Annotated in this window: 56 protein-coding genes and 6 pseudogenes (1 of these 62 only partly in view); 30 read left to right on the top strand and 32 right to left on the bottom strand. The window is 71.0% G+C overall.

Features of this window, described 5'->3' with window-relative positions; genetic code table 11:
• Window positions 1-404 (bottom strand): annotated as a pseudogene (locus tag ACH4KB_RS08010) (LacI family DNA-binding transcriptional regulator); its annotated part reaches 1138 nt to the left of the window's first position; the annotation flags it as partial.
• A 36-nt stretch (window positions 405-440) separates the two neighbouring features.
• Window positions 441-791 (bottom strand): annotated as a pseudogene (locus ACH4KB_RS08005) (helix-turn-helix domain-containing protein); the annotation flags it as partial.
• A gap of 571 nt (window positions 792-1362) precedes the next feature.
• Between ACH4KB_RS08005 and ACH4KB_RS08000 the strand changes: the two are divergent.
• Window positions 1363-1912, top strand: a pseudogene (locus tag ACH4KB_RS08000) (transposase family protein); the annotation flags it as partial.
• A gap of 269 nt (window positions 1913-2181) precedes the next feature.
• On the opposite strand, the gene ACH4KB_RS07995 reads toward ACH4KB_RS08000, so the two are convergent.
• Complete coding sequence (locus tag ACH4KB_RS07995; RefSeq protein WP_398064780.1) at window positions 2182-3255, bottom strand: hypothetical protein; 1074 nt, start codon at window positions 3253-3255, stop codon at window positions 2182-2184.
• A gap of 995 nt (window positions 3256-4250) precedes the next feature.
• On the opposite strand from ACH4KB_RS07995, the gene ACH4KB_RS07990 reads away from it, so the two are divergent.
• A complete protein-coding gene (locus ACH4KB_RS07990; RefSeq protein WP_398064778.1) occupies window positions 4251-5057 on the top strand; it encodes an SGNH/GDSL hydrolase family protein in 807 nt (268 codons plus the stop codon).
• A gap of 152 nt (window positions 5058-5209) precedes the next feature.
• Here ACH4KB_RS07990 and ACH4KB_RS07985 read toward each other — a convergent pair whose 3' ends face one another.
• Together ACH4KB_RS07985 and ACH4KB_RS07980 are read right to left on the bottom strand one after the other, a co-directional pair.
• Window positions 5210-5602, bottom strand: a complete 393-nt coding sequence (locus tag ACH4KB_RS07985; RefSeq protein WP_398065604.1) for a nuclear transport factor 2 family protein — start codon at window positions 5600-5602, stop codon at window positions 5210-5212.
• A 226-nt stretch (window positions 5603-5828) separates the two neighbouring features.
• The gene (locus ACH4KB_RS07980) at window positions 5829-6668 is read right to left on the bottom strand and encodes a class I SAM-dependent methyltransferase (RefSeq protein ID WP_398064776.1); all 840 of its coding nucleotides are present in this window, start codon (window positions 6666-6668) and stop codon (window positions 5829-5831) included.
• A gap of 211 nt (window positions 6669-6879) precedes the next feature.
• Between ACH4KB_RS07980 and ACH4KB_RS07975 the strand changes: the two genes are divergently transcribed.
• Together ACH4KB_RS07975 and ACH4KB_RS07970 are read left to right on the top strand one after the other, a co-directional pair.
• Entirely contained in the window at window positions 6880-8709 is a 1830-nt protein-coding gene (locus tag ACH4KB_RS07975) for a prolyl oligopeptidase family serine peptidase (RefSeq protein ID WP_398064774.1), read from the top strand.
• A gap of 62 nt (window positions 8710-8771) precedes the next feature.
• Window positions 8772-9653, top strand: a complete 882-nt coding sequence (locus ACH4KB_RS07970) for an SURF1 family protein (RefSeq protein ID WP_398064772.1) — start codon at window positions 8772-8774, stop codon at window positions 9651-9653.
• 95 nt (window positions 9654-9748) lie between these two features.
• On the opposite strand, the gene ACH4KB_RS07965 is transcribed toward ACH4KB_RS07970, so the two are convergent.
• The 7 genes from ACH4KB_RS07965 to ACH4KB_RS07935 all read right to left on the bottom strand — a co-directional run bounded on the left by ACH4KB_RS07965 (window position 9749) and on the right by ACH4KB_RS07935 (window position 16979).
• Window positions 9749-11284: a hypothetical protein gene (locus ACH4KB_RS07965; RefSeq protein ID WP_398064770.1), complete on the bottom strand. Its 1536-nt coding sequence runs from the start codon at window positions 11282-11284 to the stop codon at window positions 9749-9751.
• Window positions 11281-11856, bottom strand: a complete 576-nt coding sequence (locus tag ACH4KB_RS07960) for a SigE family RNA polymerase sigma factor (RefSeq protein WP_398065603.1) — start codon at window positions 11854-11856, stop codon at window positions 11281-11283. The genes ACH4KB_RS07965 and ACH4KB_RS07960 overlap by 4 nt, the downstream gene beginning before the upstream one ends.
• Window positions 11857-12218: 362 nt before the next feature.
• On the bottom strand, window positions 12219-13292 hold the full coding sequence (locus ACH4KB_RS07955; RefSeq protein WP_398064768.1) for an aspartate-semialdehyde dehydrogenase: 1074 nt from the start codon (window positions 13290-13292) through the stop codon (window positions 12219-12221).
• Window positions 13289-14560, bottom strand: a complete 1272-nt coding sequence (locus ACH4KB_RS07950; RefSeq protein ID WP_215110292.1) for an aspartate kinase — start codon at window positions 14558-14560, stop codon at window positions 13289-13291. The genes ACH4KB_RS07955 and ACH4KB_RS07950 overlap by 4 nt, the downstream gene beginning before the upstream one ends.
• A gap of 257 nt (window positions 14561-14817) precedes the next feature.
• On the bottom strand, window positions 14818-15411 hold the full coding sequence (locus ACH4KB_RS07945) for a Uma2 family endonuclease (RefSeq protein ID WP_398064766.1): 594 nt from the start codon (window positions 15409-15411) through the stop codon (window positions 14818-14820).
• Between the two features lie 50 nt (window positions 15412-15461).
• Complete coding sequence (locus ACH4KB_RS07940; RefSeq protein ID WP_398064764.1) at window positions 15462-16424, bottom strand: hypothetical protein; 963 nt, start codon at window positions 16422-16424, stop codon at window positions 15462-15464.
• A gap of 390 nt (window positions 16425-16814) precedes the next feature.
• Entirely contained in the window at window positions 16815-16979 is a 165-nt protein-coding gene (locus ACH4KB_RS07935) for a hypothetical protein (RefSeq protein WP_398065644.1), read from the bottom strand.
• Between ACH4KB_RS07935 and ACH4KB_RS07930 the strand changes: the two are divergent.
• Both ACH4KB_RS07930 and ACH4KB_RS07925 read left to right on the top strand, forming a co-directional pair.
• A pseudogene (locus tag ACH4KB_RS07930) lies at window positions 16920-17087 on the top strand (transcriptional regulator); the annotation flags it as partial. The gene ACH4KB_RS07935 and the pseudogene ACH4KB_RS07930 sit on opposite strands and share 60 nt — an antisense overlap.
• Window positions 17084-17293 (top strand): DUF397 domain-containing protein, encoded by a 210-nt coding sequence (locus ACH4KB_RS07925; protein ID WP_398064762.1) that lies wholly within the window; start codon window positions 17084-17086, stop codon window positions 17291-17293. The pseudogene ACH4KB_RS07930 and the gene ACH4KB_RS07925, both read left to right, overlap by 4 nt.
• Before the next feature lie 118 nt (window positions 17294-17411).
• Here the strand turns inward: ACH4KB_RS07925 and ACH4KB_RS07920 are convergent, their stop codons facing one another.
• The 6 genes from ACH4KB_RS07920 to ACH4KB_RS07895 all read right to left on the bottom strand — a co-directional run bounded on the left by ACH4KB_RS07920 (window position 17412) and on the right by ACH4KB_RS07895 (window position 20771).
• Window positions 17412-17960: an SgcJ/EcaC family oxidoreductase gene (locus ACH4KB_RS07920; RefSeq protein WP_398064760.1), complete on the bottom strand. Its 549-nt coding sequence runs from the start codon at window positions 17958-17960 to the stop codon at window positions 17412-17414.
• Between the two features lie 145 nt (window positions 17961-18105).
• Entirely contained in the window at window positions 18106-18438 is a 333-nt protein-coding gene (locus ACH4KB_RS07915; RefSeq protein WP_398064758.1) for a helix-turn-helix transcriptional regulator, read from the bottom strand.
• Window positions 18435-18821, bottom strand: coding sequence for a type II toxin-antitoxin system RelE/ParE family toxin (locus ACH4KB_RS07910; RefSeq protein WP_398064756.1), 387 nt, complete (start codon window positions 18819-18821; stop codon window positions 18435-18437). Before ACH4KB_RS07910 ends, ACH4KB_RS07915 begins: the two co-directional genes overlap by 4 nt.
• Window positions 18822-18920: 99 nt before the next feature.
• On the bottom strand, window positions 18921-19580 hold the full coding sequence (locus ACH4KB_RS07905) for a DUF5063 domain-containing protein (RefSeq protein ID WP_397918372.1): 660 nt from the start codon (window positions 19578-19580) through the stop codon (window positions 18921-18923).
• 143 nt (window positions 19581-19723) lie between these two features.
• Window positions 19724-20323, bottom strand: coding sequence for a recombination mediator RecR (gene recR, locus ACH4KB_RS07900; protein WP_018961762.1), 600 nt, complete (start codon window positions 20321-20323; stop codon window positions 19724-19726).
• Window positions 20324-20426: 103 nt separating this feature from the next.
• Complete coding sequence (locus ACH4KB_RS07895) at window positions 20427-20771, bottom strand: YbaB/EbfC family nucleoid-associated protein (protein WP_164207076.1); 345 nt, start codon at window positions 20769-20771, stop codon at window positions 20427-20429.
• Between the two features lie 367 nt (window positions 20772-21138).
• Between ACH4KB_RS07895 and ACH4KB_RS07890 the strand changes: the two genes are divergently transcribed.
• Window positions 21139-21939 (top strand): SLATT domain-containing protein, encoded by an 801-nt coding sequence (locus ACH4KB_RS07890; protein ID WP_398064754.1) that lies wholly within the window; start codon window positions 21139-21141, stop codon window positions 21937-21939.
• Between the two features lie 127 nt (window positions 21940-22066).
• Here the strand turns inward: ACH4KB_RS07890 and ACH4KB_RS07885 are convergent, their stop codons facing one another.
• The 3 genes and pseudogenes from ACH4KB_RS07885 to ACH4KB_RS07875 all read right to left on the bottom strand — a co-directional run bounded on the left by ACH4KB_RS07885 (window position 22067) and on the right by ACH4KB_RS07875 (window position 25311).
• Window positions 22067-22717: a hypothetical protein gene (locus tag ACH4KB_RS07885; RefSeq protein WP_018961765.1), complete on the bottom strand. Its 651-nt coding sequence runs from the start codon at window positions 22715-22717 to the stop codon at window positions 22067-22069.
• Window positions 22718-22999: 282 nt separating this feature from the next.
• Window positions 23000-23686, bottom strand: a pseudogene (locus ACH4KB_RS07880) (GntR family transcriptional regulator); the annotation flags it as partial.
• Window positions 23687-23928: 242 nt separating this feature from the next.
• Complete coding sequence (locus ACH4KB_RS07875) at window positions 23929-25311, bottom strand: aspartate aminotransferase family protein (RefSeq protein WP_398064752.1); 1383 nt, start codon at window positions 25309-25311, stop codon at window positions 23929-23931.
• Between the two features lie 197 nt (window positions 25312-25508).
• On the opposite strand from ACH4KB_RS07875, the gene ACH4KB_RS07870 reads away from it, so the two are divergent.
• The 3 genes from ACH4KB_RS07870 (at window position 25509) to ACH4KB_RS07860 (ending at window position 28823) form a co-directional block, all read left to right on the top strand.
• Window positions 25509-26114: a type 1 glutamine amidotransferase family protein gene (locus ACH4KB_RS07870; protein ID WP_398064750.1), complete on the top strand. Its 606-nt coding sequence runs from the start codon at window positions 25509-25511 to the stop codon at window positions 26112-26114.
• Window positions 26107-26634, top strand: coding sequence for a MarR family winged helix-turn-helix transcriptional regulator (locus tag ACH4KB_RS07865; protein ID WP_398064748.1), 528 nt, complete (start codon window positions 26107-26109; stop codon window positions 26632-26634). The genes ACH4KB_RS07870 and ACH4KB_RS07865 overlap by 8 nt, the downstream gene beginning before the upstream one ends.
• Before the next feature lie 341 nt (window positions 26635-26975).
• Window positions 26976-28823, top strand: a complete 1848-nt coding sequence (locus tag ACH4KB_RS07860; protein WP_398064746.1) for a serine/threonine-protein kinase — start codon at window positions 26976-26978, stop codon at window positions 28821-28823.
• On the opposite strand, the gene ACH4KB_RS07855 is transcribed toward ACH4KB_RS07860, so the two are convergent.
• Window positions 28805-30064, bottom strand: a complete 1260-nt coding sequence (locus ACH4KB_RS07855; protein WP_398064744.1) for an MFS transporter — start codon at window positions 30062-30064, stop codon at window positions 28805-28807. The genes ACH4KB_RS07860 and ACH4KB_RS07855 overlap by 19 nt on opposite strands.
• Window positions 30065-30317: 253 nt before the next feature.
• Here ACH4KB_RS07855 and ACH4KB_RS07850 point away from each other — a divergent pair, with 253 nt between their 5' ends.
• The 3 genes from ACH4KB_RS07850 (at window position 30318) to ACH4KB_RS07840 (ending at window position 33499) form a co-directional block, all read left to right on the top strand.
• Entirely contained in the window at window positions 30318-30896 is a 579-nt protein-coding gene (locus ACH4KB_RS07850) for a TetR/AcrR family transcriptional regulator (RefSeq protein ID WP_398064742.1), read from the top strand.
• Between the two features lie 278 nt (window positions 30897-31174).
• The gene (locus tag ACH4KB_RS07845; RefSeq protein ID WP_398064740.1) at window positions 31175-32128 is read left to right on the top strand and encodes an aldo/keto reductase; all 954 of its coding nucleotides are present in this window, start codon (window positions 31175-31177) and stop codon (window positions 32126-32128) included.
• 66 nt (window positions 32129-32194) lie between these two features.
• Window positions 32195-33499, top strand: a complete 1305-nt coding sequence (locus ACH4KB_RS07840; protein WP_398064738.1) for a serine hydrolase domain-containing protein — start codon at window positions 32195-32197, stop codon at window positions 33497-33499.
• Between the two features lie 57 nt (window positions 33500-33556).
• On the opposite strand, the gene ACH4KB_RS07835 is transcribed toward ACH4KB_RS07840, so the two are convergent.
• Window positions 33557-34276 carry a TetR family transcriptional regulator gene (locus ACH4KB_RS07835; protein WP_398064736.1) on the bottom strand — a complete coding sequence of 240 codons (720 nt, stop codon included), beginning with the start codon at window positions 34274-34276 and terminating at the stop codon, window positions 33557-33559.
• Between the two features lie 111 nt (window positions 34277-34387).
• Between ACH4KB_RS07835 and ACH4KB_RS07830 the strand changes: the two genes are divergently transcribed.
• From ACH4KB_RS07830 to ACH4KB_RS07785, 10 genes are all read left to right on the top strand, one after another.
• Window positions 34388-35506, top strand: a complete 1119-nt coding sequence (locus tag ACH4KB_RS07830) for an IS701 family transposase (protein WP_398064734.1) — start codon at window positions 34388-34390, stop codon at window positions 35504-35506.
• A gap of 123 nt (window positions 35507-35629) precedes the next feature.
• Window positions 35630-36073: a MarR family winged helix-turn-helix transcriptional regulator gene (locus ACH4KB_RS07825; RefSeq protein WP_007452970.1), complete on the top strand. Its 444-nt coding sequence runs from the start codon at window positions 35630-35632 to the stop codon at window positions 36071-36073.
• A gap of 237 nt (window positions 36074-36310) precedes the next feature.
• Complete coding sequence (locus ACH4KB_RS07820) at window positions 36311-37759, top strand: AMP-binding protein (protein WP_398064732.1); 1449 nt, start codon at window positions 36311-36313, stop codon at window positions 37757-37759.
• Complete coding sequence (locus tag ACH4KB_RS07815) at window positions 37756-38016, top strand: acyl carrier protein (RefSeq protein ID WP_398064730.1); 261 nt, start codon at window positions 37756-37758, stop codon at window positions 38014-38016. Before ACH4KB_RS07820 ends, ACH4KB_RS07815 begins: the two co-directional genes overlap by 4 nt.
• 208 nt (window positions 38017-38224) lie before the next feature.
• Window positions 38225-38599: an ectoine synthase gene (locus ACH4KB_RS07810; RefSeq protein WP_265600325.1), complete on the top strand. Its 375-nt coding sequence runs from the start codon at window positions 38225-38227 to the stop codon at window positions 38597-38599.
• A 102-nt stretch (window positions 38600-38701) separates the two neighbouring features.
• Window positions 38702-39832, top strand: a complete 1131-nt coding sequence (locus ACH4KB_RS07805) for an acyl-CoA dehydrogenase family protein (protein WP_398064728.1) — start codon at window positions 38702-38704, stop codon at window positions 39830-39832.
• A gap of 14 nt (window positions 39833-39846) precedes the next feature.
• Window positions 39847-40593 carry a transglutaminase family protein gene (locus ACH4KB_RS07800; RefSeq protein ID WP_398064726.1) on the top strand — a complete coding sequence of 249 codons (747 nt, stop codon included), beginning with the start codon at window positions 39847-39849 and terminating at the stop codon, window positions 40591-40593.
• A 95-nt stretch (window positions 40594-40688) separates the two neighbouring features.
• Entirely contained in the window at window positions 40689-41558 is an 870-nt protein-coding gene (locus tag ACH4KB_RS07795; protein ID WP_398064724.1) for a maleate cis-trans isomerase, read from the top strand.
• Window positions 41555-41797 carry a DUF6253 family protein gene (locus tag ACH4KB_RS07790; RefSeq protein WP_398064722.1) on the top strand — a complete coding sequence of 81 codons (243 nt, stop codon included), beginning with the start codon at window positions 41555-41557 and terminating at the stop codon, window positions 41795-41797. The genes ACH4KB_RS07795 and ACH4KB_RS07790 overlap by 4 nt, the downstream gene beginning before the upstream one ends.
• A gap of 55 nt (window positions 41798-41852) precedes the next feature.
• The gene (locus ACH4KB_RS07785) at window positions 41853-42599 is read left to right on the top strand and encodes a 4'-phosphopantetheinyl transferase family protein (protein ID WP_398064720.1); all 747 of its coding nucleotides are present in this window, start codon (window positions 41853-41855) and stop codon (window positions 42597-42599) included.
• Window positions 42600-42697: 98 nt separating this feature from the next.
• Here ACH4KB_RS07785 and ACH4KB_RS07780 read toward each other — a convergent pair whose 3' ends face one another.
• Window positions 42698-43588 (bottom strand): ScbA/BarX family gamma-butyrolactone biosynthesis protein, encoded by an 891-nt coding sequence (locus ACH4KB_RS07780; protein WP_398064719.1) that lies wholly within the window; start codon window positions 43586-43588, stop codon window positions 42698-42700.
• A gap of 294 nt (window positions 43589-43882) precedes the next feature.
• Here ACH4KB_RS07780 and ACH4KB_RS07775 point away from each other — a divergent pair, with 294 nt between their 5' ends.
• The 3 genes from ACH4KB_RS07775 (at window position 43883) to ACH4KB_RS07765 (ending at window position 46183) form a co-directional block, all read left to right on the top strand.
• On the top strand, window positions 43883-44512 hold the full coding sequence (locus ACH4KB_RS07775; RefSeq protein WP_398064717.1) for a ScbR family autoregulator-binding transcription factor: 630 nt from the start codon (window positions 43883-43885) through the stop codon (window positions 44510-44512).
• A gap of 184 nt (window positions 44513-44696) precedes the next feature.
• Entirely contained in the window at window positions 44697-45416 is a 720-nt protein-coding gene (locus tag ACH4KB_RS07770) for an HAD family phosphatase (protein WP_398064715.1), read from the top strand.
• On the top strand, window positions 45407-46183 hold the full coding sequence (locus tag ACH4KB_RS07765) for an SDR family NAD(P)-dependent oxidoreductase (protein WP_398064713.1): 777 nt from the start codon (window positions 45407-45409) through the stop codon (window positions 46181-46183). Before ACH4KB_RS07770 ends, ACH4KB_RS07765 begins: the two co-directional genes overlap by 10 nt.
• 80 nt (window positions 46184-46263) lie before the next feature.
• Here the strand turns inward: ACH4KB_RS07765 and ACH4KB_RS07760 are convergent, their stop codons facing one another.
• The 5 genes from ACH4KB_RS07760 to ACH4KB_RS07740 all read right to left on the bottom strand — a co-directional run bounded on the left by ACH4KB_RS07760 (window position 46264) and on the right by ACH4KB_RS07740 (window position 49704).
• Complete coding sequence (locus ACH4KB_RS07760; RefSeq protein WP_398064712.1) at window positions 46264-46677, bottom strand: DMT family transporter; 414 nt, start codon at window positions 46675-46677, stop codon at window positions 46264-46266.
• A gap of 139 nt (window positions 46678-46816) precedes the next feature.
• Window positions 46817-47137, bottom strand: a complete 321-nt coding sequence (locus ACH4KB_RS07755) for a multidrug efflux SMR transporter (RefSeq protein WP_030588623.1) — start codon at window positions 47135-47137, stop codon at window positions 46817-46819.
• 147 nt (window positions 47138-47284) lie between these two features.
• Entirely contained in the window at window positions 47285-47764 is a 480-nt protein-coding gene (locus tag ACH4KB_RS07750) for a nucleoside deaminase (protein WP_398064710.1), read from the bottom strand.
• Between the two features lie 139 nt (window positions 47765-47903).
• Window positions 47904-49046, bottom strand: coding sequence for an NADH:flavin oxidoreductase (locus ACH4KB_RS07745; RefSeq protein ID WP_398064708.1), 1143 nt, complete (start codon window positions 49044-49046; stop codon window positions 47904-47906).
• A 1-nt stretch (window position 49047) separates the two neighbouring features.
• The gene (locus tag ACH4KB_RS07740) at window positions 49048-49704 is read right to left on the bottom strand and encodes a DsbA family protein (RefSeq protein ID WP_398064706.1); all 657 of its coding nucleotides are present in this window, start codon (window positions 49702-49704) and stop codon (window positions 49048-49050) included.
• 337 nt (window positions 49705-50041) lie between these two features.
• Between ACH4KB_RS07740 and ACH4KB_RS07735 the strand changes: the two genes are divergently transcribed.
• Entirely contained in the window at window positions 50042-50659 is a 618-nt protein-coding gene (locus ACH4KB_RS07735) for a GNAT family N-acetyltransferase (RefSeq protein ID WP_398064705.1), read from the top strand.
• Here ACH4KB_RS07735 and ACH4KB_RS07730 read toward each other — a convergent pair.
• Complete coding sequence (locus ACH4KB_RS07730; RefSeq protein ID WP_398064703.1) at window positions 50648-51055, bottom strand: hypothetical protein; 408 nt, start codon at window positions 51053-51055, stop codon at window positions 50648-50650. The genes ACH4KB_RS07735 and ACH4KB_RS07730 overlap by 12 nt on opposite strands.
• A 156-nt stretch (window positions 51056-51211) precedes the next feature.
• On the opposite strand from ACH4KB_RS07730, the gene ACH4KB_RS07725 reads away from it, so the two are divergent.
• Both ACH4KB_RS07725 and ACH4KB_RS07720 read left to right on the top strand, forming a co-directional pair.
• Window positions 51212-52048, top strand: coding sequence for a Scr1 family TA system antitoxin-like transcriptional regulator (locus ACH4KB_RS07725; protein ID WP_398064701.1), 837 nt, complete (start codon window positions 51212-51214; stop codon window positions 52046-52048).
• On the top strand, window positions 52045-52281 hold the full coding sequence (locus ACH4KB_RS07720) for a DUF397 domain-containing protein (RefSeq protein WP_398064699.1): 237 nt from the start codon (window positions 52045-52047) through the stop codon (window positions 52279-52281). Before ACH4KB_RS07725 ends, ACH4KB_RS07720 begins: the two co-directional genes overlap by 4 nt.
• Before the next feature lie 90 nt (window positions 52282-52371).
• On the opposite strand, the gene ACH4KB_RS07715 is transcribed toward ACH4KB_RS07720, so the two are convergent.
• Complete coding sequence (locus ACH4KB_RS07715) at window positions 52372-52716, bottom strand: hypothetical protein (protein WP_274031738.1); 345 nt, start codon at window positions 52714-52716, stop codon at window positions 52372-52374.
• A gap of 176 nt (window positions 52717-52892) precedes the next feature.
• On the opposite strand from ACH4KB_RS07715, the gene ACH4KB_RS07710 reads away from it, so the two are divergent.
• Window positions 52893-53885, top strand: a complete 993-nt coding sequence (locus tag ACH4KB_RS07710) for a transcriptional regulator (protein ID WP_398064697.1) — start codon at window positions 52893-52895, stop codon at window positions 53883-53885.
• A gap of 113 nt (window positions 53886-53998) precedes the next feature.
• Here the strand turns inward: ACH4KB_RS07710 and ACH4KB_RS07705 are convergent.
• Window positions 53999-54210: pseudogene (locus tag ACH4KB_RS07705) on the bottom strand (IS630 family transposase); the annotation flags it as partial.

The raw sequence follows: 54210 nt of genomic DNA, 5'->3' as shown, positions 1-54210 counted from the left end.
AACGTGGAGCGCCATGTCTTGACGCTGGAGGCCGCGTACAGGGCCCTTTCCTTCTTCTCCCACCGGTCGACGTCCGAGTGCAGGATGGCGGCGAGCGCGTGGCCCTCGAAGTCGGGGAGGAGATGCTCCTCGATATGGCGCTTGTAGTTCTGCATGGTCGAGGCGGACCGATCTTGGTCCGCGTACCAGCGGCTCGCGTACTCGCCGAACGTCTCCTGCCCCAGGGCGGGGTCGCGCCAGTCGCCGCGTCGGTACTTGTTCTCGGCCTCGCCCGCCGAGCGTTGGGCCTCGCCCTTGGTGGCGAACTTGATCGTCTTGCCATGCTCGTCGACGACCGTGAGGTGCTTGCCGGGGGCGGTCTCGTATCGGGCACGCCAGTAGCTTCCGCGCTTCTCCGCGAAACCCGATTGCGCTTCCTTCCTCTTCGGTGCGGCGTTCGACGCGGCGGTGTCGAACTCGGCTCGGCTGGATCGGCGCGGTGGCCTGGCGCGCAGGCGGCCGGAGGGCGTTGCCGACTCGGGTGTACTGGTACGTCGGGCAGGTGCCGCAGCTACGGCAGCAGGTGCCGGCGGTCGCGCGGCGACGGCCGGTCGCTCCTCGTTGAGGCGGATGATCTCGGCGAGATGGGCGGCGGTGAAGCGGTAGGCACGGCCCACGCGAACAAAGGGGATCTGGTGACGACGGGCCCTGCCCTTGACCCACCACGCGGAGCAGCCGAGCGCGGTCGCGAGTTCGTCGGGGCGGTAGAGGCGGGCCGGCGCCGCCACCTCGCTTCCTGACTGCTCAGCCACGCTGGATCGCCTCCTTCGCGATCCAGCTCAGGAAGGGCAACAGGGCAGGGGGGCAAGGTCTCTTGGTGCAAGAAGGTTCCTTCTCTGGCGCGGTGGTGTGACTCATGACGCGCCGGTTAATCACTTGGGTACGGGCGAGGTGAAGTACGTAGCGGCGGCCGGGTGTTGGCCCACCCGGGAGCACTGTGCAGGCTCCGCCAACTCGTCTCGGCAAGCAGAACGAGCGGCGAGACGTCGAGGGCGGTCTCGATGGAGACGAGGTCGACGAGGTCACAACGGCGCTGCCGGCGTTCGATGCGGGACAACATGGTGATGGTCATGGGGCGGCCGAGCGCGGTCCCCCGTTCGGCCAGCTGGCGCTGGGCGAATCCGCGCGCTGCGCGGGAACGGGTAGTGGCGCGGGCGGTCAGCACGCCGGCCGGACCAATTCCCAGAGGGCTTTCGGGCATGAATCAGTGAGCCCCTTCCAACCTGACGGTGTGGGACGGTGGTTGGCGGGTTGCGCGAAGCGGTGAAGCTCCTGGTAGACGGGTTCAGGACCAAGATCACCCGTGCCAACCAGGAGCTTCGCGTGCTTGTCCACCCATCGGCGATCGATCTGTCCAGTGGCCATCTGCGCCACCTCGCCGGACACCTCGCTGCGCGCCGTCGTGAGATCGGCACCCGGTGGCGGCGCATCACGCCGGGCCGCCAGGCCCTCCTGGTTCTGGCGGACCGGCGTGCTGCGCTGCGGTGGCACCTACGCCCGGCTTGCCGCCGGGTTCAGCATCGGGGTCGCAACGGTCTGCCGCTATGTCCGCGAGGCGATAGAAGTCCTGGCCACGCTTGCTCCCAGCCCGGCCCAGGTCATGCGGACCGCGAGCCGCCCGGCCTTTGTGATCCTCGACGGCACCCTGCTGCCGATCGACCGAATCGCCGCCGACACCCCGTACCACTCCGGCACACACAAACGTCACGGCATGAACGTCCGGGTTCTCACCGACCCGTTCGGCCGCCTGCTGTGGGCTTCGCCCGCGCTGACCGGCTCCACCCACGACCTGACTGCGGCCCGCACTCACGTGATCGTCGAAGCTCTCGCCGCTGCCGGACCCAAGTGCCGGGCGGACAAGGCATACCAAGGCTGGCGTGCGTGCTGTTGTGCCGGCGCTGCCACCGCTTGAGCCGGCGGCCACGGAAGGGCATCCGGACCGGGCAGCTGGCAGACGGCGCACCGCTCCAGCAACATCCTGGTGATCGTCTCCGGCTCACCGGCCTCGTGGACGCCCACCTGAACAAGGCGCTCACCAAGGCCCGCACCGCACGCTGACCCGCTCCACCGTCCGTAACCCCCGGTGTCCTGGCCTGTCGGACGGACAGGCCAGGACACCGGGGGTTACGGCCTATGAGCCGATCAGCCCGCCAGGCGCAGTGCACCAGGCTCGTAGCGCAGTTGGAATGTCTGCGCGTGCTCCCCGTCCATCCAGTACAGGGTCATGGTCGAGAGCATGCTTCTTTTCACATACCGGGTTCGTGAGGGCATTCCTTCTTCCTGTTCGACGATCCAGGATTCCACCCGTTCCGGCAGGCTGAACCTCAACGCGTATATGTCCGGGTGCTCGGCCGAGCGCAGTTCCCAGACGGGATGCGAAGCCGACTGATCCAGTCGCCGCACGCGAACGGCGTGCGTCGGATGCTCTCTCGCGTAATTCACGAACCCGTACAGGTCGTTCGACGCCAACCCCAGAACAAACGGTGCTGCGGGAAAGGCCAGCACCAGGCCCAACTTCGACCGGCTGCGCAGCGCCTGGGCGAGTCCATCGAGCGGCCGACGGAATTGATCGGGCAGGTATGCGTCCTCGGCGTCCATGTCCAGCAGTGGGCCGCGAAGGTACGCGCGTAGCTGGTGCACCTTCGGCTGCTCGCCCGCGGGCGCGGCTTCGAGCGCTGCGTGAATGGTGTCGGCCGCGCTCCGGACGAGGTTCCGCAGTACGGCGAAGTCCGGAGCGGAGAGGTCGATCAGGGATATCTGATGGGCCAGCGCGTAGTCCTGGGCTTCCTTGGTGAAGCCCGACGTGGCGAAGATCGCGTAGTTGTAGCGGTACCGCGTCCTCGGCCGACCCGTACCCGGAGCGCTGAGCGTCGTAGTCTCGCCTTCGTTCACGTCGTGAATCACGCCGTGACCGTTGCGCACGGTCGGCAGACCTACGCGCGTCGAGGTCAGATACTTCGCCTCGACGAACAGGCGGACAGGCAGCGAGAACGGCGGGACGTACCGGAACTGCCCGAGCGCGTCGACCTGGTGCCATGCCCCGCGCCCACGGACCAGCAAGCCATTCTTGTCCTCTTTAAGGACCTTCCAGGGCTCTTTGTCCTTATCGTCATTGGCCGTGAGCACCTCGAAGCCGCTGGATCGCAGCAACCAGGCCAGCACCTCCTCCAGGAGGTAGCCGCGCAGTGGTCCTTTGCCTATCCGTTTGACTTTCACGGGAGCGATCCTATTCAGAGCCCGGATCCGGGACTCACCGGCGCCGTCACCTCCATGACGCGGATACGGCGAAGGCCCGGTGGTTCCGCTCCCCAAGGGGGAGCGGAACCATCGGGCTTGGAGGGGCGGGCATCACCTCATCTATCCCGTTCGTCGACCGTCGCAATCATCGTCAGCAAACGGATCACGGTGCGTATGCGACCAGATTTCATGCCTGCGGGCTGAACCTTTGCAGCATTGCCACGTCAAGGTAAGCCTGTACAGGCTCGAGGAGCCCGTGCGGCACGTAGTACACGAATGGGATCCAAGCCCTTCGGTCGAACGGTCACCTCGCGTCGTGGCGCATGCTCACCACCTCCATGGCACCACCCCTGGAGAGCGTGCGCAGCGGCAGGGCGAACGGCACCAAACCGTGGTGAACCAGCTGGTACCGCCGGGTGGTGGAAACCGCCAGCCACTGTACGAGGGTGGACTTCTCGGACCCGGCCACGCCGCGCAGCACAGCCGGTCGCCTGCATCGTGCGCGCGACCGGCTCCTCCGCCCCGGCCTCCCGCTCAGGAAGAGTTTCCTGAGCGGGAGGCTGACAGCGCTGGACGCCTGGCGCACCCCGACGACCGCGGGTTCCCTCTCTTCTCCGAAGGCCGAGGCGCGGCGCCATCGGCCGCCCCGGCCTCACCCGTCCGGATGAAATCGCCGGTGCGGCGACGCCCGGACAGGGCCCTTCGCACCGCGTGTCGTCGCCCGTCCAGCCCCTCCTGAACGCTCAGGAATTCCCTGAACCGGCTTTACGCGGAGCGGAGTTGACGGTTCATTTACGTGCGGAGCCCAGCCCACCGAACGATCATTCGGGCATATCAGACGACTTCTCGCGCGGGCATTACCGACGGGTACCGCGAGCTGCTAGAAACTGCATCGTCCTCCCAACTCCCGGCCTGTCCCCCACAGCTCGTCCTCCCACCCCCTCATCCCCCCACACTTCGAAGGGCTGGAAGCCATGTCAGTACGAAGAATTCGCGCATCCGTCGTCACTCTCGCGCTCGCCGCCGTGGCCGCGCTCGGCGTCGCGGGACCCGCCTCCGCTACCGACTCGGCCGCCGCGGGCGGCTATGTCGCGCTCGGCGACTCGTACTCCTCCGGTGTCGGCGCCGGAAGCTATCTCTCCGACAGCGGCGACTGCCGACGCAGCACCAACGCCTACCCGTATCTGTGGCAGGCGGCGAACTCCCCCGCCTCGTTCGACTTCGTCGCCTGTTCGGGGGCGACCACCTCGTCCGTGGCCGGCTCCCAGCTCGGCGTGCTCAGCGCGTCCACCTCCCTGGTCAGCGTCACCGCCGGAGGCAATGACGTCGGGTTCGCCGGCGTCATGCAGGACTGCGTGCTGTCCAGTGAGGCCACCTGCATCAACAGCGTGAACAACGCCGTCTCGCAGATGAACAGCTCCCTGCCCGGCAGCCTCGACGCGCTCTACGACGGCATCCGGGCCCGCGCCCCACAGGCCCAGGTGGTGGTTCTCGGCTACCCGCGCTTCTACCAGCTGTCCGGCAGCTGCGTCGCCGGGCTCTCCGAGGCCGAGCGAACCGCGATCAACAACGCCTCGGACGTGCTGAACGACGTCCTCGCCAAGCGGTCCGCCGACGCCGGGTTCACCTTCTCCAGCGTGGTGGACGAATTCACCGGGCACGAGCTGTGCTCCGGAGACGCCTGGCTTCACAGCGTCACGGTCCCGATCCAGAACTCCTACCACCCCAAGGCCGCAGGGCAGTCGGGCGGCTATCTGCCCGCCCTCCGCTCGGCGGTGTAGTTCGGCGGTGTAGTTCGGCTGTGCGCCTCGGCGGGGCAGCTCGCCGGGGCAGCTGCGGCGGTGTGACTCGGGGCGCGGCTCCGGGGAGCGGCGCCGCACGTAGCTGCGCGTACGGAACGGCGGTTCACCGGGGGGTCGGTGGGCCGCCGTTCTCAGTAGCGCTCGACCAGGTGCTCGCGGCCGGCCGGAGGCTCGTACGACTCGGGCCAGAAGTCCGTCACCCCGGTGATCAGCCCCTTCTCGTCGAAGGTGAAGAAGTGGATGGCGTCCATCTCCCGCGCATCCTCCTCCGGCTGATCCCCCGTCACCGTGAAACCGGTCCGGGCGGCGGCCTGCCGGCCCTCCGCGTCGACGACGATCCGCTCGACCCGTACGTGCCAGTCGCCCGGATACTCCTCGTTGAACCGGAGATACCGCTCCTTGCCGTGGATCCGCTCGCGGCTCTGCGGCAGTTCGTACACCACGTCCTCGGCGAGGGTCGCCCCGAACGCGGCCCAGTCGCGCGCCTCGGCCGCCGCCCAGTACGCCTCGACCACCCCGCGCAGCGCGGCCGTCGTCGTCCCGGGAGCCGTACCCGGAGCCGTACCCGAGGCCGTGCCGGGAGCCGTGCCCGGGGTCGCACCCGGAGCCGTGCCGGGCGGCGTGATGAAAGCCTTGCCGGGCGTGACTCCGCCCGCCGTTCCACCTGTCGTGTCGGTCATGGAAACGAGTCTCCACCCCACCACTGACAATCGGCCGGAGAAGCCTCGAGGGGCGGTGCCGGCCCCCGGGTCACCCCTGATGCTCCGCAGGCCGCGACGCCTTGATCGAGTACATCAGCGGGATCCTCGGCCGGTCCGCCGGGAAGCGGTAGTGGCCGTCCGCGTGGCGCTCCAGCACACCGAACCTCTGGACGAGCGAGAAGTCGTGCTCGTGGAGGAACTCGATCCGCAGGCCCGCCGCGACGAGCGCCGTCACCACCCGGCCCACCGGGTGCTGCCACTCGACGCTGCGGTTGTGCACGGTCGGCGCGTCGAGGTCGGCGTACGTGCCCGGCGTCTCGTCCACCCAGGCGTCGCGGCTGAAGTAGTCGTCGGTGACGACCGAACCGGTCTCGTCCATCGAGTCGGTCAGCGGATGGAACTCCGCGAGGTAGAGGAATCCGCCGGGCGCGACCAGCGAGGCGGCGGTCTCGGCCCAGCGGTCGAGGTCGGGCAGCCAGCCCAGCGCGCCGATGCCCGTGTAGACGATGTCGTACGCGGAGTCGGGGACAGCGGCCGGTGCGTCGTACACGTCGGCCGCGACGAACAGCGCCCGGTCCGGGCCCAGTTCCAGCGATCTTGCCAGGCCCCGGGCGGTCTCGACGGCGGGCTCGGAGAAGTCGAGGCCCACGACCTGTGCGGCGCCGCGCCGCGCCCAGGAGAGGGTGTCCAGGCCGAAGTGGCACTGGAGGTGCAGCAGGGTCTTCCCGGTGACGTCGCCGACCTCGGCGAGCTCGAAGGCGCGCAGCACGTCCTTGCCCGCCAGGAACGCGTCCAGCTCGTAGTAGTCGCTCGCCACGTGGATCGGCACGCGTTCGTCCCAGCGCGCGCGATTGGTGTCGTGCCAGTCGTCCGGAATCGGGGAGTACATGTCCGGAAAGCTACCCATGGGGTGGGGGTGGCGCGAGGGGATATTCGGTGGTGCCCCACCCCGGAAGGCCCCACCCAGGAAGAGGTCCTTTTCCTTCCCTTTTCTTCCCTTCCTCTGTTCCTCTGCGCCTTCCCCTTTCGTTCGGCTCGCGGCTCGGCAGGAAACCGAATCCCTTTACGGGCCCGAGCCCCGGATCGGGTTGGATGGGGGGATGACCACTGATGCAGCAGCTGTGCCCGACTGGGAGATGCGGTTCCGTGCGCCTCGCGTCTCCCTGCCCGACTGGGCCGAGGACGCCCCCGACCGCGCGCTGTTCGTCTCCAACGCCACCGGGACCTACGAGCTGTACGCGTGGGACCGGGCGAGCGGGCGGCAGCGCCAGGTGACGGACCGGCCGAACGGCACGACGGACGGCGTGCTGACGCCGGACGGCGAAGCCGTCTGGTGGTTCAGCGACACCGACGGCGACGAGTTCGGGGTGTGGATGCGCCAGCCGTTCGACGGCGGGGAGGACGAGCCGGCCGCCCCTGGCCTCGCTCCCTCCTACCCGGCGGGCCTGGCCATCGGGCGGGACGGTACGGCGGTGATCGGCCGCTCGACCGACGAGGACGGCACGACGATCCATCTGGTGCGGACGCCGGGCGCCGAGCCCGTGGAGATCTACCGGCACCGGGAGTCCGCGGGGGTCGGGGACCTCTCCCACGACGGGACCCTGATCGCGCTGGAGCACACCGAGCACGGTGACGCGATGCACTCGGCGCTGCGCGTGGTGCGCCCCGACGGCTCCACGGTGGCCGAGCTGGACGACACCGAGGGCGGCACGAAGGAACTGGGCCTCGCCGTACTGGGCTTCGCCCCGGTGGCCGGTGACACCCGTCTCCTCGTCGGGCATCAGCGCCGGGGCCGCTGGGAGCCGATGATCTGGGACCCGGTCGCGGGCACGGAGACCGCGCTCCCGGTCGACCTGCCGGGCGACGTGGGGGCCGAGTGGTATCCCGACGGCTCCGCGCTGCTCGTCGAGCACGGCTTCGAGGCCCGCAGCGAGCTGTGGCGGTACGAGCCCGGGGCCCCGGCTCCCGTGCGCGTGGAGACCCCCGCGGGCACCGTGTCGGGCGCCACGGCCCGCCCGGACGGCACGGTGGAGTACCTGTGGTCCTCGGCCGAGCTGCCGCCCGTGGTGCGGTCGACGAGCGGTGCGGTGGTCCTGGACCCGCCGGGCGCGAAGGCCCCGCCGTCGGTGCCCGTCGAGGACGCCTGGGTGGAGGGGCCGGGCGGCCGTATCCACGCCCTCGTGCAGAAGCCCGCCGCCGGCGACGGCCCCTTCCCCACGATCTTCGAGATCCACGGCGGACCCACCTGGCACGACAGCGACGCCTTCGCCTCCGGCCCCGCCGCCTGGGTGGACCACGGCTTCGCGGTCGTCCGGGTCAACTACCGGGGCTCCACCGGCTACGGCCGCGCCTGGACCGACGCGCTGAAGCACCGGGTCGGCCTGATCGAGCTGGAGGACATCGCCGCCGTACGGGAGTGGGCGGTGGCCTCCGGGCTGGCGGACCCGGAGCGCCTGGTCCTGGCGGGTGGGTCCTGGGGCGGCTATCTGACCCTGCTCGGGCTCGGCACCCAGCCCGACTCCTGGACGCTGGGCCTGGCGGCGGTGCCGGTCGCGGACTACGTCACGGCGTACCACGACGAGATGGAGGCCCTGAAGGCGATGGACCGCACGCTGCTGGGCGGCACGCCGGAGGAGGTTCCCGAGCGCTTCGAGGCCTCGTCCCCGCTGACGTACGTCGACGCGGTGCGCGCCCCCCTCTACATCTCGGCGGGCGTCAATGATCCGCGCTGCCCCATCCGTCAGGTGGAGAACTACGTGGACCGGCTGGCGGCGCGCGGCGCGGTCCACGAGGTGTACCGGTACGACGCCGGGCACGGCTCGCTGGTGGTGGAGGAGCGGATCAAGCAGGTGCGGCTGGAGTTGGAGTTCGCCCTGAAGCACCTGGGGGGAGACGCCGTGGTCGGCGCCCCGGGGCCGGAAGCGGCGTAAGAACCGGATAAATGGCGGACCCCGCTCCGGGAACCCGGGGCGGGGAACCGTACCTTTGAGGGGTGTACCGGTTCCTGCTGACCCCGCGATGGTGGGGGATCAACCTCTTCGTCGTGCTGGCCATCCCGTTCTGCGTGTTCATGGGCATGTGGCAGCTCGGCCGCTTCGAGGACCGCGTGCAGTCGCACGAACAGGCGGAGAAGCAGCCCGATCCCAGCACCCGGGCCGCGAAACCCCTGGACGAGCTGCTGCCCGTCGACAAGGTGACGTCCGGCCGCCCGGCCGTCGCCACCGGCACGTACGCCGACCAGTTCCTGGTGCCCGGCCGCGAGCTGGACGACCGTCGGGGCTTCTACGTCCTGAACCTGCTGCGTACGGACAGCGGCAAGGCCCTGCCGGTGGTACGGGGCTGGCTGCCCGGTTCCGCGACCGGCGCCCGGGTGCCCGCCGCGCCGGAGGGCGAGGTCACGGTGACCGGCGACCTCCAGGCCTCCGAGAACTCCCGCAGCGACGGCGTCAACGCCCGGGGCGGGCTCCCCGGGGGCCAGATCGGCATGATCAGCGCCGCGACCCTGGTGAACCTCGTGCCGTACGACGTGTACGACGCCTGGGTGACGCTTCCCGAGGCCGAGGCGGGCGGTACGGGCGGTGCGATGAAGCCGGTGCCCGCGGCGGCCCCCGAGGGCAGCGGCCTCGATCTGAAGGCCTTCCAGAACCTGGGGTACACGGGCGAGTGGTTCGTCTTCGCCGGCTTCGTACTCTTCATGTGGTTCCGGCTGGTGCGCCGCGAGGCCGAGGCCGAGCGCGACATCGCGCTGGGCCTCGTACCGGAACCGGAGGACCCGGCGGCGGCTCCGGCGGACCCGGCGGCGCAGGAGGCACCGGATGATCCGGCGGTGCCTGGGGCCCCTGAGGCGGCTCGGAAGGCCCCGGCGGCCCCGTAGGACCCCGTCGTCGTCCGCAGGACCCGGCCTCGTCGGACTACGACGGTAGGAGCCGGCGTCGTCGGACTACGACGGCAGGGCCCGTCGTCGTCGGACTACGACGTGGCGAGCACGCCCGTACGGTAGATGGTGCCCGAGCAGGCGTTGGGGATCTCCGTCTCCGCGGTGGGCGCTCCCGTCTCCGGGGTGTGCGTCACGGCGACGCTGCCCTCCGCCGCGCCCTCGCCGTCCTCGTTCAGCGCCTGCGTGTCGACGCCCGAGGGCTGATCGGTGCCCCCCTCGCCGACCGATCCGCCGGCCCCGTCCGCCGACGGGGTCGGGCTCGGTGACGGGCCCACGGTCGGACAGGTGTCGGTCGGCACCCAGGCGAACCGCACCTCGTACGCCATGGCGGGCTTCAGCAGCACGGTGCCCGGCTCCTGCGAGGGGTCGGGCAGCCCGGGGGCCGCGTCGCCCGCGGCGTGCTGGACCACGCCGATCTTGAGCGGGTCGGCCGCGCCCATGGCGGTGAAGCCCACCGTGCCGTTGCTGCTGACCGTGCAGTCGGTGCCGGACACGTTGGCGATCTTGAAGCTGCCGTAGACGGTGCCGTCGGCTCCCGGTGCGTCGGTGCCCGCGGACGCGACGCCGAGCTGACTCGGGTCGCAGACCGGCAGGGAGGCGAAGTCCGCGCTCGGGGAGTCGGTCGTCTCGCCCGTCGCCGCGCCGCTGGGGTCCCGGCCCTCGCCCGCGCTGGGGCTGGGGTCCGGGACGGCCTCGCCCGCGCTGCCCTCGCTCTCCCGCTCGGTGGGTTCCACGGTCCGCCGGCCGGGCGCCTCGGGGCCGGCCTCGTCCCCGTTGCCGCCCTGGGCCTGCTCGCCGTGTCCGGCGATGGCGGGGCGGGCGTTGGACGGGCCGTCCGAGGTCGCGACGTGGACGAAGGCGGGGACGGCTGTGCCGATCAGCAGGGCCGCCGCGGCCGCCCCGACGACGGCCTGCCGTCGCCTGGCCCGGCGGGCGGGGACGGCGCGGTGGAGGTGGTCGAGGGTCCCCTCGGAGGGGGCCAGCTCCCGCACCGCACCGTGCAGCATGCGGCGCAGGGCCACCTCGTCCAGCTCTTCGGAGGTGGGGGCGCCGCCCCGGTCACGGGCGAAGAGGTCGGTCAGCGTGCCGAGGAGGTCGTCGTCGCCCGACACTCCTGAGGCCTCGCCTGAGGCCTTGCCTGGGGCCTTGCCGACGGCCTTGCCTGGGGCCTTGCCTGGGGCCTTGCCGGAGGCGAGGGTCTTGCTCGTGCCGTCGGCGGGGGTGTCGCTCGTGCCGTCGGCGGGGGCCTTGCCGGAGGCGAGGATCTCGCTCGTACCGCCGGCGGGGCTGTCGGCGCCCGCGGAGCGCCCCGTACCCGCTTCCGCCGCCCGCGGGTCCGTCCCCAGGTCCTGCTCGTCGGGGTCCTCGGCGGCCTCGTTGTCCACCCGCGCGGGTGGCGCCGGTTCCGGGGTCTCGCCCGGCTCGGGCCCCGGGCTGCCGTCGTGCGGGCGGTCCGGATCGGTGTGCGGAGTCTTCTCCGGCCCGTGGTTCACCATTCCGCTTCCCGTGGGGTCATTCTCGTTCCTGTGATCGGGGCCCTGTCCGGGGCGCTGCTCGGGCCCGCTCATGCCTGGGCCTCCATCACGACGCGCAGCGCCGCGATACCCCGGGAACCGTACGCCTTGACCGAGCCCAGCGAGACACCCAGCGTCTCGGCGACCTGGGCCTCCGTCATGTCCGCGAAGTAGCGCAGCACCAGCACCTCGCGCTGGCGTCGCTGCAGCCCCTTCATGGCCTTGATCAGGGCGTCCCGCTCCAGCTGGTCATAGGCGCCCTCCTCCGCGCTGGCCATGTCCGGCATCGGCTTGGAGAGCAGCTTCAGCCCGAGGATGCGGCGACGCAGCGCGGAGCGCGAGAGGTTGACGACCGTCTGCCGCAGGTAGGCGAGGGTCTTCTCCGGTTCGCGGACCCGGCTCCGCGCGGAGTGCACGCGGATGAACGCCTCCTGCACCACGTCCTCGCAGGACGCGGTGTCGTCCAGCAGCAGGGCCGCGAGGCCGAGCAGGGAGCGGTAATGGGCGCGATAGGTCTCGGTGAGGTGGTCGACCGTGGTTCCCGCTGCCACCGTTTCTTCAGCATTCCCGCGCTGCGAGGGCAACTGTGCCGGGCGCGCGGCGGGCATGGGCGCGATCACCGGCATGCCGCCGGGCGCACGGGGCCGCCGGAGCGGACGCGTCGACGCGCCTCGCAACGGGCCCACCACTGTGATGTCGAGAACCTCTGCTGCCACGCCTGTTGGACACGCTGCCCCCCGTCAGGGTTGTACGCGTACGGCGTCACGTTCGACGCTGTGCGACATGCCCTCATACGTACCTGCTCTTCCCCAAATGCCCCGTCATAGCGTCTGGCCACGCAAGAAGTGACCGCATAGACGCAGCCCGACCAAGATGCGGTTGCAGATGGCCGGGAGATCATCGTCGGATATGACAACGTCCCAGCTCAAGAGGTTCAGACCAGCAAATTGCTCATGGGGCGTTCACAGATCCTACAAAACAGGTTCGATCACGCCCGAGGGAATTCGGCCGCGACCGATTCGGCGATCTGCGCCACGTTCAGAGCCGCACCTTTTCGGAGATTGTCACCGCAAAGGAACATTTCCAGGGCATGCGGATCATCCATCGAACGCCGGACGCGGCCCACCCAGGTGGGATCGGTGCCCACCACATCGGACGGAGTGGGGAAGTCGCCGGACGCCGGGCTGTCGAAGAGGACCACGCCGGGGGCGGTCGCCAGGATCTCGTGCGCCTTGCCCACGGCGACCTCGTTCTCGAAGCGGGCGTGGACGGACATCGAGTGCGTGGCGATCACGGGAACGTACACACAGGTCGCGGTGGTCTTCAGATCCGGCAGGCCCAGCACCTTGCGGCACTCCTCGCGGAGGGCGATCTCCTCGGAGGACCAGCCGTCGCCGGCGTCCGTACCCGCCCAGGGCACGACGTTCAGGGCGACGGGTGCGGCGAACGGGCTCCCCGCCGCCTCCGCGCTGTCCCCCAGGGCCCGCCGTACGTCCCCGGGCCGGGTGCCCAGCTCCGTGCCGGCCACCAGGGCCAGCTGCTCGCGCAGGGCGGCGACGCCCTCCCGGCCCGCGCCGCTGACGGCCTGGTAGGAGGAGACGATCAGCTCGCGCAGTCCGAACTCGGCGTGCAGGGCGCCGATCGCGACGATCAGCGACAGCGTGGTGCAGCTCGGGGACGCGACGATGCCGCGCGGCCGGAGCCGGGCGGCATGGGAGTTGATCTCCGGGACGACCAGCGGCACGTCGTCGTCGAGCCGGAAGGCGGCCGAGTCGTCGATGACGACGACGCCCTTGGCGGCGGCGATCGGGGCCCAGCGGGCGGACACCTCGTCCGGCACCAGGAAGAGGGCCACGTCGATGCCGTCGAACACGTCCTCGGCGAGCGCGAGAACCTCGCTCTCCTCACCGCGCACGACCAGCTTGCGGCCGGCCGAGCGCGGTGAGGCGACGAGTCTGACCTCGCCCCAGACGTCCGCGTGCTGCGAGAGGATCCGGAGCATGACACCGCCGATCGCCCCGGTCGCGCCGACGACCGCGAGCGAAGGGCGGTGCCCGGTCATCGGCCGGTGCCTCCGTAGACGACGGCCTCGTCGGAGTCGCTGTCGAGACCGAAGGCGGTGTGCACGGCGCGCACGGCCTCGTTGACGTCGTCGGCGCGGGTGACCACCGAGATGCGGATCTCGGATGTCGAGATCAGCTCGATGTTCACGCCCGCGTCGGCCAGCGCCTCGAAGAATCCGGCCGTGACGCCCGGGTTGGTCTTCATGCCGGCGCCGACCAGGGAGATCTTCGCGATCTGGTCGTCGTAGCGGAGCGAGTCGAAGCCGATGGAGCTCCTGGTCCGTTCCAGGGCGTCGATGGCCTTGCGGCCCTCGGCCTTGGGCAGGGTGAAGGAGATGTCCGTCAGGCCGGTCGACGCGGCGGAGACGTTCTGCACCACCATGTCGATGTTGACCTCGGCGTTCGCGATGGCGCGGAAGATCGCGGCCGCCTCGCCGGGCTTGTCCGGGACGCCGACGACGGTGACCTTGGCCTCCGAGACGTCATGGGCGACTCCGGAGATGATCGCGTGCTCCACCTGCTGGTCCCCTTGCGGCTCGTTGCTGACCCAGGTGCCGCGCAGTCCGGAGAAGGACGAGCGGACGTGGATCGGGATGTTGTAACGGCGTGCGTACTCGACGCAGCGGTGCAGCAGCACCTTGGAGCCGGACGCGGCCAGCTCCAGCATGTCCTCGAAGGAGATCCAGTCGATCTTCTTCGCCTTCTTCACGACCCGGGGGTCCGCGGTGAAGACGCCGTCGACGTCGGTGTAGATCTCACAGACCTCGGCGTCCAGCGCGGCGGCCAGCGCGACGGCGGTCGTGTCCGACCCGCCGCGGCCGAGGGTCGTGATGTTCTTGCCCTCCTGGCTCACGCCCTGGAACCCGGCGACGATGGCGATGTTGCCCTCGTCGATCGAGGTCCGGATGCGGCCCGGCGTGACGTCGATGATGCGCGCTTTGTTGTGGACCGAGTCGGTGATGACACCGGCCTGGCTGCCCGTGAACGACTGGGCCTCATGGCCCAGGTTTTTGATCGCCATCGCCAGCAAGGCCATGGAGATCCGCTCGCCGGCGGTCAGCAGCATGTCGAATTCACGGCCGGTAGGCATCGGAGACACCTGCTCGGCGAGGTCTATCAACTCGTCCGTCGTGTCGCCCATCGCGGACACCACGACAACCACCTGGTTGCCGTTCTTCTTGGCGTCGACGACTCGCTTGGCGACCCGCTTGATGCCCTCGGCATCGGCTACGGAGGAGCCTCCGTACTTCTGCACGACAAGGCCCACGTGCGCTCCTCGCTCAGTCATTACTGCGGTCGGCTCAGTTTAACGAGCAGCCCGGAATAGACCCGCTCATATCGGATGGTGAGATGTCCCGCTCACCACCCGGTACGGCGTGTCGCTCCGAGCCGCTCGTACGGGGCTGTTGCCCACGCAGCCCGGCAGCACTCCCGTTTGTGTCGCAGCCCACACGATCGGGTACGTCCCAGCCCACACGATCCGTGGCGGACCGGCGAGCCGGGAGGGTCAGTCGGCGTACGCGTTCACTCGGCGTACTCCTTGAGCTTCTCGGTGTCGAGCGCGAAGCCGACCGGCTCGGGTAGCTCGACGACCGCGCCGATGGGCCGGGTGGTGGCGGAGCGGTACGCGCCCTTCTCCGGCTCGGTGAAGACGGTGACCGAACACGCGTCACGGTCGACGAGCAGGTAGACCGGAATGCCGGCGGCCGCGTAACCGTCGGGCTTCTCGACCCGGTCGCGCCGGTTGGTGTCGGCGTCGGGGGAGTCGGCGTCGCGGGAGGTGACCTCCGCGGTCATCAGTACGCCGGTGGGGTCGGCCCACTCCCCCGCCCCGGCAAAGTGCTCGTCGGGCGCGAGGACGCCGTCGGGGCGGGCGCGGCCCTTGCGGTACGTCTCGACCGCGAGGCCCTGATCAGGGAAGAGCGACAGTTCCGGACGCCGCTGCATGCACTGCCTCAGCAGCCACATGACGATCGCCCCGTGATTGCCGTCAGGCACCGCCTTGACCTGGACCTTTCCGTTGATGAACTCCAGCCGCACCAGTTCGGGGGCTCGGCGGGCGAGTTCCTCGAACTCCTCGACACTCATCTGCGGCTGGGCGGTGGTCCTGGGGGTCATGGCGTCGCCTCCTTGCCTCCATGGTGCCCCGACCGGGATCTCCCGCACGCTCACCGGCGCGACCTCGGGGCCGGGAGGACCGGGCGGACGGTGGCCGAGCGGAGTTCGGCCATGCGGGCGGCGACGTCGACCTCGGCGCGCGGCCGGGCCAGGAAGGTGTCGGGTACGTCGCCGGTCAGGCCCATCGCCTCGTCGCGGGCGACCTGGGCGCGGCAGTCGGAGCACACGCCGTGGTCCAGCGTGGTCGTTGTCTCGTCCTCGTCGCAGAAGAGGCACATCATCACCATGCCCACGATCTGCTCGCTCGGGTGGTCGTTCTCCGGCCGGGGTGCGGGGCTGGGCGGCATTTTGGTCTCCAGTCGTTTACGGAGGAGGGGTCCGGCGGAGTGCACGGACGCCGGCAGGCCCGAGGTCAGGGCCTGGGTGATCTGTTCGCGGCCGACGCCACGCGCCAGCCACTCCCCGACCAGGTGTTCCAGCGCCACGCAGTCCCCCTCGGAGAGCTGGAGCCGGGGCTCGCGGCGGCCGAGCCCGGCGAGGACGTCGTACGCCTCCGAGCGCGGGGCGCGGACGCCGGGGCGGAGCTCCTCGGCCGTTTCGGCGGCAGCGGGGGCCGGGGGCTGACCGACGGCGGCGGGTGCCGGGGGCTGGCCGGGCGCGTCCAGGCCCCGGACGAACCGCACGTGGGCGGCCCACCAGTCGGCGTCGCGGGCGGTCCGGGAGAAGTACGTACGCGTCACCCAGCGCATCTGGCCGTCGAGCAGGGTGACTTGGACCCTGATGCGCCGCAGGTGCCCGGCCCTGGTCAGCCGGTCGAGCGCGCTGCGGCACGCCTGCTGCCCGTAGTCCGGCAGCTCCTCGGCGAGCACTTTGTAGCCGATCGCCGCACCTTCGGGGAGCCGGTCGACGTACGCGGCGATGGCCGCCTCACGCGGCTCCAGACCGGCGAAGTCGTCGGCCCGGGACGGGGCTTGGTCTGGGGCGTGACGCTTTCCGTACCCGGCTTTCGCCATGGGGTGGGCAGCGGGTGCGCGCAGGGCGGCACTAAGGTTGGCAGTAGCCATGGGGATCGCCTTTCTAGGGGCTTCGATCTCTTACGGTCAGACCCCGGTCGGTGTTGGTAGCACCACCGGGGTTGTCCGTTTTACGGATAGTGGGTTGCTCATCGCGAACCTAGAGCGTGCGTACGCTCCGGCGCAACCTGGTCACCTACCGTCACTTCTGGTCGAATTCGCGCAGCCCGCAGCGCGGTTCGGAACCTGGTCAGGGAGTGGGTAGGGAGGGTGGGTGGGTTGAACCCAACCACCCATTCCTACAGAGAGAGCTCGAAGCCCGATGCTCGCGGCTCGGGGCTTGAGCCTCGGGCGGACCTGCGGGATTGCGCCTGGGCGGAACACAGGGCCTCAAGTCGCCACCCCGCCGCCTCCGTCGCGGTCGCGGCGTACGTCCTCCCGGATTCGTTCCGCCATCAGGTCGGCGAGCGGGTCCTTCACGTCCCAGGAGTGCCCGACCGCTCGCTGATGTCGTACGCCGAGTCCGCCCAGCACGGGCGTCTGGAACGCAACCACGCACTCGTCCTCCCTCTGTTGACGACCTACCATCAACTACAGGAAGAGGCTCTGTCGCAAGCGGCTTCCATAACCATGATCAGAAAGTTGCGAGAGGGCACCCTGTGACGACCGAAACCCCCCGGTGGTTCACGTCCTCGTACAGCGGCAACGGTGGCCAGTGCGTCGAGGTCGCCACCAACCTCGCCGCCCCGCACGGCGTCGTCCCCGTCCGCGACTCCAAGAACACGGGCGGCCCAGTCCTCGACATCCCCGCCACCGCGTTCACCACGTTCGTCACGGGCGTCCGGGCCGGAGACTTCGGCACCGTCTGAGCCGCCCGGGCAACAGCCCCACCGCGCCCGCGCTGTGGGGCTTCGCCATGCAGGCACCGGGGGCCGGCGCTCCGGACTTGAGCCTCGGGCGGGAACGAGGGATCGCGCCCCGCCCGGTTCAGCCCGCCGTCAGCGTCTCCACGTCGAGGACCTGGGTGTTCTGCGCGGCCGCGATACGCCAGACCCCGTCGTCCTTGGCCAGGAAATAGGTCGGGGTGCCGGGGACCGCCTCCGGGTGGGCGGCCACCAGCGCGGAGGGGTCCTCCTGGCCGTGGAAGACCTCGTCCAGGAACACCCCGTCCCGGGTGGCCGGGCGCTGGCGGATCTTGACGGCGGCGATGTCGGGGCGGACGAAGAGGATCAGGTCGACCGTGTACGTGGCGGTCACCGGGGAGTCCGCCTGCGGAGGCAGCACCTTGCGGGTGAAGGCGCTGATCTCCGGCAGGCCGGTCAGCCGCTTGCCGTGGGCCGTGGTCCAGATGGCGTCCTCACGGAAGCCGTCGAGGAAGGCCTCGGGCAGCGCGTTCTGCTGGGCGTGCTGCACGCCGGCGACGAACGCCACGATGGCGTCCACGTCCTCCCGCGGGGCGGGCACTCCGATGACGGTGGGTGCGGTGTCGGTGGACGTGGAGGCGGTGGGCGTGGAGGCGGTGGGCGTGGCGCTCATGAGGAATCTCCTTGCGGGGCGCGGCCGTTGCGTCGGCCGTTCACCAGGAGCCTCGGCCCTCAAGCGCGGTTGAGGTCAAGTGGCTGCGGTTCCGCCCAACCGGCGGTACCTGAAGGCTCGTTGGGCGTTCAGTGAAGACCGCCCGTCAGGCCGCCCCGACCGTTCGATCCCCGTACTCGATGGACACCTTGATTCTGGCACCAAGCGCAGCCGCGTAGGTACGCATGCTCTCCAGGTTGTGGATCTCGCCCCGTTCGATCTGGGACACCCGCGCCTGCGAAATGCCGACGGACTTGGCCACCTGCGCCTGGGTCAGGCCCTGCTCCTCGCGGATCACCCGCAGATGGTGCCCCAGCACGTACGCCTCGGTTGCGGTACGCGCCGCTTGCCTGCGGCCTTCCCGTTCGATGTCGGTCGCCTCCGGTGCGGCCCCGCGCATCCGCTGCTTCACCTCGGTCCAGCTGCTGTGCTCGCTCATCGGACACCTCCCGGGTCCCCGGGCGCACCGGACGCGGCCCGATATTCGTCGTATCGGCGTTCGGCCACCGGGATCGACTCGCGATACCAGTCGCTCCACCGGCCCGCTTTGTCTCCGGCCACCAAGAGGATGGCCCGCCGCCCCGGATCGAAGACGAACAGGATGCGAACCTCACTCCTGCCGGAGCTGGCCGGCCTCAGCTCCTTGAGGTTAGGGAGACGGCACCCCTGGAGCCGGTCCACAAGCGGTCGACCCAACGTAGGCCCGCTGTCAGCCAGCATGTCGACCGCCGCTTCGACAAGGTCAGCCGTCACGGGGTCCTCCTCCGCCAGCCTGAGCAGCCACAGCTCCACCGATGAGTGAAGGTTGATCTCCCAGTTCATGCTTCATACCTCAGCGTACGCCGCAACCTGGTAGAAGCGTTTCCTTATATCCTCTGCTCAAACGAGTGAACGAGAGAATCCGGGTCCTGCACGTTCCGGCTACTTCACCGGGCGCAGGCCCAGCGGCCCCGCGATCTCCTCCAGCATCACGCGGCCCGCCTCCTCGGCGAGGTCCTCCTCGCCCGGGTCCTGGTCGGTGTCCAGGCCGTCCAGCTCCTCCAGGGGCTGGCCGAGGCGGATGTGGGCGACCAGGGACTGGAGGGCGCGGAGGGTGGCGGAGGCGGTGGAGCCCCAGTTGGAGAAGTAGGAGAACTGCCACCACCACAGCGCCTCGGCGGTGCGCTCGGCGTCGTAGTGCGCGAGGCCGTGGCCGAGGTCGGTGACCAGGTCGGCCAGGTCGTCGGAGATCCGGTGCGGGACCGGGGCCTTGCGGGGCTCGTACGGGTCGAAGACCTCGGAGTAGACGTCGATCGGCTCCAGCAGCGCCGCGAACCGCTCGCGCAGGCCGTCCGCGTCCGGCTCGGGGCCGAGGTCCGGTTCGTACCTCTCGTCGGGCAGGACGTCCTCGTACGCGCCGAGGCGGCCGCCGGCGAGGAGGAGCTGCGAGACCTGGAGGAGCAGGACCGGGACGGCCTCTTCCGGCTCGTCGACCTTGGACACCTCGGTGACCGCGACGATGAACGTCTTGATCTGGTCCGCGATCTGGACGGCGAAGTCGCCCGGGTCCTGCGTGACGGAGTTCAGCGTGGCGTCAGACATCGAGGGGACCTCCCGTGGGCGCGGTCACAGACGGTGAAGCGGACGGCGAAGGGGGCAACGAAGGGGACGACGAAGGGGACAGCACAAACGACGTGGGCAGCGGAGCGGGCTGCTGTACGTGTCGGGGGCGTACGGCGGTGGTGTCAGACATCCAGCAGCCGCCTCCCCTCGAAGGCACGGCCCAGGGTGACCTCGTCGGCGTACTCCAGGTCGCCGCCGACCGGCAGGCCGCTGGCCAGCCGGGTCACTCTGAGGCCCATCGGCTTGACCATCCGCGCCAGGTACGTCGCGGTGGCCTCGCCCTCCAGATTGGGGTCGGTCGCGAGGATCAGCTCCGTGATGGAGCCGTCCGCGAGCCGCGCCAGCAGCTCGCGGATGCGCAGGTCGTCCGGGCCGACGCCCTCGATGGGGCTGATCGCCCCGCCCAGGACGTGGTAGCGGCCCCGGAACTCACGCGTCCGCTCGATCGCCACGACGTCCTTGGGCTCCTCGACCACACAGATGACGCTCCGGTCGCGGCGCGCGTCCCGGCAGATCCCGCACTGCTCCTGCTGCGCGACATTGCCGCACACCTCGCAGAACCGGACCTTGTCCTTGACCTCCAGGAGGGAGTGCGCGAGCCGTCGTACGTCCGTGGGCTCGGCCTGGAGGATGTGGAAGGCGATCCGCTGCGCGCTCTTGGGACCGACGCCGGGCAGCCTGCCCAGTTCGTCGATGAGGTCCTGAACAACGCCTTCGTACAACGGAACGCCTTTCTTTGCTTCCTGCTCCGTACCGTAGTGGGTACGGGTCGGTACCAGTAGGTCTCGCGGGCCTGTGCGACCTACCGGCCGGTGCCCGGTCCGGTCAGAACGGCAGGCCGGGGATGCCGCCCCCGCCGCCCAGGCCCTGGGCCAGCGGACCGAGCTTCTCCTGCTGGAGCGCCTGCGCGTTCTCGTTGGCCGCCTGGACGGCCGCGACGACGAGGTCGGCGAGCGTCTCGGTGTCCTCCGGGTCCACCGCCTTCGGGTCGATCACCAGGGCGCGGAGCTCGCCGGAGCCGGTCACGGTGGCCTTCACGAGACCGCCGCCCGCCTGTCCGTCGACCTCGGTCCCGGCCAGTTCCTCCTGGGCCGCCGCGAGATCCTGCTGCATCTTCTGGGCCTGCTGGAGCAGCTGCTGCATATTGGGCTGACCACCACCGGGAATCACGGTCACTCCTGGCATCTCGACGACGAATGTTTCGGTAAGCCGAGCCTACGTGCTCCCCGGTCACCGCGCTCCACCCGCCAGGGACCAACTCTTTCGGGTGAGATTCAGGAAGCGGCGTGAGTGCTCCTATACCTGACCAGCGGCCGTGCACAGGCGGGAATCCCGCGATTTCGACCCCATGGCCCACCATTCGGCGGTAGGAAGGGCATGCACATCGACACACGAGCGTGCATGTGCGGTGACGCAGAGTTACCCCACGGGGGTCGTCGGTCGCGCGGACCGCCCCGCCCTCCCCGGGCCGGTCGGGTCCGGTTCCGGGAAGCCCGTCGCGTCCGTCCCGTCCGTCAGAGTGCAGAGGAGTGCCCCGGTGAGTCAGCCGGAGATGCAGCCCGAGGGGCCGCCCCGCAAGGAGTCCGATGCGGGATCCGGTGAAGACGGAGTTGAGCATTCCGCTTCCGGCCCGGGCAGGGGACGTCCCGCCGGGCGTGATCTGACCGGGCGCCCCTTCCCCCTCGGCGACTGGGGCGAGCCGGCCGAGCGGCTCGACGAGCTCTACCGCTGGGTCGAGACCGGGGCGCTGGACACCGCCGACTGGTATCTCAACGACCGGGTCTGGAAGCGCCGGGCCGCCAGGGCCCTGCGGATGGGCACCGCCGCCGGGGTGGTCGCCGGGGCCGCCCTGCCGCTGCTCGACCTGACCGGCACCCTGAGCGGCTCGGCGGGCTGGGGCTACCTGTCCCTGCTGCTGGGGGCCGCCTGCATGGCCGGCGACCGGTACTTCGGTCTCACCTCCGGGTGGATAAGGAATCTCGCCACGGCCCAGGCCGTACAGCGGCGGCTCCAGGTGCTCCAGTTCGACTGGGCCTCGGAGTGCGTACGGGAGATGCTCGGGCCGACCGAGGGCACGGCCAGCGAGGCGGCCGAGCGGTGCCTGGGGGTGCTGCGGAGGTTCTCCGAGGACGTCACCGAGCTGGTGCGGTCGGAGACGGCGGACTGGATGGTGGAGTTCCGGGCGGGGCCCGCGCCGATGGGCATGCAGGCCCTGGCGACGGGGAGCGCCGGGGGGCGCGGTGAGTCGGGGGCGGCGCCGGGGCGGTTCTCGATGCCGTCGGTGGCGGCGCGGCCGAACATGCCGCGGCAGCGGCCGCCGGAGTCGCCGCCGCGGTGAGGTGCGCCGGGGCCCGGGTGAGGCTTCGGGGGCGCTGCCCCCGGGCCCCCGGGCCCCCGGGCCTCAATCGCCGGACGGGCTTGATTCTGGCGTCCCGGTCCGGGAAAGAAAGCGCTCTGACTTCACGTCAGCTGAAGATGATCATTGAGCCCTGGGCCAGGCTGCGGGTCGCCGCCGCGTGGAGGCCGAGCCAGACGTGGCGTTCCCGGGCGAACGGGCTGTCGTCGTAGGGGATCGGGTCCGCCGGTTCCTCCAGGGCCGTGGGGCCGGAGGGCGGTTGCGGGGCGGCCGGCGGGTTGGCCGGGTCGATGCCGATGGACGGGGCGACGAACTCCAGCTCGCGCAGCAGACCGTGCGCGGAGCCCAGCGGTCCGCCGCCCGCCAGGAGCGCGTCGTCGGACAGGGGGGCCGGGAAGTCCACCGGGACGTACGCCCCGGCGTGGTCGTAGTGCCACACCAGATGCGACTGCTGCGCGGCCTGCTCGAACATTTCGAGGAGCTGCTCGTAGTCGCCGTCGAGACCCGCGACGGGCGTGACGGCCAGGCCGCTCAGCTGGAGCAGGTAGGCGCGGCGCAGGAAGTGCAGGGCGTCGTAGTCGAAGCCGGCCACGGGGGCGACTTCCCCGTTGAGGCCCGGCATGTAGGCGTAGACGGGGACGGGCGGCAGCCCGGCGTCGTTCAGCGCCTTGTCGTAGACGGCGATCTCTTCGGCGAACGGATTGTCGGCGCTGTGGCACAGCACATCGACGAGGGGGACCAGCCACAGGTCACAGGCCACGAAGTCTCGCTCTCGGAAGGGTTCGGGCGGTCGTCGGGACAGCGTAATGCGGGGCGAACCTCACGCACAGTGCCCCGGGGGCTTCGGGGTCTCCGGAGACTCCCCCGAGACCCCGGACTCCCCGGAGACCCGGGACTCCCCCGGCTCCCCCGACTCACCCGAGACCCCCGAGACCTCGAACTCCCCGGATACCACGGGCTCCCCGGGCTCCCCGGGCTCCCCGGGCTCCCCGGGCTCCCCGGGCTCCCCGGGCTCCCCGGGCTCGGAAGGGTCCGGCGGTCCGGGGGCGTCTCCCCCGGCTGCCCGCGCCTCCAGCCGGTCCGCCCAGGCGAGCGCGTGCGCGTAGTAGGAGTGCATGGCGGCGTGGACCTGCTCGTGGTCGGCCCGGGCGATGGCCTCGACCAGGTCCTCGTGACCGAACCACAGCACGTCCTCGTCCATGCCGTCGCGGCGCAGCCGGTGCACGGCGAACACCCAGGACTGGACGCGGAGCCGGGTGAGGAAGTCGGAGACGTAAGGGTTGAGGACGAACTGCCCCAGCTCCCGCCAGAACCGCAGGTCGTACCCGATCAGCACGTCGAGGTCGCCGCCCTTCGCCGCGCGGACCGCCTCCGCCGCCCGGCGGCGGATCGGGGCGAGCCCCTCGGGCCGGACCGCGACCCGCTCGGCGGGATTGCGGAAGAGGCCCTCGACGACGAGGGCGCGGGCCTCGGCCATCGCGCGGAAGTCGGCGACGGTGAATTCGCGCACCTGGAAGCCGCGGTGCTGGTCGGAGGCGAGGAGCCCCTGTGCGGAGAGGTCGAAGAGCGCCTCACGGACGGGTGTGGCGGAGACCCCGTACTGCTCGGCGATCTGCTTGACGGTGAACTCCCGGCCCGGCGGAAGACGCCCTGCCAGCACCTCGTCACGCAGTGCGTCGGCGATCTGCTGGCGCAGGGTGTTGCGCGTCACACCTCCGCTCGGACTCATACCGGCCCCCATCCGTCCGTCTGTCCCTGTCCGCCCCCGGCCCCGGCCCCCGTACACCGAGCGCTTCCGGCATCGGCCGTTTCCGGCGGGGGTCATTTCTGGCGGGGGTCATTTCTGGTTCGGGTCACCTTAAGCCAGACCCGCCGCCGTGCCCGATTCCGGGCACGGCGGGGATGCGCACAGGGTTGATCGCGTACGGAGCCGAGCAGTCCGGTTACCCGGCGTGCGGGCCGGGGGCGCGGTTACGCGCCCTGCACCGTGTACGTGTCGGCGACGGAGAGAGCGACGTCCAGGGCCGCCAGCCCCTCCTTGGCCTCGGCCTCGGAGACGTTGCAGGCGGGGACGGCGTGGGTCCGGTTCATGTTGATGAACGGCCACAGCCCCTGCTTCTTCGCCGCCGCGCCGAAGGCCGCCATGGGGGCGTTGGCCTCGCCCGAGGCGTTGTACGGGACGAGCGGCTCGCGGGTCTCCCGGTCGCGGACCAGGTCCAGCGCCCAGAACGCGCCGAGGCCGCGCACCTCGCCCACCGAGGGGTGGCGTTCGGCGAGTTCGCGCAGGCCGGGACCGAGGACGGTCTCGCCGATCCGGGCCGCGTGCTCGACGACCTTCTCGTCCTCCATCACGCCGATGGTGGCGACGGCGGCGGCGCAGGCCAGCGGGTGCCCGGAGTAGGTGAGGCCGCCGGGGTAGGGGCGGGTCTCGAAGGTCGCGGCGATCTCGGCGTTGATGGCGACGCCGCCCAGCGGTACGTAACCGGAGTTGACGCCCTTGGCGAAGGTCAGCAGGTCCGGCACGACGTCGAAGTGGTCGGCGGCGAACCAGGCGCCGGTGCGGCCGAATCCGGCCATCACCTCGTCGAGCACGAAGACGATCCCGTACCGGTCGCAGATCTCGCGGACGCCCGCCAGATAGCCCGGCGGCGGGGTCATGATGCCGGCCGTGCCCGGGATGGTCTCCAGGATGATCGCGGCGATGGTGGCCGGGCCCTCGAAGGCGAGGGTGTCCTCCAGGTGCTGGAGGGCGCGGGCGCACTCCTCGGCCTCGTTCGCCGCGTGGAACGGGGAGCGGTAGAGGAACGGGGCCCAGAAGCGGACGACGCCCGCCGAGCCGTTGTCGGAGGGCCAGCGGCGCGGGTCGCCGGTGAGGTTGATCGCGGTGGAGGTCCCGCCGTGGTACGAGCGGTAGGCGGAGAGCACCTTCGTGCGGCCGGTGTGCAGCCGGGCCATGCGGATGGCGTTCTCGACGGCCTCGGCCCCGCCGTTGGTGAAGAAGATCTTGTCCAGGTCGCCCGGGGTGCGCTCGGCGATGAGGCGTGCGGCCTCGGAGCGGGCCTCGATCGCGAACGCGGGCGCGAAGGTGGCGAGCTTGCCCGCCTGCTCCTGGATCGCGGCGATCACGGTGGGGTGCTGGTAGCCGATGTTGGTGTAGACGAGCCCGCTGGTGAAGTCCAGGTAGCGGTTGCCGTCGTAGTCCCAGAAGTAGGACCCCTCGGCGCCGGCGACGGCGAGCGGGTCGATGAGGCCCTGGGCGGACCAGGAGTGGAACACGTGCGCGCGGTCCGCGGCCTTCACGGCCGCACCGGCCGCGGGGTCGGCGGACGGGGCATGAGGGGCATGAGGGGTCATGCGGCGAGCGTAGGCGCTGGTGGGGGCCGCCTCCATGGCCACCTTGTACGGCGTGGGGCGGATGGGTCGGCAGGGTGTCGGGTCCGGGGGCGGTGGTGGGTCCCTGTGGGTCCGTTCCCCTGTGGGTCCCTTCCCTCATTGATTGACAGCATGCTGTCGATATGACAGTCTCCTGTCATCGAGCCGAGGAGGTCATCATGACCAACAGCAGCGACAGAACCGCACATCTCGCCGTCTACGACACCTTCGCCGACTGGGAGACCGGGCACACCACGGCCCATCTCGCACAGAACGGCTACACCGTACGGACCGTGGGGCTGACCCGGGAGCCGGTGACGACCATGGGCGGCCTGCGGATCCAGCCCGACCTGGCGTTGGACGAACTGCGCCCGCACGACAGCTCGTTGCTGATCCTGACCGGTGCGTCCGGGTGGGACACGGGGGAGACTCTCGCCCCGTTCGCACGGGCGGCCCGGGGATTCCTGGACGCGGGGGTCCCGGTCGCGGCGATCTGCGGGGCGACGGCCGGGCTGGCCCGGGAGGGGCTGCTGGACGGCCGCGCGCACACGAGTGCGGTCTCCTTCTACCTCGCGGCGACGGGGTACGCGGGCGGCTCGCGGTACGTGGAAGCGGACGCGGTCACGGACGGCGGGCTGATCACGGCCGGGCCGACGGAGCCGGTGGCGTTCGCGCGGGAGGTCTTCGCGCTGCTCGGGGTGTACGGGCCGGAGAAGCTGGACGCGTGGTACCGGCTGTTCCACGACTCGGACGCGAGCGCGTACGAGGTGTTGCAGGGTGAGTGAGGGCGCGGGGGGTGCGGGACGCGTCCCGTCCGAGCAGGAGTTGCTGAGCCGGGCGGCGCTGACGGTGTTCCGGCTGAACGGGCAGTTTCTCTCGGTGGCCGACGAGTTGGCGCGGCCCGGGGGGCTCACGTCGGCGCGGTGGCAGGTGCTGGGAGCGGTGCTGGTGGAGCCGTTGCCGGTGGCGGGCATCGCCCGGGCGATGGGGATCACCCGGCAGAGTGTGCAGCGGATCGCGGACCTGCTGGTCGAGCGGGGGCTCGCGGAGTACGCGGAGAACCCGGCCCACCGCCGCGCGAAGCTGTTGCGGGCGACGGAGGCGGGGCGGGAGGTGGTCTCCCGGATCGGCCCGCCGCACGCGGAGTTCGCCGCACGGCTGGCGGGGGAGGTGGGGGTGGAGAACCTGACGGCGACGGTGGGCGCGCTGGAACGCCTGTCGGAGGCCCTGGCCACCTTGTCCCCTGCGGAGTCCCCTGCGGAGTCCCCTGCGGACCGGGCCGACCCGAGCCCGTCCGGCGCTTGAGGACGGAACCGTGCCGGTGTCGGGGCTCGGCCTTGCCTGGTCGGCTCCGCCGGGACACCGGCGGTGTTGCGTGCGTCGCCCCCGTCCGATCAAGGGTTCCGTCCTCAAGCGCCGGACGGGCTGGGGAGTGCGGGGCCGACCCGTCCCGGGCCACGGTTCCGTCCTCAAACGCCGGACGGGCTGGAAAGGGAAGCGGACGCCGGGCCGGATGGGGAGTGCGGTCCGGCTGTTCTGGAGAGGGAACCAAGGGGGCGGGGTGTCGTGTCCTAGACGGGGAGCCGGGGTGGGTGTCGGGTCGCGGCGCTATCCTCTTGCGGGCCGCACGGGGGAGGAAGCGCACCATGGACAAGCTCGGGTCCGATGACCCGCACCGCATCGGTGCGTACCGTCTCCTCGGCCGCCTGGGCGAGGGCGGCATGGGCCAGGTCTTCCTCGCCCGCTCCGACCGCGGCCGCACCGTCGCCCTCAAGCTCGTCCGCCGCGAGCTCGCCGAGCAGCCCGAATTCCGGGCCCGCTTCCGCCAGGAGGTCCGTGCCGCGCACCGCGTCGGCGGGGCCTGGACGGCACCGGTGCTGGACTCCGACACCGAGGCCCCCGTCCCCTGGGTCGCCACCGGTTACGTCGCCGGGCCCTCCCTCCAGCGCATCGTCTCGGGCCGCCCCGGCGCCCCGGTCACGGACTCGGGGGCGTACGGGCCGCTGCCGTTGCGTTCCGTACGGTTCCTCGGCTCCGGGCTCGCCCACGCGCTCCAGCACATCCACGGGGCCGGGCTCATCCACCGGGACCTGAAGCCCTCCAACGTCCTGATGACCATCGACGGCCCCCGGGTCATCGACTTCGGGATCGCCCGCGCCCTGGAGTCCGTGCCCGACGGCGATCTGACCCGTACCGGGGCCCTGGTCGGCTCCCCCGGCTTCATGGCCCCCGAGCAGGTGCGCGGCGAGCGCGTGACCACCGCGTGCGACGTGTTCTGCCTCGGGTCCGTCCTCGCGTACGCCGCTTCGGGCCGGCTGCCGTTCGGCACGACGGAGAGCGGCGGGGTCCACGCCCTGATGTTCCGGATAGCCCAGGAGGACCCGGACCTGACCGGGGTTCCGGAGGACCTGGCCGGCGTCGTCCGGGACTGCCTGGCGAAAGACGCGGCGGCCCGTCCCGGCACCGGCGAGATCCTGGCCCGCCTGGGCGATGCGGAGGCGGACGAACCCTGGCTGCCCGCGGCCCTGATCGCCCAACTCGGCCGCCATGCCGTGGGGTTGCTCGACGCGGAGGACCCGGATGAGCCGGAGGCCCCGGAGGCCCCGGACAACCCCCATGAGCCGGATGAGCCACGCGGCCGGCAAGCTCCGCACGGCCCTCCAGGCGGCCAGGGCGCCCCGGGCGCTCAGTATCCGCAGCGCCGCCACGCCCCGCAGCACCCGCAGCACCCCCAGTACACCCAGTACACCCAGCACCCGCAGAACGCCCCTACGGGCCCGGAGACGGCGGGTAGCCCCGCTCGGCCGCCCGTCGCCCCGATACCGCCCGCGCCCCACCCGTACGCTCCGCACCACCCGCCGTACGGCACCCCCGCCGCCCCGCAACCGACCCCCGGCCGTACCGCCGAACAGTTCTTCCCCCCGGCCTACTTCGCGCCCACCGCTCCCCCGCCCGCCCGGGAGCGCCGCTCCGCAGGGGCCACCGCCGCGCTGGTCGCCGTCGCCGTGATCGTGGCGATCGGGGCGGGCGGATCGGTGTACGCGTTCATGAACGGCACCGCACCGCGGACCACCGCGTCCTCGGGACCCTCGGGGGCCACCGAATCCGGCGGTGGCCAGCAGGGCAGCCAGGGAGGCGCCGTCCCGGAGGACTTCCTGGGGACCTGGACCGGCTCCATACCCGGCGAACAGGGCACCGCTTCAAGGACGTTGACCATCCGGCAGGGGAAGGTGGGCGACGAGGTCCTCGCCCTCACCGCCGAGGGGCCCCTCGCCTCCGGATCCACGTACCGCTGCGAGTTCACCGCCCCCCTCGCCGACCGGCCCACCGGGGACGGGCCGGTCCGTATCGGGCCCTCCACGGTGTCCTCCGGCCGCCCGGCCTCCTCCTGCACTCCCGGGAAGCCCACCGAACTGACCCTGCTCCCGGACGGGGACCTGCGCCGGTCCACGGCCGGGACGGGCGAGAGTCTGATCTACACCAGGTCGGACTGAGAGGCTCCCGGAACCGGCGCAGCGGCCGGCTCCACGCCCGCCCCGGAGGACGGTGTCCGCAGCGCCCGGCTGATCAGCGCCGCGCCGCCCAGCAGCACGAGCACCACCACCATCGCGTTCCGCAGCCCCACATGGTCGGCCAGGAAGCCCAGCGAGGGCGGGCCGACCAGGAACGCCGCGTAGCCCGCCGTCGAGACCGCCGCGACCCGGGCCGAAGCGTCCCGCACGCCCTCGCCCGCCGCCGAGATCGTGACCGGGAACCCGAGGGAGGCGCCGAGTCCCCACAGCACCACCGCAGCCCCGGCGAGCAGCGCGTTGTCCGAGAAGACCACCAGCGCCACGCCGACCGCCGCCACCACGGCGCTGGCCCGGACCACGGCCGCCGGGCCGTAACGCACCAGCAGGGGCCCGCCCGTGAACCGGCCCGTCGTCATCGCGACGGCGAACAGCATGAACGTCAGCGAACCGGCCGTCGCACTCGTCCCGTGGCCGTCCACCATCAGCAGCGGCAGCCAGTCGTTGGCGGAGCCCTCCGCGAAGGCCATGGCCAGCACGATCAGGCCGATCAGCACCAGCCGCCGGTCACGCCAGACCGCCACCTGCGCGCGCACGCCTCCGGTCCGCTCCCCGTCATCGGCCTCCGGCCCCTCCTGCCCCGTGCCCGCAGGCACCGCCCGTACGGTCCACACCCCGGCCGCCGCGACGGCGACGGCTATCGCCGCCAAGTGCCAGCCGACCGGGAACCGGACCGCCGTCAGCCCCATCCCGACCAGCGCGCCGACCACGGTCCCCAGGCTGAAGCAGCCGTGCAGCACCGGCAGGACCGGGCGGCCCACGGCCCGTTCGACGGCCGCGCCCTCGATGTTGAACGCCACCTCCGCCACGCCCAGCCCGGCGCCGAACAGCGCGAGACCGCAGAACACCCCGGCCGACGCCTCCAGCGCCGCGCCCCCGGCGATCACCAGCAGGCCGGCCACGATCAGCCCCGCCCCGGCAGCCATCACCGGCCGCCCGCCGTGCCTGCGCACCAGCCCGCCGGAGGCCAGCACCCCGGCCATCGACCCGACGGAGAGCCCGAACAGCACGAGACCCATCGATCCGGTCGTCACGTCCAGCGCGTCCCGGACGGCCGGGGTGCGGGCGACCCAGGACGCCATGCTCACCCCGGAGGCGAGCATGAAGAGGAAGAGCGCCGCGCGCCAGCGGCGGGTGGTGGCGTCCATGACCGGCGGATTCTTCATGGGGGTGGGGCCTCGGCAGACAGGTGGGGAGGTGGGGAGGTGGGGAGGTGGGGAGCACTTCCGGCGTTCGAGCGTACGCTCGTACATTCTCCTCGTCGACCCCTCGACCCCTCGACCCCTCGACCCCTCGACCCCTCGACCGCTCGGCCCCTCGGCCCCTCGGCCCGTCGACCGTCGGCCGCGCGACCGCGCGGCCGCCCCTCCCCCGCGCTCTATGCTGCGAGGAGGACCGAGCCCACCGAGGAGGCCCCGCGTGGCGACAGGGCGCACCGACCCCGACCGGCGGGACCGGATCATCGACGCCGTGCTGGACCTCATCGTCGACGAGGGCGTCGCGGGTGTTTCGCACCGTAAGGTCGCCGCCCGCGCGGGCGTGCCGCTGGGCTCGATGACGTACCACTTCTCCGGCATGGACGAGCTGCTGCACGAGGCGTTCACACGGTTCTCCGGCACGATCGTCGCCGTCTTCGAGGAACGCCTCGGCGCCGCGAGCACCCCCGACGAGGCGCGCGAAGCCGTCGCCGATCTCGTCCACCACCTCTCCGGCGGCAACCAGCGCGAGCTGATCCTCACCCACGAGCTCTACACCCTCGCCGCGCGCCGGCCCGCCTACCGCGAGCTCACCCGCACCTGGATGGGTCGCAGCCGCCGCGCCCTGGAATGGCACTTCGACCCGGCCACCGCCCGTCAGCTCGACGCGCTCATCGAGGGCCTGTCGATCCACCGCGCCCTGGAGACCGAGCCCCACGAGCGCGCCCTGACGGTCGAGGCGATCGCGCGGATCACGGCACCGGGCCCCGCCGGAGACCAGGGGCCCCGGAAGCGCGGCTGAGCGCTGTACGTGGCGCGTGCGGCCACGCGCGGCGCCCGGTTCCGGACAGCCGACGCCCGGGTTCCGGACGGACGGCGCCCCGGTTCCGGACAGCCGATGCCCCGGTTCCGGACAGCCGACGCCCGGTTTCCGGTCAGGCTTTCCCGCGCCCGGGGCGTGGTGGACATCCCGAAGTCGTCCAGAGGTCGGCAAGTAGGAACGGGATGCTGTGCTTCGGCACCGCGGGCTGTTGCTATGAGGTGGTCGCTTTCCTCTGTGGAAAAGGGAGTTCTCGCAGGATGCGAACCACAACACTGGGCAGGGACGGGCCGGTCGTCGGACGGCTGGGACTGGGCGCGATGGGGCTGTCGTACCGCTACACCCCGTCCCTCAGGGACAGGAGCAAGGCCGTATCGCTGGTCCAGGAGGCGGTGGACCTCGGGGTCAACCTCGTCGAGACGGCCGGCGCCTACGCGGCCGGGGACAACGAGCGGCTGATCGGCGAGGCCATCCGCGGGCGCCGGGACGAGGTGGTGCTGTGTACCGGCGGCGGCCTGCTCGGCGACGCCGACGGTGTGCTGCGGCCCGCGGGCGGTCCGCAGGCGCTGCGGGCCGCGGTCGACGAGAGCCTGCGCCGGCTGCACGTGGACCACATCGACCTCTATCTGCTGCGCCGCGTCGATCCGGGCGTGCCGCTGGAGGAGAGCTGGGGTGCGCTGGCCGAGCAGGTCTGGGCGGGGAAGATCCGCATGCTGGGGCTGCCCGTCGTCACCGTCCCGGAGGCCCGCGCCGCCGAAGCCGTGCACGAGGCGGCGGCGATGGCCGCCGAGGTGTCGCTCTTCACCCGCTGCGGTCTCGACGACGTCGTGCCGTACGCGGTGGAGCGCCGGATCGCGCTGCTGGCCGGCGCCCCGCTCGGCCGCGGTCTGCTGACCGGCGCGCTGTCCCGCTCCGACGACCTGGCCCCGGACGACTGGCGGCGTACCCAGCCCCGCTTCGCCCCCCGCGCCATCCGCCACAACTACGCCCTCACCCAGGCGGTCGCCCAGGTGGCCGCCCGGCACGAGGCCACCTCCGCGCAGGTCGCCCTGGCGTGGCTGCTCCGGCTCGGCGAGCACGTGGTGGCGCTGCCCGGCACGACGGTGCCGTACCACCTCGCGGAGAACCTCGGCGGCGACCGGATCCGCCTGACCGAACAGGACCTGACCGACCTGGAGTTCCTGCCCTACCCGGCGGGCGCCCCCGAGGTGTGAGCCGAGCCCGGCCCACGCACCGCCCGCCCCCGTCCCTGGCTCCCCACCACTTCTGGAGTTCTTGACATGACGACCTCTCTGGTACGGCAGGTCCTCCCGCGACCCAGACCCCGTCCGACGACGGCCGGCGTCCACGGAACCACGGCGCCCGGGTTCGCCTCCGTGCGCCATTCCTTCGAACGGGCCTGCCGGGACGCGGGTCCGGCCGGTTCCCAAGGGGCCGCGCTGGCGGTCGTACGCGACGGAGAAACGGTCGTCGACCTGTGGCACGGAACCGCCGACCCGGTCACCGGGACTCCGTGGACCGGCGACACCCTCGTCCCCGTGCTGACGGGGTCCCACGGGATCCTGGCCACGGCGGTCCTGCTCCTCGCCGACATGGGCGCGCTCGCGCTGGAGGCGCCCGTCGCCGACTACTGGCCGGAGTTCGCGGCGCGCGGCAAGGGCGCGGTGACGCTGCGGGACGTGCTGACGTTCACCGCCCGGCTCCCGGGCATGGCGGCCGACCTCGACCAGCGCGATGTCGAGAACCCCCAGATGATGGCCGCGCTGCTCGAACTGCACAGCCCCGAGGAGGACCCGCGGGCGGGCGGCGTGCTTCACGGGCCGTGGACCGCCGGATGGATCGCCGCCGAGGTGATCCGCCGGGTCGACGGCCGCGATCTCGACCTGTTCTTCCTGGAGGAGATCGCGGGACCGCTCGGCCTCGACATCCATTTCGGCCTCGTGCCCGACCAACTGCCGTACGCCGCCCGGATCTCGTACGACGCCGGCTTCCGCGCCCGCTTCCCGGCGCCGGAGGGCGGAAGGGGCGGGGAGACGGCACGCGGCGGGGCGGTACGCGCGGGGACGGGACGCGGCGGGGCGGGCGACAGCGCGGCGGGCCTCTCCGGGCGGGTCTGGCACAACCCGTCGCCGTTTCCCGCGGACGCCGGGGTGTGGAGCGAGAGCCGACGGCGGTACGCGGTCATCCCCTCGCTGGGGGCGTACGCGTCGGCGCGCGGCCTGGCCCGGCTCCAGGGCATCCTGGCGGCGGACGCCGCACGGGCCCCGGGCGAGGAGCCGCTGCTGCTGTCGCGCCGCACGCTGGACCAGGCGCGGAGCTTCTGGGTCGAGGGCCTGGATCCGCTGCTCGGCGGGGTCAGCGCGTACGGCGAGGGCGGCCTCCAACTCCTCGACGAGGGCCTCCACCCGGACGTCCGCTCCGGCGCTTTCGGCCACCAGGGTCCCGGCGGAATCGCCTATCAGACCTGGCCGCGAGCCGGGGTCGGCGCCGCCCTGGTCCGCAGCCGGCTGACGGCGGGCCCCCGCGCGCAGGTCCTGGACGCGGTGGCGGACGCAGCGGCGAGATCGGTGCGGACGACCGCCTGAGAGCGGGCGGAGTGGGGGCCGGAACCCGCCTGACGACTGGTTCCGGCCCCCACTCCGTCAAGCACGCGGCGTCGGGACGTCCGTCCGGCCCGTCTGGTCCGTCAGGTCCGTCAGGTCCGCCAGGTCCGTCGGGCCCGTCAGGCCCGTCCGGCCTGTCGGGGCCGCCAGGCCCGTCCGCCCGGTCCGCCCCGTCTTCCCCGCCTGAGCAGTCCGCTCGGCGGCGAGGCCGTGCAGGACGACGTTCCAGACCGAGTCCCAGACCGAGTCCCAGGCCGAGTCCCGGGTCGCTCCGTGTGAGGCCATCGCGCCCTCCGCGAGATGTGCCAGCAGGGCCACCGCGTCCTCCGGGGAGACTCCCGGACGCAGCCGTCGCGCGTCGTGGGCCCGGTCGAGCAGGCCGCGGAGCACGGGGAGCCAGACCTCCGCCAACGGCGATACGTCCCCGGGGCCGTCGGCCTCCAGGCGGCGGGTGGCGCGCACGAAGGCGTCCTCGTGGGCCAGCCGGGCCAACGCACCGATCAGTGTGCGCAGTTCACGTAAGGGGTCGGGGGCGGCCGCGAGGTCTCCCAGGCAGCGCTCGAAGCGGGCGCGCCCCGCCGTGCGCACCTCCTCGGCCAGAGTGGTCTTGTTCCCGAAGTGAAAGGTCAGAGCGCCGATCGAGGTCGCGGCCCGCCGGCCCATCCGCTGGAGGGAGGCGCCCTCGTAACCGCGCTCGGCGAACTCGTCGGCGGCCGCTTCCAACACGGCCTGACGCGTCCTGGCCGCCCGTTCCTGCATGCGCCTTCTCCTTGGACCTCGGCAAGTAGTCGTGCTCTGTGCAAGAAATATAACGAACATTCTCTATGTTTGTTAGTCTGCTCAGCGACGCTCACCTGGGAGGGACCTGCAGTGACGACGACGCACGAGATGCCCGACATGGCGACAGGCCGACCGCCGGGCGATCTGTCCCAGCTCCTGTTCGGCCACTTACACCGCTCCGACCAGCAGCGTTGGGGGCGCGTGTATCTCCAGGGGCTGCTGCGGACGGACGGAAAGAAGACGGTGCGCCGGATGGCGGCCGTCGTGACCGGCTCGGAGGCGGCGTCGACCTCGCTGCACCAGTTCGTCAACGCCAGCCCGTGGGAATGGGCCCCGGCACGCGGCGAGCTGGCCCGCTGGGCCGCCCGGTCGCTGCCGGTGCGGGCCTGGACGCTGGCGCCGGCGGTGCTGCCCAAGCGCGGCAACTGCTCGGCCGGGGTGCATCAGCGCTTCCTGCCGGAGTCCGGACGCACCGTCAACTGCCAGCTCGGGCTCGGCCTGTTCCTGGATGCCGGGCAGACGCACGTCCCCGTCGACTGGCGCCTCTTCCTGCCTCCCCGGTTCACGCGCGACGAAGCCGTACGCGACCGGGCGAAGATCCCCGCGACGACGCGGGCCCAGCCGCTGTGGGACCACGCCCTGCGCCTGGTCCAGGAGATGACGTCATGGTCGAACGGGCGGACGGCGCCGGTGGTGGCCGACCTGACGGCCCTGTGCGACGTCGTGCCGCTGGCGGAGCGGCTCCAGGGCGGCGAGCACGCCTTCATCCTCGCCATCCCGGGCCAGACCACGCTCGCCGGACCCGAACTGCCGCCAGGAGAGCGGGAATCGGTGCGCGGCCTGCTGCTGCGCCGGGGCGTACGGCACTCGGCGGGGGCGGACCGGCAGGTCATCTCGTACGACACACCCGTACGCGGACTGCGTCCGGACGGCGAGCGCAGCCGCGGGGCGGGCCGGCTGATGGCCGAGTGGGACGCGAGCAGCGGGCGTCCGGGCCGGATCTGGCTGACGAACATCACCGACCGCCACCCGGCCGAACTGCTGGAGCTGGCCCGTTCACCCCAGGGGGCGCGGAGTTCGATCGACCGCATGGGCGAGGACTTCGGACTCCTCGACTTCGAGGGCCGCTCCTACCCCGGCTGGCACCGGCACATGACGCTCGTCTCGGCCGCTTACGCGTGCAGCACCCTGGGAGGCATGCACGACTGAGCTTTTACTTGCTCCAACAACTATATAGGGGCCGGAGTCCCTTTCCCGAGCACTGCCACTCCCCAGATGATTGCATGGGCATGTATCTTGTTGTTCATCGCAGTCGAGAAGGGGAGCCGTTCCATGACGATCCACAAACAGCCGCGCGCCGCCTCCGACCAGACCATGTGGGAGGCCGTCCTCGGCCTGCACGCCTTCGTGGAACGCCAGCTCGCACACACCCTCCAGCGCCGCTACGGCGTCGGCCTCTCCGAGTACCGCGCCCTGGAGGCCCTCACCCAGGCCGAGAACGGCGAATGCCGCATGCAGGAGCTCGCGGACCACATCGGCCTGGGCCAGAGCTCCGTAACCCGCCTGGTGGGGCGGCTGGACAGCGCCGGCTACGCCTACAAGGACAACTGCGCCGACGACAAGCGCGGCGTCTTCGCCGTCATCACCGACGAGGGCCGCAAGCACTACCAGGACGCCCGCGCCACCTACGCCGACGTCCTCAGCTCGGCCCTCAACACCGCGAGCGCCGACGACCAGCTCGCCCGCGCGGTACAGGCGCTGCGCAGCGCCGCCTGACCAGACCACGACAGACGGCGGGACGCGTCCGGGCGACCGGACGTCCCGCCGTTTTTGCATGTTCGGGGTTCTTTTCCGGAACCGGGGCTAGCTGTGACCCGGATCACTCGATCCCCTGATTTAGTTGCTTGACCATGCAAGTAGAAGGTCGTAGGTTCTCTCTCGTAGCCAGACCGCGCATCCACCTAGGGGGGACCGTTGCCTTCGCCTCGCCTGTTGCAGGCACTCACCAGACACGTGCAGGAAAGGCCCGACAGCACCGCGCTCGTCTTCGCCGGCCGGCGGATCACCTACGCGGAGCTCGACCGGCTGACCCGCCTCGCCGCCGCGGACCTCGACGGCGCCGACTTCGGATCCGTACGCGGCCTGTGCGTTCCGGCCCACAAGACGCCGGAGACCGTCGCCCTGCTGCTGGCGGCCTGGCGCCAGGGGATCAACACCCTGGTCCCGTCGCCCGCCCTGGGCGCCGCCGCCCTCTCCACGCTCACCGCCCAGGCCCACGGCCCGCTGTCGGCCGCCACGGTTCCCGGCGGCGGTGCGACCCTGTCGCGGGAGGAGGCCGACCCCACCCTGTCGGACGGCTTCAGCGCCCCCGACCCGGAGGAGTCGCTCCTGACCCTCACCACCTCCGGGTCCACCGGCGTACCCAAGCTCGTCCCGGTCCGCACCGAGGCCTTCGACCGCTTCGGCGACTGGGCCACGGAGAAGTTCGGGATCGACGGCGGCACCCGCTCGCTGAGCTTCTCGCCGCTCAACTTCGACCTGGCCCTGCTCGACGTCTGGACCGTGCTGGAGGCCGGCGGCGCCGTCGTCCTGGCCGACGCCGGAGCCAGCGGGGACGCCGGCTATCTGCGCGAACTCACCCGGGGCAACGAGGTGACCCTGGTCCAGGGTGTTCCGCTGCTGCACCGGCTCCTGGCCGCGGACGACGCCCGCTACCCGACGGTCCGCACAGTCGTGTTCACCGGGGAGGCCGTCTCCGAGCAGGGGCTGCGGGACACCTTCGCCGCCTGCCCGGCCGCCCGCTTCCACAACGTCTTCGGCTGTACGGAGACCAACGACAGCTTCATCCAGGACATCGACCCGGCCGCGTACGTGCACCCGCTGCCCATCGGCACCCCGATCGACGGCACCGACGCCGTGCTGCTGATCGAGGGGCCCGACGGCACCGAGGTCCTGCGCGGGCCCGGCACCGGCGAACTGCTGGTGCACACGCCCTTCCAGACCTGCGGATATCTGGAACAGGCCCGCAACGCCGACGTGTTCATGCCCGACCCACGCGGCGGCGGCGCCATGTTCTACCGCACCGGCGACCTCGTCCACCGCGACGCCGACGGCCGCTACTTCCTCCAGGGCCGTACCGACTTCCAGGTCAAGGTGCGCGGCGTGCGCACCAACACCCTGGAGGTCGAGACCGTCCTCGGAGCGCACCCGGACGTCGTCGAGGCCGCCGTCGTCGCGCTGCCCTGCCCCGAGGCCGGCACCCGGCTGCACGCCGAAGTGGTGCGCCGGGACGGCACGTCCCTCAGCTCACTGGGCCTGCGGGCGTACGCGGCGAAGCACCTGCCGCGGCACGCCGTGCCCAGCTCGGTGGGGCTCGCCTGCACCCCACTGCCGAAGACCCCGACCGGCAAACCGGACCGCAACTCGATCAAGAAGACCCAACTGAACGGAGACGTCTCATGAGCACCGTCACCAACGACCCGATCCGCGCCTACATCGTCAACGAGTTCCTCGCCGGTGAGGAGACCGAGGACCTGACCGACGACTTCGACCTCATCGAGAGCACCGTCGTGAACAGCCTCGGCCTGGTCCGCCTCATCTCCTGGATATCCGAGACGTACAGCATCCCCGTCGACGACATCCCGCTGGAGCCGGCCGCCTACCGCACGCTCGCGGACATCCGCGGCTTCGTCAGCCAGGCTGCTCCGGCCGCGGTCTGACAGCCCTTCCCCCTCTCCGCGCGCAAGAACCTCCACGAACCCCGCAACCTTCACGAACCCCACGAACCCTGCAACCCCCATACCCCCCCGTACCCCCACGCCCCCCACGTACCGCGCCAGGCCTGCCCGCGCGTGCCCCTCGAACCTCCCGCACGCATCGCACCAGCTGCACACACGTCCAGAAAACAACGATGACAGGAGTACTTCCATGATCGTCCGTTCTCTCTCCGACGTCCCCGCGATCGAGTGGGGCAGCGGCACCAGCCACCGCCTGCTCACCGAGGCCGACGGAATGGGCTTCACCGTCTGCGAAACGCTGGTCCGTCAGGGCACGTCGAGCGCGTTGCAGTACCTCGGCCACCTGGAGGCCTGCTACTGCATAGGCGGCTCGGGCGAGGTCGTCACCGTGGACGGCGACCACCACAAGATCACGACCGGGACCATCTACGCCCTGGACAAGAACGACGCCCACCACCTGATCGCCTCCGACGACGAGGACCTTCTCCTCGTCTCCGTCTTCAGCCCGGCGCTGCGTGGCGACGAGAAGCACTCGCTCTCCGAGGACGGCTTCTCCCGCTACTGATCCGCACAGCCGGGTGCGGGGCCGCGACGGCGCGGCCCCGCACCCGGCCCCAGCCCCCAGCGCCCAGCGCCCAGCGCCAGCGAAAGGCAAGGCGAAACACCCATGGCAGCAGAGAAGGCCCCGGACACGTACGGCATCACAGCGCCCTACGCCGACGAGCTGAACGACGACGTCACCCACTGGGACCGGGTCGGCGAGTTCCCGCACGACAAGTGGAAGCCGCTGCAACGGTCCGGCCTGTTCACCCTCCCCTTCGCCCCGGAGTACGGCGGCGCCGGCCGGACCCTCACCGAGACCATGGCGGCGCTGGAGGGCCTCGGCCACACCAGCCGGGACGCCGGCCTCAACTTCTCGGCGTCCACGCAGATCGTCAGCGTCGGCATCCCGCTCCAGGCGTTCGGCTCCGAGGAGCTGCGCGGGCGCTACCTGCCGCAGGTCACCTCCGGCGAGGTCATCACCGCGCACGCGATCACCGAGCCGAGCCACGGCTCGGACGTGATGAACATCCGGACCACCGCCGTCCGCGAGGGCGACGAGTACGTCCTCAACGGCGGCAAGATGTTCATCACCAACGCCCCCGTGGCCGGCCTCTTCCTGCTCTACGTCCGCACCGGCAAGCCGGGGGCCTTCGGGCTGAGCACCTTCCTCGCCGAGCGCGACACCCCGGGCCTCTCGGTCGGCGAGCCGCTGGAGACGATGGGTCTGCGCACCTCCCCGATCAGCGAGGTCACGCTGGAGGACGTACGGCTGCCCGTCGGCAACCGGCTGGGCAGCGAGGGCGCCGGCTTCCTGATCATGGACCACGTGATGAAGCGGGAGGTCCTCTTCTCCTTCGCCGTGAACCTCGGCGAGATGACCCACCGCCTGAAGCGGGTGGTCGAACACGCCACCACACGGCAGCAGTTCGGCAGCGCCATCGGCAAGAACCAGGCGGTCGCGCACAAGATCGCGGACATGAGGATCGCCGTGGAGACGGCCCGCAAGTGGCTGTACGACACCGGTTCGAAGGTCGAGCAGGGCAAGGACGCCTCACTGGACGTGGCCGCCACCAAGATCGTGGTCAGCGAGGCCAACCAGCTCACGGCCCAGCACGCCATCCAGATCTTCGGCGCCCGCGGCTATCTGACCGGTACGGGCATCGAGCGCGAGCTGCGCAACGCCACCGCCGGCTCCATCTACTCCGGCACCAACGAAATCCAGCGCAACTGCATCGCCGCCCTGATGGGCCTGTGACGAGAGGCATCCGCATGACCGACACCCTGGCACCCCTTCTGTCCGAGCAGCAGACCGCCGACGCCACGGCCGCACAGCCCGGAGCCGACGACCTCGCCCGCCTCACGGCGGCCACCGACTTCCTCGATTACGAGCACGCGAGCGTCAGGGCCTTCGTCGACAAGGCCCTGGACGGGATCGACCGCGAGACCGCCACCCAGGTCGAGCTCGCCGTCGCGCTCTACTACGCGGTGCGCGACGGCATCCACTACGAGGTCTACGGCGCCGACCTCTCGCCCGAGGGCCTCCGGGCGTCCAGCATCATCGCCGGCGGCATGGGCTTCTGCCTGCACAAGTCCGTCCTCTACGCCGCCTGCTGCCGCGCCGTGGGCATCCCCGCCCGGCTGCACTACAGCGACGTCCGCAACCACCTCGCCTCCGACCGGCTGCGCTCCTACATCGGCGGCGACGTCTTCTTCCACGGCCTGGCCACCGTGTATCTCGAAGGCCGCTGGCTCCAGGTGACCCCGGTCTTCAACAAGCTCCTGTGCCGGCTGTACGGCATGACCCCTCTGGAGTTCGACGGCCGCTCCGACAGCCTCTACCACCCCTTCGACGCTCAGGGGCGCCAGAGCATGGAGTTCCTCACCGACCACGGCGACTTCGACGACGTCCCGTACGCGTTCGTGATGGCCACGATGCGCCGCAAGCACCCGAAGTTCCTGGCCGAGGACGGCACCGGAACCGTCAGCGGCGGCTCCCTCGCCGACGAGGCCTCCTGACCCGCGCCCGTACCGATCCGTAACGGCACCTCACCCACACCCGGCACCCAGCCGGCAGGCACAGCCGGTGAACGGCAGAAGAGGAGAAGCACCCCATGACGCAGTTCCAGGCCCGCGAGGACGGCTGGGGCGCGGTCGCCCGCGTCGGCGTCGTCGTTCCGCACGCGGACGTCGGGCCCGAGTCCGAGCTCCAGGCGATGGCGCCGAGCGATGTCTTCATCCACGGTTCACGCGTCCACTTCGGGGCGATGCGCCCCGGTGGGGAGATGGACCCGAAGATCCCGCACGACCCGGTGCGCGCCTTCATCGACCCGCCGTTCATCGACGACGCCGTCGAGCTGCTCGCCGCCTCCCCCCTGGACTCCATCGCCCTGGGGTTCACCAGCTCCGCCTACGTCCTGGGCGCCGACGGCGAGCAGAAGCTGTTCGAGCGGCTGGCCGAGCGGACCCGCGGCATCCCGCTCACCGGCACGACGCACGCTGCCGCAGCCGGCTTCCACGCCCTGGGGGCCGAGCGGATCGCCCTCGTCAACCCGCCGTGGTTCGACGACGAGTTGTCGGCGCTGGGCGCCTCGTACTTCGGCGAGCGGGGGTTCGACGTGGTCCACCACGCCCCCTGCGGCCTGCCCAGCAACCAGAAGCTGATCACTCCGGAGGCGCTGGTGAAGTGGATCGAGACCGCCGTCGCGCCGGAGCGGCCGCAGGCGGTGCTGGTCGCCGGCAACGGCATCCGCGCCGTGGGCACCATCGCGGGTCTGGAGGAGCGGCTCGGGTTCCCCGTGCTCACCGCGAACCAGGTGCTGTTCTGGCACGCGCTGCACGCCGCGGGCGGGAGCGAGGCGGCCGCGCGGATCACCGATTACGGAGCCCTGTTCGGCGTCCTCCCCGAGGGTGCGGCCAGGGGTGCGGCCAGGCCTGCGGCCACCGGCGCGGTCACCGGCGCGACCCTGGCGGCGGCCCGATGAGCATGCTGCCCGCGTACGGCTACCAAGCCGCCGTGCAGGAGACCTGCGACACGCCGGAGTACCACCTCCCGCTCGTGTGCTGGCACGACGACGGGACGGGTGTGCGCGGCATGGTGCTGTACCGCGGAGGGCTCCGTCCGGCGGAGCAGGTGCCGGGGTTCCGGCGCTATCTCGCCACCGAGGACCTGGAGCAGTACGCCACGACCGGCCCGTGGCCGCTGCTCGCAGCAACCGCCTGATCCGACCCGTGGCGGGGGCCGGCCGGGCCCCTGCCGCATCAGGAGCCGTATCGACATGACACACGACCTCAAGTGGTCCGACGCGCCTCCGGGAGAAGTCCTCGATCCGGTCGGCATCTGGATCGTCCGGGCTCCGGCCGGGCCGCTCCTCGACCCCGGCGAGGACCCGCCCGACTGGCTGGACGAGAAGGAGCGCGGCCGACTGGCCTCGATACCGCAGCAGGCCGGCCGGGACACCTACGCCTTCGCCCACTGGGCGTTGCGGAGCGTTCTCGGCTCCTCGCTCGGCTGCTCCCCCAGGAGCGTCGGCTTCCTGCGGCAGCCGTGTCCCGGCTGCGGTGGGGCGCACGGAAGACCGGCCATCCGCGATCCGGACCCGGACGGCGAAGCACCGGAGTTCTCGATGTCGCACAGCGGGGACCACGTCGCCATCGCGGTCGCCGAGGCCACCATCGGCATCGACATCGAGTCCTGGCCGACCCCGGAGTCCGTCGCCGGGTACCTGCCGTTCCTCCATCCGAAGGAACAGCAGTGGCTGGGCGGCCGCCCGGAAGACGAACTGGTCCGGGACTTCGCCCGCCTGTGGACCCGCAAGGAGGCCATGGCCAAGGCGACGGGACAGGGCATGGCCGCCGTCATGAACCGGCTGGATCTCACCGGCCAGCCGCTCGGCTGGCGGGTGCGGCAGCTGCTCGCGCCGCCCGGGTACGAGGCCAGCTTCGCGGTCCCGGCCTCGGTGCACGTCGCGGTCACGGTGCACGAGGAGCTTCCGGAACCGATGCCGGAGCCGGTGCGGGCCTGACGCCCGCCGGCGGGCGGCCGGTGTCCCCCCACGGAGGGGGTACCGGCCGCCCGCCGCGTCGCGTGGTGCGGCCGGACATGCCCTGGGGAGTGGCCGCCCTACAGGCCGGTCGGCCCCTGGACGGTCACCTCGGAGGTGAAGACGCGGACACCGTGCTGCTCGACCGACACGTTCACGCGGTTGCGGCCCGTGCCGTCGGGAACGGGGTCGCCGGCCACCACGACGGCGGGGGCGTCGAGTTCGACGTACCGCGCGAAGTCCGTCCGCATCCCGGTGACCGTCGACGCGCCGTCGACGGCGGCGTGCGCGGCCTGCCGGGCGGCTTCGAGGAGCAGCATCCCGGGCACGTGGTCGACGGCGTGGTCGAACAGCACCGGGTGCCCGGGGTCCACCCGTAACATCCAACGGCCCGGCGCCATGCCCGCGGCCGGTGAGAGCACCACATCGGCCGGGGAGTCCCGGTCCACCCGGTGCGGCTCCACGGGCGGGCCCGCCGGGAGGCAGTCGGCGAGCGCCTTCTCGGTGTCCGCGTAACTCCCGCGCAGCCGCCGGTATATGGCCGCGGGCTGGTTGTTGAAGCGGGTGAGCGCGGTGCCCATCAGCCGCTCCCCCAGGTGGATGTCGACGCGCATCGTCATACCGGCGAACCGGGTGCCGCGGCGGACCACGTCCGGGCAGGACACCGCCAGGCGCACCTCTTCGTCGACGGTGGTCACCAGCGATGCCGACGGCTCCACCGTGAAGCTGAACTCCTCCCACGCCTGCTTGTACTCCCGCGGGACGTCGTGCACGGCGTGGGACAGGAGGGGGACGGTCTGGCGCACGCTCTCGGCGATCAGCATCGGGTCGTACGAACCCCCCGACGGGCGGTAGAAGGCATGCCCCCGCGGCCAGCGCGCGGTGACTTCATAGCGTCCCGGGTCCGGCTCGGCCCACGACGTGAGCAGGACTTCCTCACTCCGAAGTTTGTGCACCTGCCACTGGTGCACCTGCTGCCGCTGAACTGGTCTCGCTTCACGGTTCCGAACGGAAACAGACAACTTGGCCCCCCAAGATCGGTTGTTTGCGCGAGCGACTACACAGAGGCGCTGGAGATCGACTCCGTGTGCCCGACTCAAAAAATAATGTTCCTTTTTTTTTGACACGTCAAGAGGGGTGATTCACTGAAGTGCACTTGGGGTGATTTGTTGCTTTACGCAACTCAAGCCCCCCGAAACGGACTTGCTCCAACCGCTGTTCACTCAGATAACATAAGGAGCATTCTTTTTGGGAAGGTGAGGGGCATGGCACTGAAACAAGAGCGGGCAGAACAGACCCGTCGAGCACTCCTGCTCGCGGCGGCGGAGGTCTTCGACGAGTACGGGTACGCGGGGGCCAGCATCACGCGCATCCTCAAGCGCGCCGGGGTGACGGCAGGGGCGCTCTACTTCCACTTCGGCTCCAAGGAGGACCTGGCCAGGGCGGTGATGAACAGCCAGCCGGACACCCTCGTCCCGCTGATCGCCGCCAGCGGGCTGCAGCGGCTCATCGACCTCACCCTCGTGTGGTCGTGGCAGTTGCAGCGCGACCCGCTGCTCCGGGCCGGCGTGAGGCTGACGAACGAACAGTCCTCCATCGGCGACTCCCTGAACTCCGACCCGTACGAGAAGTTCCGCGGGTTCATGAGCTCTTGTCTCGACGAGGCGCGGGAGCGCGGCGAGTTGCAGCCGGGGATCGAGCCGCTCGTGGTCGCGGAGTTCGTGATCGCGGCCTGTACCGGGATGCAGATGTACTCCAACGTCGTCAGCGGCCGCAGGGACCTTCCCGAGCGCACCCAGCAGATGTGGAACCTGCTGCTCCCGGGCATCGCGGTCCCGGCCGTGATCACCCGCGCCGAAGCGGCCCCGGCCCGTGGCGCCGCGATGATGCCCTGACAGCCGGACCGCCCGCGCGCCGCCCCGTCCCGTCTTGCCCAGTCCCTCCCTGGCCTGACCTGGCCTGACCTGGCCTGGCCTGGCTTGGCCAGTTCCGCCTTTCCCTGACCTGCCCTGACCTGCCCTGGCTGTTGTGCCTGCTCTGCCTGTACCGAACGTCCACGACGATCACCTACGGAGCCGCATGATCTCCCTGCGACTGGCCGCCCTGAACATCGACGGTGTCCTGCTCAACGACACCTTCAGCCCGGTCATCCACCACTTCATCGTCAGCAGAGGCGGTACGTACTCCGCCGAGCTGGAGCGATCGATCTTCTCCCAGCCGCAGCACATCGCCGGCCGGCTGCTGTCGGCCGCCGTGGGCGGCGGCATGACGGGCGAGGAGGCGCTCGCCGCGTACTTCGAGGACCGCGCCGCCCACCTCGACCGCCACCCGGTCACGATCACCCCGGGCACGCGTGACCTGCTCCTGCGACTGCGGGGCGCGGGCCTGCGCACGGTCTGTTACGGGGGTCTGGGCAAGGACCACTTCGACCGCCATCTCGGCCGCTACGCCGACCTGTTCGACGGGCCCGGCTACGTCTGCACCAACGACATCCGCCCCGGCCTCAAGGAGATAGCCGAGGACGTGTTCGGGCTGCGCCCCGGCCAGTCCCTCTTCGTCGACGACGTCGCCCGGGTCGCCGACGTGGCCCGCGAGCTCGGCACCGCGTTCGTCGGCCGCCCCTCCTCCTTCGTCCACAGCCACCAGCGCGCTCTGATGCGGGAGGCGGGCGTACGCCACGTGATCAGCGGTCTCGACACGCTCGACGACGAGCTGCTGCACCGGATCGACCGGGAGATGAGCTCGGAGACCTTCTGGAGATCGCCCGTGTCCGCAGCCGGCCCGGCCCGATGCGCGTGACGCCGGGCGGGCACCTGCTGCAAGGGAAAGTGGCGCTGATCACCGGCGCCTCCAGCGGCATCGGCGCCGCCGCGGCCCGGCACTTCGCCGACGAGGGAGCCGCCGTCGTGCTCGTGGCCCGCAGGGCCCGGATGGTCGAGGAGGTGGCCGAGCGCATAAGGAAGGACGGCGGCCGGGCGGTGGCCGTGCCGGGCGACGTCACCCTCCAGGCGGACATGGAGGAGGCCGTGGCCATGGCGGTCACCCGGTTCGGCAAGCTCGACTGCGCGTTCAACAACGCCGGTTACGTCAGCACCGGGACCGTCCTGCACGAACTTGCGGACGACGTCTTCGACCGCACCATGGACGTCAACGTACGCGGCGTGTGGAACTGTCTGCGCGCCCAGATACCCGCCATGCTGCCGGGCGGGGCCGGTTCCGTCGTCAACACCTCCAGCGTCGCGGGGGTGCGCGCCACCTCCGCGTCCGCGCCCTACGTGGCCGCGAAGCACGCGGTCATCGGGCTGTCCAGGGCGGCTGCCGCCGAGTACGGCGAGCACGGCATCCGCGTCAACGCGCTCGTGGTGGGCAGCACCGACACGGAGATGATGGACGGCGTCCTGTCGGCCGGCCCCTCCGCGAGCGCCGGCTTCGGCGGCAAGGCGATCCAGCAGCGCCTCGCCGACCCGACCGAGATCGCCCGCGCCGCCGCCTGGCTCTGCTCGGACGCCTCGTCCTTCACCACCGGATCCGCCCTCGCGGTGGACGGCGGCAGAACAGCGAAGTGACGGGGTTACGCCGCAGGCGCCCGCGGCCCCCTCGTGAAGGGGCGGCGGGCGCCTGCGGCGTACCTGCGGGGAGGGAAAGGTCAGACCTGGACCGCACTGGGCCGGTCCGCGATCTGCTCGGAGCGCGGCGCGGTGGCGGCCTCGGGCTTCGTACGGTCGGCGAGCTTCAGCCAGATGACCCCGACGATGATGACGGCCAGCCAGATGCCCTTGGCCAGGGTGAGGGTCTCGTCGAAGAAGAGCGGGCCGAGCACCGCGGCGCCGACCGCGCCGATTCCCGCCCAGACGGCGTAGCCGATGCTCACGTCGATCGTGCGGAGGGCGAGGCTCAGTGCGTAGAGCGTCAGCAGGAAGAACACCACCGCGACCAGGGACCAGGTCAGAACGGTGAAGCCCTCGCTGCCGCCGACGGCGAGCGCGTACCCGATCTCGAAGACTCCGGCGAGCAGGAGCGAGAGCCAGGCGTTGGTGGAGCTCTTGGCTTCGTTGGACATGGGAGGTGAGTCCTCTCTCAGGGAAGGCGTCAGGTGGTTGCGAGGGGGGCACGGTGCGTGCGAGGCGTGCGAGGCGTGCGAGGTGCGCAGGGCGTGCGGGCCTGGATTCTGGCTCCGGGCCCCGGGCTCCGGCTCCGGCTCAGGCGGAGCCGCTCAGCTGGAGGCCGACGACGCCACCGATGACGAGGAGAATGCCGATCGCCTTGTTCACGTTCAGACGCTGGCCGAAGAACAGCGCGCCGAGGACGGTGATACCGACGCCCGCGACAGACGTCCACAGGGCGTAACCGACGCCGACGTCGAAGGTCAGCAGCGCCTTGCTGAGGAAGAAGGTCGCGGCGGCGCCGCTGGCCAGGGTGATGCCGGTCCACTTGCGGTTCTTGAAGCCCTCGGCCTTTCCGGCGGCGATGGCGACCAAGATCTCGAAGGCGACGGCGATGGCGAGGTAGAGCCAGTGCATGGGAGGTCCTTCCGTGCGGTGAATGAGCGGGGGATGAACGGGAAGTGCGGGAAGTGCGGGTGAGCGGGAAGTGCGGGTGAGCGGGAAGTGCCGGCAAGCGGAGTCATCGGCGCCGGGCAGCGATGCCGCGTGGCGGAGGTCCGGTGGCTAGCGCGGGGAGCGACTCATGGTGAGGAAGTCCTGGAACGGCTGCTCGGCCTCCGGGAGTTGCAGCGCGGTGACCTTGATGGGCCACGCCTCCGGGTCCTCGGCGAAGACGGTGTACGAGCTCGTGTAGTCGAAGCCGTACCGGGCGGCGGTCCTGCGGTCGGCGGCGTGCACGATGTGACCGATGCCGGCGAACCGGGCCGCCAGGTAGCACAGGGCGCAGGGCTCGCCGGAGGCGAACAGGGTGGCGCCCGCCACGGCGTGGATCCCGTACTTGGCGGCGGCTTCCCTGAGGGCGACGACCTCGGCGTGAGCGGTCGGGTCGTTGTCCTCGCGGACCCGGTTGAAGCCCGTCCCCAGAATCCGCCCACTGCCCACGACCACACCGGAGAAGGGGATACCGCCCTGCGCGACGTGCTCGCGGCTGAGCCGGACCGCCTCGTGGGCGTAGCCCAGCAGTTCGCTTTCGTGTGTACCCATCAGCAGTTCGTCTCCCGAGTTGCCCTGCGTCGATCATTTCGCGTGGCTATTTGCCTGCACATGCAACTGAATGCTTCCGCAATCCTCCGCCGACAACTTGCCTTGCGGGAACTAATCTTGCATGTGCATGTAATCACTGTCAAGCGTGTGCGTGCGCCCGGGCGTTGTCCAGCGTCGCCAGCGGTTCCAGCAGCCGGGGGTCGAACGCGGCCTGGACCGTCCCCGCAGCCACCCTGCGCGGCAGGTCGGGGTTGGCCAGCGCGCCCGTCCCGACTGCCAGGACGTCGGCGTGCCCCTCGTCCAGCACGCGCCGCGCCACGGCTTCCTGGTGCAGCCCGCCATTGGCGATCACGGGGAGCCCGGTGACCGACCGGGCGAGCGCGGGCAGCGTCCGGCCTTCCGGGAACCAGTCCCGTCCGCTTCCCGCGAGATGCAGATAGTCGGCCCCGGCCGCGCCGGCCGCCGTGAAGACCGCTTCCGCTTCGGCGTCCCCGCCCGGCCACCGCCAGGCGGGATCGTTGATCTTCCCCTGGGAGAGCCGGACGCCGACCGGGAAACCGGACCCGGCGGCGTCTCTGACGGCGACCGTCACCTCCCGTACGAGCCGCAGGCGTTCCTCGACTCCCCCGCCGTAGTCGTCGGCGCGCAGATTGGTGTACGGGGTCAGGAACTGGTCGAGCAGATAGCCGTTGGCGGCGTGGATCTCCACCCCGTCGAAGCCGACGTCGCGGGCGCGGACCGCGGCGGCGGCGAAGCCGTCGACGGCTTCGGCGATCTGGCGTCGGGTCATCTCCATCGGCACGGGCCAGGGGCCGCTGCCGCGATACTTGGCCAGTTGCTCGCCCAGCGGACGTACCGCCGACGGGCCCGCGGCCCGGTCACGGAAACGGTTGCCCTGCGAGACGGCCCCGGCGTGCATCAGCTGAAGGACGACGCGCGCGCCGGCGGCGTGCGCTCCCTCGACGACGGGACGCCAGGCGGCGGCCTGCGCCTCGTCCGTGATGCCGGGCTGGTGCAGGTAGCCCTGACTGAAGGCCCGGTCGGTGTAGGTCCCTTCGGTGATCAGGAGCCCGAAGCCGCCCTCGGCGTAGGCCGCGTAGTACTCGGCCATCTCCTGGGTGGCCCGGCCGTCCTCGGTCGCGGAGACCCGGGTCATGGGCGCGACGGCGTATCTGTTGCACAGCTCCATCCCCGCGAACCGGCAGGCCTTGAGCGCGGGATGGGCGGCGGGGTGGGTGGCGTGACCGTTGGCGGGACGGTTGGCGGGACGGTTGGCGGGCACCTCAGCAGCTCCCGTCGATGCCGCAGGAGGCGCCGTACACGTCACCCTCCGCCTGCTGCGCCTGGGCGTCCAGGATCGCCTTGCGCAGCTGGTCCGGGCGCGGAACTCCCTCGATCCGGGTGTCGCCGACGAGCAGGGTGGGAACGGACTGCACCCGGTGGGCCGCCGCCTCCCGCAGAGCCTCCTGGTGCCGGGCGTGATAGGTGCCGTCCGCCAGCGCGGCCCGGAACCCGGCCTCGTCCAGGCCGACCTCGCCGGCCAGGGCGACGAGGACGTCGATCTGTCCCAGGTCCTGGTTCTCCTGGAAGAAGGCGCGGAACATCCGCTGGTTGTAGGCGGTCCCCAGGTCGTGCTCGGCCGCGTACTGATAGCCCTCGAAGGCGAGCGCCGTGTACGGCTGGGGAGAGACGGCGGGGAGCGTGATGTCGACGCCCAGCCGACGGGCCATGGGATAGACGGCCCGTTCCCAGATGCTGGGCAGGTACTCGTCCTCCGGCCGCAGGGTGGGCTGGGGGTGGGGACGCAGCTCGAAGGGCATCCACTCGACGTCCACCTCGACGCCGACGTCCTTGATCGCCTCTTCGAGCGGACCTTCGGCCAGCATGCAGAAGGGGCAGACGTAGTCGGACCAGATCTTGATCTTCACGGGTTCAGCCATGCGCCGACCTCCAGGTCATTGATCGCGCAAGCAACAACATCCCCCGACGGTGCGGCAGGAGTTGACGGACGACCAGAAGGTTGCACGATCATGCACTTTTGTGTCAAGTCTCCCCGCCGTCGGTGAGACGGGGGGCCCGAGAGCCGACCGGAACCGGCCAGTTGCGACGCGAGCAGCAGGGAGCGGCACAAGCGGCAGGAACGGCGGGAGCGGCGACGAGGAGCGGGAACAGCGGCGAGGGGCGGGAACGGCGACGAGGAGTGGGAGCACTTGCGGGAGCGGCGACGAGGAGCGGGAACACTTGCGGGAGCGCTCCCGCACCTGGAAGATCCCGCGCATGACTTCTCCGTCGCCCGTGCTGCGCCCGTACCGCCCCGAGGACCGCGAGGCCCTCTTCGACATCTGCGTACGCACCGGACACGAGGGCGGGGACGCCCGCCACCTCTACCCGGACCCGGGCCTGCTGCCGAACATCTTCGCCGCGCCCTACGCCGCCCTGGAGCCGGAACTGGCGTTCGTGGTCGAGGACGGCGGACGCGCGGTCGGCTACATCCTCGGCACGGCGGACACCGCGTCCTTCGTCGACCGCTACCGTGCCGAGTGGCTCCCCGGCCTCGCAGAGCGCCACCCGGCCCCCGTACGCGAACCGGCCACTCCCGCCGAGCGGATGACCGCCCTGATGCACGACCCCGAGCGCATGATCGTGCCGGAGCTGGCCGACTATCCGGCCCACCTGCACATCGACCTGCTCCCGACCCACCAGCGGTCCGGGCACGGGCGGCGCCTCATGGATACCTTCCTCGCCGCTCTGCACGAACAGGGCGTCAAGGCGGTCCACTTGAGCATGCTCACCGCCAATACCCGGGCCCGCGCCTTCTACGACCGCGTCGGCTTTCACGAGATCACGGTTCCGGGGGACGACACCGTCACCTACCTCGGGCGCTCAACTCAGTAATGCGTACGCCGCGTTGAACAGGATCAACGTGTGGACGAAGCGGCCCGCTCGCGTGGGCGGATACCGCCACATCAGCGGCCAGGTGTCGCCCCCCAGCGCCGGCACGGGGACGTAACTGATGCGGCCCGTCGCCGCGTTGAACTGCGTCACCGCACGCGGCCACGGCCGCCCGGCCGTGGAGCCCGCCGGGACGAGGAAATACACCCCGCGCCGGCCGTTCGACTCGGTGACGACGGGCCCCGGTTCGCCGCCGACCAACTCCTCCATCAGGTCGGCCAGCCGCCGCCCGTCGTCGCCGTCCACGCGGACGGCGTCGAATTGCACGCCCGCCTTGCGAAGGTGAAATCCGGACTCCGGAATCCACTCGGCCCTCAGCCCATCATTAAGTGCGTTCACGAGACGATTGTGACCCCGATCACCTAGCGTTCTCCGTACCTGCCGAGGTGCGTCGTACAGCCGTTGACCTGCTCGAACTTCTCTGAAGTGGGGTGGATTTCAACGACTTCGAGTAATGACCGGTTGAGTTCGGTTGAGTCGAAAAGAGATCGCGTAATGGCCAGTGCTGAGAACAAGCAGACCGCGAGCCCGATGGCCCTCATGGTCGCGGAAGTGGCCCGCACACTGCGTATCCAGCGGGGGTGGACACAGGAACAGCTCGGCCACGAGATCGGCTACTCGGCAGCGGCGGTGAGCGCCATGGAGACGTGCGCACAGCCCGCGAGCGACGCGATGCTGGTGGAGCTCGAACGCGTACTCGGCAACGGGACCGGCGTGTTCGAGACCGCGCGGCGGTTCATGCGGATGGAGAAGTACCCGCGCCAGTTCCAGGACTACGCGCTGCTGGAGCAGGGAGCGGTCAGCCTCCAGCTGTTCGCGACGAACGTCATCCACGGGCTGTTCCAGACGGAGGCGTACGCGCGGGCGCTGATCGGCGGCTCATACCCGCCGCTCTCCGACCAGCGGGTGGAAGAGCTGGTCCAGCTGCGGATGGAGCGCACGGTCCTCTTCGACCGCGACCCGCTCCCGATGATCGAGGTCATCATCGACGAGGCAGTCCTGCGCCGGGTCATCGGCAACGAGGAGGTCATGCGGGAGCAGCTGCTCCACCTCGTGGAGTGCGCACGCCGCCGCAATGTCACGCTTCTGGTACTGCCCCTGGACGCGGGGAAGTACGGGGAGTACGCAGGAGATCGCGGCTCGATGAGCCTGTTGGAGACTCCGGCACACGAGCACCTCGTCTATCTGGAGCCGCAGGACGAGAGTCTGCTGATCAGTGACCCGGCAAAGGTGAGCACATACGCCCAGCGCTATGCGAAGATCCGGTCACAGGCCCTGGGTCCTCGCGAATCGCTGGACCTCATCAAGCGGTTGGCAGGAGTAGCGGTATGAGCAGCACCCTCCGATGGTTCACGTCGAGCTACAGCAACGCCAGCGGCGGTAACTGCATCGAGGTCGCCTTCGCCTGGCACAAGTCCTCCTACAGCAGCGGCAGCGGCGGCGAGTGCGTCGAGGTCGCCACCTGCCCCCACGCCGTCCACGTCCGTGACTCCAAGGTGCCCGACGGGCCCGCCTTCGCCGTCGCCCCGGACGCCTGGTCCGCGTTCCTCGGCTGGACGGGCTGACAGCCCGGCACCACCGCCCCGGCGGCCTGCCTCCTGGCGTGCATCAATACGACGCCAGGAGGCAGGCCGCTTACGGAGGGCGCGACTCCGTCAGGGAGCCAGCTTCACGGAGTTGATCGGCGTGAAGTCGTAGTCGTAGTACGTGCCGGCCGCCTGGTTGCCCCCGCAGCCGGTGCCGTTGGAGCCCGTGCACCGGTAGGCCTTGGCTCCGCCGGTCTGGTTGTTGAACCAGCGCTTCATGCCGTACTGGTCGTAGATCCTGTGGACCCCGTACGAGTAGAACGCGTGGCTCGGCCTGTCGCCGTTCCAGCTCGCGTTCGGATACAGGCAGACGGCCCCGGACGGGCAGCCGTGGATCGTGGCTGCCGACTCCACCGCGGTGGCCGATCCGCCCAACGTGAGCACGGCGCCGGTGGCGAGCGCCGTGGCGGTCATCGCTGTCCTCTTGATGGTCCTCCGAAACTGACGCATGCGCGTTTTCCCCCATCTGGTCGGTCTTGGGTCCTTCATCGCTCCTTTGGGAGCTTCTCCAACGATGATGAAGAGGCCCGTGAATACGGGTCCAAGGGTTTTCACCGCACGGCAAACGGATGTGTTCATTCGGGGGATCCATGGAACTCCGTATCCATTTCACCGCAGACGACCTGACACGCATCACGGTGGCTCCCCGCCCCGACCCCATGTGGGAGCTGGTCAACAGCCTCCACGCACTCCAGGCCCCCCGGACCACCCCCGAACACGCGCCATGGCTGGAGCACGTCCGCAGACGACTGGCCAGGAGCGACCTGAGAGAGCCGATCCGCCTGCTCACCACGCTGGTGCCGGCCCGGGGTAAATTCCCCGACTTTCTGACCCCTCCCCACCGAGGCGGAATGGAGGTCGCCCGTGACCTGATTCTCGCCACACCGACGGACCGTGTGCGCGCCGAGCTGGCCGCGTGCTGTTCGCAACGGACGCCGTCCGGCCGGCTCCGGCGGCTCGCCGAAGGCGACCGCGCCGCCCGGCAGGAGCTCGACGCCGCCCTCGCCGTCTACTTCCGCGAACTTCTCCTCCCGCAGCGGCAGCTGATCGACGACATGGTGCACAGCGACCGCGCGTACCGCAGCCGGGATCTGCTGGAAGGGGGCGCCGAACGGCTGCTGAGCACGCTGTCGCCCGCCATCCGCTGGGAGCCGCCGACGCTGGTCGCCGACTATCCCCGCGACGGCGACCTCCACCTGCGCGGTCGCGGTATCTCGCTCATCCCGTCCTTCTTCTGCACGGGTCGTCCCATCACGCTCATCGACCCCGGCCTGCCACCGGTTCTGGTCTACCCCGCGAACCGCCGATCCGGCTGTACGGAGACCCACGACGGCCTGCCCGAACTGCTCGGCCGCACCCGGGCCATGGCCTTGTGCGCTCTGTCCTCGCCCTGCTCGACGGGCGAACTGGCCCTGCGCATCGGCGTGTCAATCGCGAGCGCGAGCAAGCACGCGTCGGTGCTGCGCAACGCGCGGCTCGTCACCAGTACGCGCAGGGGCTGCGAAGTGGTGCACGCGCTGACCCCGCTCGGGCGTGAGGTGGCGCAGGGGCGGCGGCGCGGCTCGTGGTGCGGTGGTGAGTGACGCTGCCTGCCGACCGCGCGGGGACCGGTCCGACCGCACGCGTGCCAGTCGGCCGCACGCGTGCCGCTCGGCCGACCGCACATCGCTCGACGGGCCGCCCGGGGCGGACCTTCCTAGTCTCCTGAGTCAGGAATTCTGTTCAGATATGAGGCGAGGCGTTCGAGGATCTCGTCCGCGGTCTTGGTCCAGATATAGGGCCTGGGGTCGGTGTTCCAGGCTGCGGTCCAGGTCCGGATGTCGTTCTCCAGGGCCTGGACGGTCTTGTGGACGCCTCGCCGTATCTGTTTGTTCGTCAGTTCGGCGAACCATCGCTCGACCAGGTTGA

Origin of the sequence: Streptomyces sp. NPDC017520, from assembly GCF_044329855.1 — a bacterium.
In the GTDB taxonomy this organism is placed as follows: domain Bacteria; phylum Actinomycetota; class Actinomycetes; order Streptomycetales; family Streptomycetaceae; genus Streptomyces.
This window is presented reverse-complemented; position numbering and strand designations above follow the sequence as displayed.

What these genes read in the sequence shown, in the direction of transcription:
- ACH4KB_RS07920 (WP_398064760.1), bottom strand. Translation starts at nt 17,960, where the DNA reads ATGAGCGCCACGCCCACCGCCTCCACGCCCACCGCCTCCACGTCCACC.
- ACH4KB_RS07790 (WP_398064722.1), top strand. Translation starts at nt 41,555, where the DNA reads ATGAGCATGCTGCCCGCGTACGGCTACCAAGCCGCCGTGCAGGAGACC.
- ACH4KB_RS07750 (WP_398064710.1), bottom strand. Translation starts at nt 47,764, where the DNA reads ATGGGTACACACGAAAGCGAACTGCTGGGCTACGCCCACGAGGCGGTC.
- ACH4KB_RS07755 (WP_030588623.1), bottom strand. Translation starts at nt 47,137, where the DNA reads ATGCACTGGCTCTACCTCGCCATCGCCGTCGCCTTCGAGATCTTGGTC.
- ACH4KB_RS07940 (WP_398064764.1), bottom strand. Translation starts at nt 16,424, where the DNA reads ATGGCGAAAGCCGGGTACGGAAAGCGTCACGCCCCAGACCAAGCCCCG.
- ACH4KB_RS07740 (WP_398064706.1), bottom strand. Translation starts at nt 49,704, where the DNA reads ATGGCTGAACCCGTGAAGATCAAGATCTGGTCCGACTACGTCTGCCCC.
- ACH4KB_RS07800 (WP_398064726.1), top strand. Translation starts at nt 39,847, where the DNA reads ATGACCGACACCCTGGCACCCCTTCTGTCCGAGCAGCAGACCGCCGAC.
- ACH4KB_RS07875 (WP_398064752.1), bottom strand. Translation starts at nt 25,311, where the DNA reads ATGACCCCTCATGCCCCTCATGCCCCGTCCGCCGACCCCGCGGCCGGT.
- ACH4KB_RS07825 (WP_007452970.1), top strand. Translation starts at nt 35,630, where the DNA reads ATGACGATCCACAAACAGCCGCGCGCCGCCTCCGACCAGACCATGTGG.
- ACH4KB_RS07860 (WP_398064746.1), top strand. Translation starts at nt 26,976, where the DNA reads ATGGACAAGCTCGGGTCCGATGACCCGCACCGCATCGGTGCGTACCGT.
- ACH4KB_RS07910 (WP_398064756.1), bottom strand. Translation starts at nt 18,821, where the DNA reads ATGAACTGGGAGATCAACCTTCACTCATCGGTGGAGCTGTGGCTGCTC.
- ACH4KB_RS07710 (WP_398064697.1), top strand. Translation starts at nt 52,893, where the DNA reads ATGGAACTCCGTATCCATTTCACCGCAGACGACCTGACACGCATCACG.
- ACH4KB_RS07835 (WP_398064736.1), bottom strand. Translation starts at nt 34,276, where the DNA reads ATGCAGGAACGGGCGGCCAGGACGCGTCAGGCCGTGTTGGAAGCGGCC.
- ACH4KB_RS07715 (WP_274031738.1), bottom strand. Translation starts at nt 52,716, where the DNA reads ATGACCGCCACGGCGCTCGCCACCGGCGCCGTGCTCACGTTGGGCGGA.
- ACH4KB_RS07855 (WP_398064744.1), bottom strand. Translation starts at nt 30,064, where the DNA reads ATGAAGAATCCGCCGGTCATGGACGCCACCACCCGCCGCTGGCGCGCG.
- ACH4KB_RS07785 (WP_398064720.1), top strand. Translation starts at nt 41,853, where the DNA reads ATGACACACGACCTCAAGTGGTCCGACGCGCCTCCGGGAGAAGTCCTC.
- ACH4KB_RS07760 (WP_398064712.1), bottom strand. Translation starts at nt 46,677, where the DNA reads ATGTCCAACGAAGCCAAGAGCTCCACCAACGCCTGGCTCTCGCTCCTG.
- ACH4KB_RS07810 (WP_265600325.1), top strand. Translation starts at nt 38,225, where the DNA reads ATGATCGTCCGTTCTCTCTCCGACGTCCCCGCGATCGAGTGGGGCAGC.
- ACH4KB_RS07725 (WP_398064701.1), top strand. Translation starts at nt 51,212, where the DNA reads ATGGCCAGTGCTGAGAACAAGCAGACCGCGAGCCCGATGGCCCTCATG.
- ACH4KB_RS07960 (WP_398065603.1), bottom strand. Translation starts at nt 11,856, where the DNA reads ATGCCGGTGATCGCGCCCATGCCCGCCGCGCGCCCGGCACAGTTGCCC.
- ACH4KB_RS07845 (WP_398064740.1), top strand. Translation starts at nt 31,175, where the DNA reads ATGCGAACCACAACACTGGGCAGGGACGGGCCGGTCGTCGGACGGCTG.
- ACH4KB_RS07815 (WP_398064730.1), top strand. Translation starts at nt 37,756, where the DNA reads ATGAGCACCGTCACCAACGACCCGATCCGCGCCTACATCGTCAACGAG.
- ACH4KB_RS07975 (WP_398064774.1), top strand. Translation starts at nt 6,880, where the DNA reads ATGACCACTGATGCAGCAGCTGTGCCCGACTGGGAGATGCGGTTCCGT.
- ACH4KB_RS07770 (WP_398064715.1), top strand. Translation starts at nt 44,697, where the DNA reads ATGATCTCCCTGCGACTGGCCGCCCTGAACATCGACGGTGTCCTGCTC.
- ACH4KB_RS07735 (WP_398064705.1), top strand. Translation starts at nt 50,042, where the DNA reads ATGACTTCTCCGTCGCCCGTGCTGCGCCCGTACCGCCCCGAGGACCGC.
- ACH4KB_RS07840 (WP_398064738.1), top strand. Translation starts at nt 32,195, where the DNA reads ATGACGACCTCTCTGGTACGGCAGGTCCTCCCGCGACCCAGACCCCGT.
- ACH4KB_RS07720 (WP_398064699.1), top strand. Translation starts at nt 52,045, where the DNA reads ATGAGCAGCACCCTCCGATGGTTCACGTCGAGCTACAGCAACGCCAGC.
- ACH4KB_RS07915 (WP_398064758.1), bottom strand. Translation starts at nt 18,438, where the DNA reads ATGAGCGAGCACAGCAGCTGGACCGAGGTGAAGCAGCGGATGCGCGGG.
- ACH4KB_RS07990 (WP_398064778.1), top strand. Translation starts at nt 4,251, where the DNA reads ATGTCAGTACGAAGAATTCGCGCATCCGTCGTCACTCTCGCGCTCGCC.
- ACH4KB_RS07905 (WP_397918372.1), bottom strand. Translation starts at nt 19,580, where the DNA reads ATGTCTGACGCCACGCTGAACTCCGTCACGCAGGACCCGGGCGACTTC.
- ACH4KB_RS07955 (WP_398064768.1), bottom strand. Translation starts at nt 13,292, where the DNA reads ATGACCGGGCACCGCCCTTCGCTCGCGGTCGTCGGCGCGACCGGGGCG.
- ACH4KB_RS07775 (WP_398064717.1), top strand. Translation starts at nt 43,883, where the DNA reads ATGGCACTGAAACAAGAGCGGGCAGAACAGACCCGTCGAGCACTCCTG.
- ACH4KB_RS07965 (WP_398064770.1), bottom strand. Translation starts at nt 11,284, where the DNA reads ATGAGCGGGCCCGAGCAGCGCCCCGGACAGGGCCCCGATCACAGGAAC.
- ACH4KB_RS07795 (WP_398064724.1), top strand. Translation starts at nt 40,689, where the DNA reads ATGACGCAGTTCCAGGCCCGCGAGGACGGCTGGGGCGCGGTCGCCCGC.
- ACH4KB_RS07945 (WP_398064766.1), bottom strand. Translation starts at nt 15,411, where the DNA reads ATGACCCCCAGGACCACCGCCCAGCCGCAGATGAGTGTCGAGGAGTTC.
- ACH4KB_RS07980 (WP_398064776.1), bottom strand. Translation starts at nt 6,668, where the DNA reads ATGTACTCCCCGATTCCGGACGACTGGCACGACACCAATCGCGCGCGC.
- ACH4KB_RS07805 (WP_398064728.1), top strand. Translation starts at nt 38,702, where the DNA reads ATGGCAGCAGAGAAGGCCCCGGACACGTACGGCATCACAGCGCCCTAC.
- ACH4KB_RS07870 (WP_398064750.1), top strand. Translation starts at nt 25,509, where the DNA reads ATGACCAACAGCAGCGACAGAACCGCACATCTCGCCGTCTACGACACC.
- ACH4KB_RS07765 (WP_398064713.1), top strand. Translation starts at nt 45,407, where the DNA reads ATGCGCGTGACGCCGGGCGGGCACCTGCTGCAAGGGAAAGTGGCGCTG.